At 67.1% G+C, this 57671-nt stretch carries 34 protein-coding genes, 1 pseudogene and 2 riboswitches (1 of these 37 running past the window's edge); of the genes and pseudogenes, 18 read left to right on the top strand and 17 right to left on the bottom strand.

All coding sequences use genetic code 11. The annotated features are described in order from the left end of the window. From hrpA to FV560_RS16210, 3 genes are all read left to right on the top strand, one after another. Window positions 1–3974, top strand: the 3' portion of a protein-coding gene (gene hrpA, locus FV560_RS16220; protein WP_159622612.1) for an ATP-dependent RNA helicase HrpA. The gene continues 295 nt to the left of window position 1, outside the view; only the last 3974 of its 4269 coding nucleotides appear in the window; the start codon falls outside the window, past its left edge; its stop codon occupies window positions 3972–3974. A gap of 109 nt (window positions 3975–4083) precedes the next feature. Further along, entirely contained in the window at window positions 4084–4602 is a 519-nt protein-coding gene (locus FV560_RS16215) for a SprT-like domain-containing protein (protein ID WP_159622611.1), read from the top strand. A gap of 129 nt (window positions 4603–4731) precedes the next feature. Further along, window positions 4732–5700 (top strand): intradiol ring-cleavage dioxygenase, encoded by a 969-nt coding sequence (locus FV560_RS16210; RefSeq protein WP_159622610.1) that lies wholly within the window; start codon window positions 4732–4734, stop codon window positions 5698–5700. Window positions 5701–5829: 129 nt separating this feature from the next. Here the strand turns inward: FV560_RS16210 and FV560_RS16205 are convergent, their stop codons facing one another. Continuing rightward, window positions 5830–8334 (bottom strand): metallophosphoesterase, encoded by a 2505-nt coding sequence (locus FV560_RS16205; protein ID WP_159622609.1) that lies wholly within the window; start codon window positions 8332–8334, stop codon window positions 5830–5832. A gap of 14 nt (window positions 8335–8348) precedes the next feature. After that, complete coding sequence (locus FV560_RS16200) at window positions 8349–9845, bottom strand: Ig-like domain-containing protein (protein WP_159622608.1); 1497 nt, start codon at window positions 9843–9845, stop codon at window positions 8349–8351. A 269-nt stretch (window positions 9846–10114) separates the two neighbouring features. Between FV560_RS16200 and FV560_RS16195 the strand changes: the two genes are divergently transcribed. Both FV560_RS16195 and FV560_RS16190 read left to right on the top strand, forming a co-directional pair. Next, window positions 10115–10723: a protein-L-isoaspartate O-methyltransferase family protein gene (locus tag FV560_RS16195; RefSeq protein WP_159622607.1), complete on the top strand. Its 609-nt coding sequence runs from the start codon at window positions 10115–10117 to the stop codon at window positions 10721–10723. A gap of 229 nt (window positions 10724–10952) precedes the next feature. Then, a complete protein-coding gene (locus tag FV560_RS16190; protein ID WP_159622606.1) occupies window positions 10953–11606 on the top strand; it encodes a hypothetical protein in 654 nt (217 codons plus the stop codon). Between the two features lie 149 nt (window positions 11607–11755). On the opposite strand, the gene FV560_RS16185 is transcribed toward FV560_RS16190, so the two are convergent. From FV560_RS16185 to FV560_RS16145, 9 genes are all read right to left on the bottom strand, one after another. After that, a complete protein-coding gene (locus FV560_RS16185; RefSeq protein ID WP_159622605.1) occupies window positions 11756–14644 on the bottom strand; it encodes an FAD-binding and (Fe-S)-binding domain-containing protein in 2889 nt (962 codons plus the stop codon). Between the two features lie 354 nt (window positions 14645–14998). Continuing rightward, the gene (locus tag FV560_RS16180) at window positions 14999–17452 is read right to left on the bottom strand and encodes a glycoside hydrolase family protein (RefSeq protein ID WP_159622604.1); all 2454 of its coding nucleotides are present in this window, start codon (window positions 17450–17452) and stop codon (window positions 14999–15001) included. 250 nt (window positions 17453–17702) lie between these two features. After that, the gene (locus FV560_RS16175) at window positions 17703–20831 is read right to left on the bottom strand and encodes a GH92 family glycosyl hydrolase (protein WP_159622603.1); all 3129 of its coding nucleotides are present in this window, start codon (window positions 20829–20831) and stop codon (window positions 17703–17705) included. After that, window positions 20828–22729, bottom strand: coding sequence for a glycosyl hydrolase 2 galactose-binding domain-containing protein (locus FV560_RS16170; protein ID WP_159622602.1), 1902 nt, complete (start codon window positions 22727–22729; stop codon window positions 20828–20830). Before FV560_RS16170 ends, FV560_RS16175 begins: the two co-directional genes overlap by 4 nt. Before the next feature lie 3 nt (window positions 22730–22732). Further along, the gene (locus FV560_RS16165; RefSeq protein WP_159622601.1) at window positions 22733–23566 is read right to left on the bottom strand and encodes a carbohydrate ABC transporter permease; all 834 of its coding nucleotides are present in this window, start codon (window positions 23564–23566) and stop codon (window positions 22733–22735) included. After that, complete coding sequence (locus tag FV560_RS16160) at window positions 23563–24405, bottom strand: carbohydrate ABC transporter permease (RefSeq protein WP_159622600.1); 843 nt, start codon at window positions 24403–24405, stop codon at window positions 23563–23565. Before FV560_RS16160 ends, FV560_RS16165 begins: the two co-directional genes overlap by 4 nt. Window positions 24406–24494: 89 nt before the next feature. Continuing rightward, window positions 24495–25922 (bottom strand): ABC transporter substrate-binding protein, encoded by a 1428-nt coding sequence (locus FV560_RS16155; RefSeq protein WP_159622599.1) that lies wholly within the window; start codon window positions 25920–25922, stop codon window positions 24495–24497. Between the two features lie 232 nt (window positions 25923–26154). Further along, window positions 26155–27153, bottom strand: a complete 999-nt coding sequence (locus FV560_RS16150) for a LacI family DNA-binding transcriptional regulator (protein ID WP_159622598.1) — start codon at window positions 27151–27153, stop codon at window positions 26155–26157. An 85-nt stretch (window positions 27154–27238) separates the two neighbouring features. Next, window positions 27239–29230, bottom strand: a complete 1992-nt coding sequence (locus FV560_RS16145; protein ID WP_159622597.1) for a PfkB family carbohydrate kinase — start codon at window positions 29228–29230, stop codon at window positions 27239–27241. Between the two features lie 129 nt (window positions 29231–29359). Between FV560_RS16145 and FV560_RS16140 the strand changes: the two genes are divergently transcribed. From FV560_RS16140 to FV560_RS16120, 5 genes are all read left to right on the top strand, one after another. Next, window positions 29360–30202: a class I fructose-bisphosphate aldolase gene (locus FV560_RS16140; RefSeq protein ID WP_159622596.1), complete on the top strand. Its 843-nt coding sequence runs from the start codon at window positions 29360–29362 to the stop codon at window positions 30200–30202. Then, on the top strand, window positions 30199–31368 hold the full coding sequence (locus FV560_RS16135) for a Gfo/Idh/MocA family protein (RefSeq protein WP_159622595.1): 1170 nt from the start codon (window positions 30199–30201) through the stop codon (window positions 31366–31368). The genes FV560_RS16140 and FV560_RS16135 overlap by 4 nt, the downstream gene beginning before the upstream one ends. A gap of 20 nt (window positions 31369–31388) precedes the next feature. Further along, the gene (locus tag FV560_RS16130; protein ID WP_159622594.1) at window positions 31389–33749 is read left to right on the top strand and encodes a glycoside hydrolase family 38 N-terminal domain-containing protein; all 2361 of its coding nucleotides are present in this window, start codon (window positions 31389–31391) and stop codon (window positions 33747–33749) included. A 12-nt stretch (window positions 33750–33761) separates the two neighbouring features. Next, window positions 33762–34769: an acetylxylan esterase gene (locus tag FV560_RS16125; RefSeq protein WP_159622593.1), complete on the top strand. Its 1008-nt coding sequence runs from the start codon at window positions 33762–33764 to the stop codon at window positions 34767–34769. A gap of 146 nt (window positions 34770–34915) precedes the next feature. Then, complete coding sequence (locus tag FV560_RS16120) at window positions 34916–36262, top strand: glycosyl hydrolase family 28-related protein (RefSeq protein WP_159622592.1); 1347 nt, start codon at window positions 34916–34918, stop codon at window positions 36260–36262. A 288-nt stretch (window positions 36263–36550) separates the two neighbouring features. Here the strand turns inward: FV560_RS16120 and FV560_RS16115 are convergent, their stop codons facing one another. Continuing rightward, on the bottom strand, window positions 36551–36802 hold the full coding sequence (locus FV560_RS16115) for a hypothetical protein (protein WP_159622591.1): 252 nt from the start codon (window positions 36800–36802) through the stop codon (window positions 36551–36553). On the opposite strand from FV560_RS16115, the gene FV560_RS16110 reads away from it, so the two are divergent. The 5 genes from FV560_RS16110 (at window position 36801) to gcvP (ending at window position 43644) form a co-directional block, all read left to right on the top strand. Continuing rightward, entirely contained in the window at window positions 36801–37157 is a 357-nt protein-coding gene (locus tag FV560_RS16110; RefSeq protein WP_159622590.1) for a hypothetical protein, read from the top strand. The genes FV560_RS16115 and FV560_RS16110 overlap by 2 nt on opposite strands. A gap of 149 nt (window positions 37158–37306) precedes the next feature. Then, a riboswitch (glycine riboswitch) is annotated at window positions 37307–37397 on the top strand. Next, window positions 37398–37501: riboswitch (glycine riboswitch) on the top strand. A 41-nt stretch (window positions 37502–37542) separates the two neighbouring features. Then, on the top strand, window positions 37543–38976 hold the full coding sequence (locus FV560_RS16105; RefSeq protein ID WP_159622589.1) for an L-serine ammonia-lyase: 1434 nt from the start codon (window positions 37543–37545) through the stop codon (window positions 38974–38976). 14 nt (window positions 38977–38990) lie between these two features. Next, on the top strand, window positions 38991–40334 hold the full coding sequence (locus FV560_RS16100; RefSeq protein WP_420853381.1) for a glycine cleavage system aminomethyltransferase GcvT: 1344 nt from the start codon (window positions 38991–38993) through the stop codon (window positions 40332–40334). Continuing rightward, entirely contained in the window at window positions 40331–40714 is a 384-nt protein-coding gene (gcvH, locus tag FV560_RS16095; RefSeq protein ID WP_159622588.1) for a glycine cleavage system protein GcvH, read from the top strand. The genes FV560_RS16100 and gcvH overlap by 4 nt, the downstream gene beginning before the upstream one ends. Before the next feature lie 68 nt (window positions 40715–40782). After that, a complete protein-coding gene (gene gcvP, locus FV560_RS16090; protein ID WP_235020182.1) occupies window positions 40783–43644 on the top strand; it encodes an aminomethyl-transferring glycine dehydrogenase in 2862 nt (953 codons plus the stop codon). 6 nt (window positions 43645–43650) lie between these two features. Here gcvP and FV560_RS16085 read toward each other — a convergent pair whose 3' ends face one another. The 3 genes from FV560_RS16085 to FV560_RS16075 form a co-directional block, all read right to left on the bottom strand. Further along, complete coding sequence (locus tag FV560_RS16085; RefSeq protein WP_159622586.1) at window positions 43651–44352, bottom strand: hypothetical protein; 702 nt, start codon at window positions 44350–44352, stop codon at window positions 43651–43653. Window positions 44353–44507: 155 nt separating this feature from the next. Then, entirely contained in the window at window positions 44508–49370 is a 4863-nt protein-coding gene (locus tag FV560_RS16080) for an SdrD B-like domain-containing protein (protein ID WP_159622585.1), read from the bottom strand. 167 nt (window positions 49371–49537) lie between these two features. Further along, the gene (locus FV560_RS16075; protein ID WP_159622584.1) at window positions 49538–51937 is read right to left on the bottom strand and encodes a LuxR C-terminal-related transcriptional regulator; all 2400 of its coding nucleotides are present in this window, start codon (window positions 51935–51937) and stop codon (window positions 49538–49540) included. Between the two features lie 235 nt (window positions 51938–52172). On the opposite strand from FV560_RS16075, the gene FV560_RS16070 reads away from it, so the two are divergent. From FV560_RS16070 to FV560_RS16060, 3 genes are all read left to right on the top strand, one after another. Then, a complete protein-coding gene (locus tag FV560_RS16070) occupies window positions 52173–53321 on the top strand; it encodes a glycosyltransferase family 2 protein (protein WP_159622583.1) in 1149 nt (382 codons plus the stop codon). Window positions 53322–53407: 86 nt separating this feature from the next. After that, complete coding sequence (locus FV560_RS16065) at window positions 53408–53626, top strand: hypothetical protein (RefSeq protein WP_159622582.1); 219 nt, start codon at window positions 53408–53410, stop codon at window positions 53624–53626. Window positions 53627–53811: 185 nt separating this feature from the next. Beyond that, window positions 53812–54726, top strand: a complete 915-nt coding sequence (locus tag FV560_RS16060) for a glycoside hydrolase family 16 protein (protein ID WP_159622581.1) — start codon at window positions 53812–53814, stop codon at window positions 54724–54726. Window positions 54727–54930: 204 nt separating this feature from the next. Here the strand turns inward: FV560_RS16060 and FV560_RS16055 are convergent. Beyond that, window positions 54931–56363: pseudogene (locus FV560_RS16055) on the bottom strand (IS1380 family transposase). Window positions 56364–56657: 294 nt separating this feature from the next. Then, window positions 56658–57671, bottom strand: a 1014-nt coding sequence (locus tag FV560_RS16050; RefSeq protein ID WP_235020178.1) for a hypothetical protein, incomplete at its 5' end; no start/stop codon positions are given.

Genomic DNA, 57671 nt, shown 5'->3' with positions numbered 1-57671 from the left:
CCGGCGCCACCGGCTCCGGGAAGACCACGCAGATCCCGAAGATCTGCCTGGAGCTCGGCCGCGGCATCGGTGGCACGATCGGGCACACCCAGCCGCGCCGGATCGCCGCACGCACGGTGGCCGAACGCCTCAGCGAAGAGCTCTCCGTCCCCCTCGGCGGGGTTGTGGGGTACCAGGTGCGCTTCACCGACCAGGTCTCCGAGCAGACCCTGGTCAAGGTGATGACCGACGGGATCCTGCTCGCCGAAATCCAGCGCGACCCGCTGCTGCGCCGCTACGACACGATCATCGTGGACGAGGCGCACGAACGCTCCCTCAACATCGACTTCCTGCTCGGTTACCTGCACCAGCTCCTGCCCCAGCGCCCCGATCTGAAGGTGATCGTCACCTCCGCCACGATCGACTCCGAGCGGTTCGCCGGCTACTTCGCGAAGGCCGCCGGCGAGACGCCGGTGATCGAGGTCTCCGGTCGCACGTATCCGGTCGAGGTGCGCTACCGGCCCCTCGTTCCCGATGTGGAGGACCCCGACGACGGCGCCCCCTCCTCTCCCGGCGGCTCGCCCGAGCCTCCGGTCACTGGGGGCGAGGATGCCATCGACCAGTCCACCGGCATCTGCGTCGCCGCCGATGAGCTGATGGCCGAAGGCCCCGGTGACATCCTGGTGTTCTGCTCCGGCGAACGCGAGATCCGCGATGCCACCGACGCCCTCGCCTCCCACCTCGGCACGCGCTACGTGAAGGCCGGAACGGCGCGCAACTCGGCGCATGCGGCGAACGCCGTCGAGGTGGTGCCGCTGTACGCCCGGCTCTCCGCAGCCGAGCAGCACCGGGTGTTCGAGGCCCACACCACCCGGCGGATCGTGATCGCCACCAATGTGGCCGAGACATCCCTGACCGTGCCCGGGATCCGGTACGTGATCGACACCGGTACCGCCCGCATCTCCCGCTACTCCAACCGCACCAAGGTCCAGCGTCTGCCGATCGAACCGGTCAGCCAGGCCAGCGCCAACCAGCGAGCCGGGCGCTGCGGGCGCGTGGCTGACGGCATCTGCATCCGGCTGTACTCGGCGCGCGACTACTCCGGCCGCCCGGAGTTCACCGAACCGGAGATCCTGCGCACCTCGCTGGCGTCGGTGATCCTGCAGATGGCCGCCGCCGGGCTCGGGGAGATCAGTGCCTTCGACTTCCTCGACGCTCCCGACCCGCGGGCGATCCGCGACGGCACGCAGTTGTTGCACGAGCTGGGCGCGATCGATCCGCGAACGAACCAGCTGACCTCGACCGGGCGCCAGCTCGCCCACCTCCCGATCGACCCGCGGATGGGGCGGATGATCACCGAGGCTGCACGCCTGGGCTGCCTGCGCGAGGTGATGGTGATCGTGGCCGGGATGTCCGTGCAGGACGTGCGTGAGCGGCCGGCCGAGGCCCAGCAAGCCGCCGACGAGAAGCACCGCCGCTTCGCCGACCCCACCTCGGACTTCCTCGCCATCCTCAACCTCTGGCGCTACCTGAGCGAGCAGCAGCGCGAGCTCTCCTCCTCCGCGTTCCGTCGCCAGTGCAAGGCCGAGTTCCTGCACTTCCTGCGCATCCGGGAGTGGCAGGACGTGCACTCCCAGCTCCGCCAGATGGTCAAGCAGCTGGGGCTCCCGATGGGGCACGAGCGGCACGATCCGGCCACCGACACCAAGGAGCAGGCCGAGGCGAAGGCCGACGCCATCCACCAGGCCCTCCTCGCCGGCCTCCTCTCCCACATCGGCGCCTGGGACGAGCGCCGCCGCGAGTACGCCGGCGCGCGCGGCACCCGGTTCGTCATCTTCCCCGGATCCCATCTGGCCAAGAGGAACCCCGCCTGGGTGATGGCCGGGGAACTGGTGGAGACCTCGCGGCTATTCGCCCGCACCGTGGCCCGGATCAAACCCGAATGGGCCGAACCGCTGGCCGAGCACCTGGTCAAGCGCGTCCACAACGAGCCGGTCTGGTCAGCCAAGCGCGGTGCGGCGATGGTCAAGGAGAAGGTGCTCCTGTACGGGGTGCCGATCGTGGCCGACCGGATGGTGCCGCTCGGCCGGATCGACGCCGAGGTCGCGCGGGAGATGTTCATCCGCCGCGCACTGGTGGAAGGAGACTGGCGCTCCCACCACGCCTTCGTGGCCGAGAACGCCCGGATCCTCGCCGAGGCGGAGTCCCTGGCCGCCCGCGAGCGCCGCCACGATCTGCTGCTCGACGACCAGGGCATCTACGACTTCTACGACGCGCGCATCCCGCGTGAGGTCACCACAGCTGCGCACTTCGACTCCTGGTGGAAGAAGGCCCGCCGCGAGACGCCGGACCTGCTCACCTTCACCACCGAGCTGCTGCTGCCGCAGGCCGATGAGCTCGACCCGGATGCCTTTCCCGACACCTGGCACCAGGGCGATCTCACGCTGCCGCTGACCTATCAGTTCGAGCCCGGCACCGAGACCGACGGCATCACCGTGCACATCCCGGTCGCAGTGCTCAACCAGGTCCGGCCCGCGGGCTTCGACTGGCTGGTCCCAGGGCTGGTCGAGGAATTGATCATCGCCACCATCCGGGCGCTGCCCAAACCGATCCGCCGTGAGCTCGTGCCTGCACCCGATGTCGCCAGGCAGATCGTCGCCCGCCTCCCCGCCTGGGACCAGGTGGCCCCCGACGGCGACCCCTCCTTCCTGGAGGCCTTCGCCGCCGCCGCGGCGCAGGTGCGCGAGGTCGAGGTACGTCCCGATGATGTGGACGTCTCCCGGATCCCGGCCCACCTGCAGGTCACCTTTCAGGTGGAGTCAGAGCGTGGCGCGGTGCTCGGTACCGGCAGCGATCTGGCGGCCCTGCAGCGCCGGCTCGCCCGGGAGTCGGCCGACGCCGTCCGCTCCGCCGTGCGAGGCGCGTTGCGGGAGGCCGGTGGCCCGCTGCCGAAGGACCGCAGGAACGGTGATCGGCGCGGCGGTGATCGCAGCCGAGGTCGGGCCCAGACTGCTGGCTCCTCCACCCCAGCCGGTGCTGGGCTCACCCCGGGGCTCGCCGAGGAGACCGGACTGACCGACTGGCCATCGATCGATGCCATCCCGGCATCGGTCACCTCCACCGGCCCGGGCGGGCTGGAAGTGCGCGGCTACCCGGCCCTGGTGGACGAGGCAGCGGACACAACTGAAGGCTCACGGCGACTCCGTGCCATATCTGGCACGGAGTTCCCCAGGGCCGTCAGTTCTGTCCGGCTCACCGTGCTGACCGACGCCGGCGAACAGGCACTGCAGCACCGCGAAGGCGTCCGGGCGCTCCTCCTGCAGCGGTTGGTGCTGCCCACCAGCCGGGTGACCTCCCGGTGGGACGCCCAGCGCTCCCTGGCCCTGGCCGCAAGCCCGTACGCGAGCACCGATGCCTTGGTGACCGAGCTGCAGCGCGCGGCACTCGCCTCCCTCACCGCCGGCACGGACCTGGCGGGGCTGCGCACCCGGTCCGCGTTCGAGACCCTCGCCACCGGCCTGCGCGACAAGCTGGAGGACGAGACCCACCGCCTCGCCGGCATCGCCGCCGACACCCTGACGGTCTCCCGGGAGCTGGATGCCCAGATCAAGGCCACCACCTCGATGGCCCTGCTGGACGTGCTCACCGATGTGCGGGACCAGCAGGCGGCGCTCATCCACGACGGGTTCCTCAGCACCACCCCGCCCGAACGATTGGGCGACCTGCCTCGGTACCTACGCTCCGCCGTCGTGCGCCTGCAGAAGGCCGCCGAGAACCCCGGGCGGGACGCGACACTGGCCTGGCAGCTCGGAGAGCTGCGGGATGCGTGGTGGGCGGCGGCGCGCAGCGCCGAGCACGACCCGGCCCGGCTCCTCCGGCTCGAGCAGGTGCGGTGGCTGCTGGAAGAGTTGCGCGTGAGCTTCTTCGCCCAGCAACTCGGCACCAGCGAACCCGTCTCACCGAAACGACTGCGCAAGGCGCTCGCGGAGGCCTGAGCGCTGCGCGGTGGGCACCCGCGAACCGAGATCGGCACCCGCGTGGCTCGATGTCGGCGGGTACCGATACCGTCCCTGACAGATACAGCGCGACGATAGGCGGAGGCACGTGGACCTGAACGCAGCCCTGACCCTGGGGCGTGACCTGCTCGACCAGCACGGTCTGACCGATTGGCGGCTGACGCTGGACTCTGCTCGCCGACGGGCCGGACTGTGCCGCTACGACCGGCGCACGATCAGCCTGAGCCGCCACCTGATCCCGCTGCTGGAGGAATCCGCGGTCCGGGACACCGTGCTGCATGAGATCGCCCACGCCCTGGCCGGCCCCCGCACTGGCCACGGACCCCGGTGGCGGGCGATCGCCGTCCAGATCGGCGCCAGTGGCGAGCGGTGCCTGCCGGCGGACGCGCCCGCACCGCCGGCCCCATGGGAGGGGCACTGCCGCGCCGGTCACGTGCACCGCCGCTATCGCCGACCCACGCGGCCGATGGCGTGCGCGACGTGCGCCCGGCGCTTCTCGCCGGAGAATCTCATCACCTGGCGCCACCACGGCCGTGAGGTGGATCTGGGCCCGCGATACACGGCGGAACTTCGCCGAATCCTGGGAGCTGCCGCGCCCAGCCGATGACGCCCTTACGGGCCTTGTGGCGATCCTCGACCGGGCTCAGGGACCTCCCAGCGTTCTCTCGGTATGCCGACAGATGCGCGCTCTAGCGTCTGGCGTCATCACCGACAGTCACAACGCGAGGAGATCGCCATGAGTTCCACCCCGACACTGCGGACCTACGAGGGCCGGGTTCTGCCCCACCAGGACGAGGAGGTGGTGGACCAGGGCCTGGCGTTCGACGTGGCCACGCTGATGTCGCGGCGGACGATGCTCGGCGCTCTCGGTGCCGGGGCGGCTGGATTCGGTCTGGTTGCCTGCAGCGCCGTCACCGATACCGGCAGTTCAGGCGGCGGCACGGCGGGCAGCACCACGTCCAGTACCGACGCACTGACCGAGATTCCGGAGGAGACGGCGGGCCCCTACCCCGGCGACGGCTCGAACGGGCCCGATGTACTGCAGGAATCCGGCATCGTGCGCAGTGACATCACCACGAGCATCGGGGAGTCCTCAGGGGTGGCCGAGGGAGTGCCGATGACGCTCGACCTGACCATCGTGGACCTCGCCGACGACGGCGCGCCCTTCGAAGGTGTGGCGGTGTACGTGTGGCACTGCACCCGTGAGGGTGGGTATTCGATGTACTCCGAAGGCGTGACCGAGGAGAACTTCCTGCGCGGAGTACAGATCGCCGACGAGGCGGGCCTGGTCAGCTACACCAGCATCTTCCCGGCCTGCTACGACGGACGCTGGCCGCACATCCACTTCGAGGTGTACCCGGACCAGGAGAACATCACCGACGTCGCCAACGTCATCGCGACCTCGCAGGTGGCCCTCCCGCAGGACGTCTGCGAAACCGTCTACGCCGAAGCGGGGTACGAGGCGTCGGTGGACAATCTCGCCCGCGTCAGCCTGGACTCGGACAACGTCTTCTCCGATGACGGCGGTGCTAGCCAGCTCGCCACCGTCACCGGGGATGTCGCTGCCGGGTACACCGTGACTCTGACCGTTGGCGTGGACACCACCACCGATACGGGCGGCGGCGGTGCACCGGCAGGCGGAAACGAAGGAGGCCGAGCCCCGGGCGGCCCCGGTGATACGCCCACGGTCCGCGAGGACGCCTGAGAGCAGCGCCGCGGCGATCGGGGCCGGCGCCGGGGCCCCGGGAGCGGCGGCGCCGGGGCCCCGGGGGCCGAATGTGTGATCCCGTCAGCGAGAAGGGGGCGAACATTCGGCCCCTCAGGGGCGAAACGATCAGATCGCACCCACCCCGCGCCGGCGGCGCAGCCCAAGTCCGATCCCGATCGCCAGTGCACCGGCCACCAGCATCACCCACAAGATCGTCGACGCGCCGGTGGAAGGCAGTCCGCCATTGTCCTCGGCAGCCGGATCGCCCGCGTCGTCCGCGCCCGTGCTGCCGTTCGCGGAGGGATCATCGTCCCCATTCGATGCGTCGCCCCCACCGGTCGCGTCTGCGTCCGCGCCGGTGCCCGGGTCGCTCGAGGCATCACCCGAGCCCTCGTCGGCGATCGAGAACGTGACGGTGGCTGCCTCGCCGTCACGCGTGCCGAGGCTCGGCATGACCGTCAGCTCGTGATTGCCTGCCGCGGAGATCGGCGTCCCGAGTTGCAGGCTCCACGTGCCATCTTCCGAGACGGTCGTCTCGGCCGCTGCCCGAGCTCCCACCGCGCCGTCGGTCATGCGGACCTGCGATCCAGGTCGTCCGGTGCCCTGCAGCCCAGTGACCTCCGACCCTGCCACGAGCTCCCCGGACGGGGCGTCCGTGACCGCGAAGTCGCTGTCGATGTCCACACGGTTGTAGAGGAACTGGGTCGGGTCGATCGGATGGTCCACGATGCGTGTCTCGCCGACGCACCCGTTCCAGCCGTTCGAGGCCTCGTCGTAGTTGAACACGGTTCCGATCACCCACGGGTAGCCGGGGGCGAAGGTCATACCGTCCAGATTCGTCGCATTGCGCAGCACCGGCACCCCGTCGACGTACATCGTCGTGCGATGCGTGGCGGGGTCGTTCACCGCAGCGACGTGGTACCAGTTGCCGGTCATGATCTCCCCGGACCACAGCGAACCGGTGTTCGTCCACGGCGTGCCGTTCGTGGTTGCCCACTGGAACTCCCGCAGGTTCGAGACCGAGAAGAACGCCGGGCCCATGGTGTAGTCGTACTGCTCCCAGGCCACGGGCAGGGCCGAGCGGCGGCCGGTGCGCGAGAACCATCCGCCCCACTGGTTGTCCTCGACAGTCCACTCCTCGGAGAGGTAGACGTAGGACTCGATCGTGTACCCGTCCTCGAATGTGGCGTGCGTGACGGGTACGTCGTACTCGGTGGTCAGGTAGTTGAGGTTCCCGGTGCTGCGCGAGGCGTCCGCGAAGCACACCGCGGAGGCGTCGGCGGAGAGCCTCGGGGCGTTCTCACGCGTGATGGTGACGTCCTCGACCTGCGCTGGGGCGTTGATCTGATCGACCGGAAGCCGGTACATCGGGTTCTGCCCGGTCTCGTCGGTGATCTTGGCGTTCTCGGGCAGAATGCCTTCCTCCTGGTCACCGAAGCGCCAGTGGGCAAGCGTGCCCGGCACCTCGATGTAGTCCGACCGCGCACCGGCCGGCACGAGCAGGTCAGCACCGCCGTCGCCGTCCCAGCCCTCGCTGACGATCTCCTTCGCCCGCTCGGAGAGGTCGCCGTAGGAGCCCTCACCCGGTCCGAAGCCCTCGGCGAAGGAGAACCGCTCCGAGAAGTCGATCTCCAGGGAGAAGTCCGCTTCCGGTGTGCTCACCACGGGGGTGTCCGAGGGAGTCAACGTCTCGGCGTCCTTCATCGTCACCCACGGCGAGATCGTGGCGAAGTCGATCCGGTCGTTGCTCAGATCGAACTCCATCATCGCCATGATCCCGTTGCCGCCGTCAGCGGCCATCTGCGAGTCGAGCAGGATCTGGTGCACGTCGTTGCCGGCGTCGTTGGTGAGAACGCGGCGGGTCTGGCCGTGGAAGTGTCCATTGAGGGTGATGAAGATCTGGTCGTTGGAGCGGATCAGCTCCTCCCACATCTCCTGCCCGAACCAGAACTCGGCCGGCTCGCCCGTCGCCTTGTCGATGTCGATGATCGCGTGCGAGGTCAGAATCGTCGGCAGCGTCGGGTTCGCATCGAGCACCGACTGCGCCCACGCCCAGGTTCCCGGTTCGGCGTTCCAGCCGATCGCGAGGACGAGGAACTGTTGCCCTTCCGCCTCGAACACGTGCGCATTCGAGTATCCGTTCTGGTGGGTCGAGACAACGGTGTCGGCCGAGAGCCGGCTCGCGGGGAAGTTCGCGAGGTAGTTCGCCGCGTTGCTCTCCGAGCTCCGGGCGCCCCAGTCCGCGACGTCGTGGTTGCCCGGCAGAACCGAGTAGTCCATGCCTGCCTCGTCCAGGACGCGCATCGCCCGGTCGCCGGCCTCCCACTCCCCCGGCACCCACTCCTGGTCCACGACGTCACCGAGGTGCGTGGTGAACCGGACGTTCAGCTCCTCGGCGTTGCCGGCGAGCCAGGTGGTCTGCGCCTCGAACGGGTCGGTGCCGTAACGCGGCATGAACTGCTCGGCCGAGTAGCGCGAATAGAACTGCGTGTCCGGCAGCACCGCGACGGTGAACCGCGAACCGGGGTCCTCAGCCGCCTGCGCCTCCTGCGCCGTCACGGGCGCCGCCAGCGCGGCAACCGTCGCAGCGGCCCCGAGCACGGCCGTCCAGCGCACCATTGTCTTCTTCATGGATCGTTGTGTCCTCACAGTCCCGGACCCCAGACCTCGAACTCCGCCAGCTGCATCCAAGAGGCGTCCGACTTGTTCTCGATCACCGCGCGAAAGCCCGTTGCGGTCACGGGCTCGAACTCCGTTTCCAGCTGCAGCCGCTCGCCGTCGTTCGTCAGCGTTCCGACGGAGACGTCTTCCCAGCCACCGCGCATGTTGCGCCATTGGAAGGTCACCGTGCCGATGTTGTCGGCCCCGGCGAACTCGTACAGGGCGGCGCTATGAACCTGCGTGGGCCGTTCGAAGTAGTAGGCGACCCAGTTCGGGTTCACGCGGTTGTCCGCACCGCCGGACCGCCAGTCGCCGAAGGCTTCCGCATCACGGTCGCCGTCGGTGAGGCCACTGAGATCCTCGGAGCCTGCCAGGCGCCACGACCGGACGCCACCGGCGCGCAGCACATTCACCTCGGACGCAGGGGCCAGCGTGACGTGCAGCGACGCGGCAAAGCCGAGGTCGGCAGCAGCGGGCACCGTGAACTCACCGTCGCGGGTGAGTACCTCGGGGTCAATCGCATCCCAGTCCCAACGCACGGCTGCCTCGACAGTCATCTCGGAGCCGCTCACGGAGCGGTCAACCGTGCGAGGTGCGAGCGAACGCAGCGTGCCGAGCCGCACTCCGGCGAAACTCCTCAGTTCGCTATCGAGCGCATCGCCGACCGTCCCGACCGTGAACCGTGCATCGACCCGGACCGTATCGCCGTAGGGGCCGTCTGCGTACCCTGCGAACTCGACGACGCCGTCGACGTTCCACACTGCGCCATCGGGCATCTCCCAGTGGATACCCTCCACCTCGACCGAGGCACCCCAACCGTAGACGGCAGTGACGGCGTCAGGCAGGTCGGGCACGGAACCGGGCAGGACGAGCTGGCCGACCGTCTCCGTGGTTGCCTGCACCGGGTGGATGCGCCATGACTCGTTGCCACCGAAGTCGCCCGCGTCCCAGGTGCCGATCTCGGCACCGTCCGCGGTACTCCAGCCGTACAGGTTCAGCGCGGCGTCGTTCCCGTTGAGCGCGCGGCCGTTGATGAGCATCGAGATGTCATCTCGCTCTGTGACCGACCAGGTGGCCAGATCGTTGGCCGCCGCTGCCACCGGGGTGACGTCCAGCAGCTCGAGTGCGCGAGACTCTTCGGCGCGAGCGAGCACATCCCCCGCGGCACTCGTCAGCACGAACGTGTCCGAGGCTCCCGCGATCGGATACATCACCACGACCTGCGCGGTCAGCGCATCCGGTTCGGTGGCGATCGTCCGGCTGGACAACGGGATGTCCTCCGCTGCGATCACCGCCGTCTTTCCGGTCGCGTGCGTACTCTCGATCAGGACGGTCTGTGGTTCTCCGACCGCTGCGCCGTCGGTGACGGTGTCGGCGGACGCCGACTCACCACCGATCCCGGCGCCGAGTACCCCCGCAACGAGGGCAAGACCCGCCACGGTCGCCCCCCATACGCGAAGAGAGCCAGTGGACAACGTCATATCACTCCTAGATGGTGCGTTCTTGGGCACGGCGACAAGCCCGGACAGGGCGAGCGCTGCCGGGCCAGGAGAAGTGTCACGAGGCAGGGGGCGCCGATCGCGACCACTGCACGCTAGGTGCACGTGGTGAACGCGGTCTCGCCGAACGGTGACGCGCCGGGCGCCCGAAGTTGAACACCGGGTGTCGGGCCTCGGTCAGGGCACCGATCCGAGCGTCTCGGAGGGAGGCTGCTGGACCTCATCGGTATTCTGGGATCCGGGAAGTGAGCATGGACAAGGTCGAGGATCTCGAGACGACCCCGCAGGCCGCGCTGGACGCCGCGTTCGCCGCTACCCCGCGGGAGTGGTTCCTGCCGTCCGCGGCACGGGCTGAGGCGGGCGAGGACCGGCCTGTGCACCTGGGCGAGGGACAGACCTGCTCCCAGCCCAGCACGGTCAGGCAGATGCTGGCGCTGCTTGCGGTGCCCCGCGGGGCCCACGTACTCGACCTCGGCAGTGGTTCGGGCTGGACCACGGCGCTGCTCGCACACCTGGTGGGTCCGGAGGGTCTGGTGGACGGGGTGGAGGTGCGTCCGGCCCTGGTGCGGATAGGCAGAAGGAACGTACGTGCCGCGGGGGTGCCGTGGGCTCGGATCCGCACCGCTCGCTCGGATGTGCTCGGCCGCCCGGAAGGGGCGCCCTACCACCGCATCCTCGTCTCCGCCACGACGCCGACGCTTCCCCCAGCGCTGCTCCATCAACTTGCCGACGGCGGCCGGATGGTCATCCCGGTCGGCACCACGATGACCGTGGTCGACCGGGCCAGGGAGTCCTTCCATCGCCGGACGGCAGGCGAGTACCGGTTCGTTCCGTTGGTCGATCCCGACGACGGTGGGTGAGCCGCTCGGCAGTGGCGTCGACAGACTCAGCGCCCGGGCGATGAGTGCCTTCTGGGCCGACTCACACGTTCGAGTTGGCGACGTCCCGATAGGTCCCGATAGGTCCCGATGGCAGCCAGGATCCACCGCGTGGCGGAGACGGGTGGGCAGTTCTCCCCCACAGTGCCGATGGCAAGCCCTGCTCAGGCGCCGTACCGTGGCAGGACGAGAACGAAGAGGGTGACCACACATGTCGAATCCGAATCAGCCGAACGACCCGTACAACACGCAGCAGCAGCCGGACCCGAATCGACCAAGCTATGGCACCGGCCCCAGTCAGGCCGACCCGAACACACCCCAGGCGCCTCCCGCAGCACCGCCCTACGCCGCGCAGGGGCCAGGCCCCGGCACGGATCGGGCAATGCCGCCCATGGCCCCGACGGCACCGGCCGCGGGTGAGTACAGCACCTACGGCACCTCCGGCTCCACCACGCCGGATGCACGCCCTGGTGGCGTGACCGCGGCAGCGATCATGACCTGGGTGGGCAGCGCATTCCTCGTCGTCATCGGATTCGTGCTCCTCGGAGCATCCGGAATGGCCGACGAGATGGCTGATGCCGGACTCCCGCGCGACATGATCGACATGATGCCCGCGTTCGGCGGCATCTTCCTCGTGATCGGGATCGCCGCGATCGTGCTCGCCGTGCTGGCGTTCCGCCGCAGCAAGGTCGGCTTGTACGGTCTGCTGGCGCTCGGCGCGATCTACCTGATCATGACCGTCATCAGCATGGTCTCCGGTGCTGGCGGCGGAGGAGTCGTCGGCCTGCTCTGGGTTGCGGTCGCATGCGGTCTGCTGTTCCGCGCCCGGGCCTGGTTCGACCAGGGCCGCACGACCTACGCCTGATCGCACGAGGTGACTGGCCCGACCTCGGCTCCGGCTCGACGGTCGATCCGCGCCAACCGACCCCGAGAAGGGGCCGAACTTTGCACCCCTGAACCGAGAAGGGGTCGAAAGTTCGGCCCCTTCTCGGTTGTTCGGTGGGGGCGCCCCTTCTACGCCGGCCGGGTCACCCTGGCCAGCGTCTCCAGCACGTGCTCATAGTCCTGACCCGTGGCGCGACTCATGCCCATCTCGCAGGTGCGATTGCAGGAGGCGAACGCCGTCCGATCAGCCGGCCCGCCCGCTGCCTCGATCGTCGCCACGACCTCGGCGACATCTCGCGCCTCCGCCTCGGTCGCCCCCGCGGTCAGTTCCGGATGCAGCATCCCCCGGTCCCCGGCGAACCCACAGCACCCCCACGACGGCGGCACAGTCACCTCGTGTGCGACGGCCTCCCCCACGGCCGTCAGGTCGGCTCCGGTGCCCAGGTGCTCAGTCGAGCACGTGGGGTGCAGCACCAGTGAGTCCAGGCGGGCGTCGTCGGGCACCTCCAGCCGCGGTAGCACCTCCCGCCGGGCGTAGGTGACGGCGTCGAGAACCTCGATCTCCTCCCACAGCGCCGCGCGCACGGGGTCGAGATGAGCGCCCAGATCGGCGATCCCGTGCGTGCAGGAAGCCGCATCGCACACCAGTGGAACCCGTCCGCCGTCGGTCGCCGCGATCACGGCATCCGCCACCCGTGCCGCCATCGTGTTCTGACCCTGCGTGAATCCCTTCGACGCCCACGGCGTCCCGCAGCAGAGCCCGTCGATACCCTGCACGAGTTCGATCCGGAGCCCCGCCCGCTCGCACACCTCGAGCATCGCCGCCGAAGCCCCCACATCCCCGGTGGCCGGCCCGAACAAGGCGCCGGTGCAGGAGGGAAAGAACACGACGTCCGGCACACTCGCTCCGCCGGTCTCGGGCACGCCCAGGTTGCTGCGCTTGCGCCCCGGGCCGGGCAGATCCTTACCCACAGCGGGCAACAGCTCATGCGGCAGCACGGTGCGCGCTGCGGAGGTCACGCCCGAGAGCAGGGAAGAGGGGACGCCGTCGGCAATCGTGAGACCGGTGCGCAGCACCGAGGTGAGCGGCGCCCACGCGCTGGCCACCGTGCTCCCGGCCCGCTGAGCGAACGCCCCATGCCGCTCGGCGCGGAAGGACTTCATCACCGCACCGGTGTCGATGTTCACCGGGCAGGCGCCCGCGCACAGCGAGTCGGCTGCGCAGGTGTCCACGGCGTCGTAGGAGTAGGCGGACTCGATCGCCTCCCGCGTGGCCTCATCGCCCGCAGCACCGGCGATATCCGCCTCCCGCAGCAGCGCGATCCGTCGCCGGGGCGTGGTCGTGGTGTTCCGGGACGGGCAGGCGGGCTCGCAGAAACCGCAGTCGACGCACCGATCGACGGCGCCGTTGACGGTGGGCACCACCTTGAGGTGGCGCACGTGGGCGCGGGGGTCGTCGTCGAGAAGCACCCCGGGAGCGAGGATTCCCCGCGGGTCGCAGAGCCGCTTGATCTCGCCCATCGCGGCGTACAGCTCGTCCCCGTACTGACGGCGCACGTAGGCGGACATGATGCGTCCGGTTCCGTGTTCGGCCTTGAGGGTGCCGTTCGCTCCGAGGATGAGGTCCACCATGTCCTCGGTGAACGCCTCGTAGCCCGCCAGCTCGGCGGGATCATCCAGGTTGGGGGTGATCATGAAGTGCAGGTTGGCGTCGCGCGCGTGGCCGAAGATGACCGCGTCGTCGTAGTCGTAGCGGCCGAAGAGCTCGATCAGGCCCTGCACGGTTCCGGTCAGCGCGCCCGGCGGGACGGCGACGTCCTCCAGCAGATTGACGGTGCCCGGTCGGCGCGCCCCGGCAACCGCGGCATACAGGCCCTTGCGCACCACCCACAGTGCCGAGCGCTGGGCGGGGTCGGCGGTCAGCGCGGCCGGGGTGGTGGGCCGCTGCGCCTCGATCACCGGACCGGCGGCGGCGACCTGCTGAGCGAGTTCGCCGGCATCGGTGGTCTGGAACTCCACCAGCAGGCCCGCATGCGCCTTCACCTGGATGTCACGGATCACGTCGGGGGCGGCGGGCAGGTCCTGCGCGACCCGCAGGGCAGCGGCGTCCATGAGCTCGACGGCCTTGGCACCCGCTCCGAGCAGACCGCCCACCGCGTCGGTGGCACGGTCGACCGAGTCCAGCACGAGCAGCGCGGTGGCATGCTCCGTGGCCACGGGGACGGTGCGCAGCACCACCGAGGCGACATACCCGAGCGTGCCCTCCGAGCCGACCATCAGATGGCCGAGGATCTGCGCAGGCTCATCGTGGTCGAGGAAAGAGTTGAGGGCGTAGCCCATGGTGTTCTTCATCGAGAACTGGTGCTCGACGGTGCGCCGCAGGGCCGGTGTGCTGCGGATTTGGTCCCGCAGCCGCAGCAGGCCGGAATGCAGCTCCGGCTCGCGGTCGCGCAGATGCGCATCAGCGCCCGGGTCGGCAGTGTCGACCACAGTGCCGGAGGGGAGCACGAACCGGATCGACTCCATCGTGTGATACGCCGTCGCAGCGATGCCGCTGGTCATGCCCGAGGAGTTGTTCGCGACCACACCACCGATGGTGCAGGCGATCTCGCTCGCCGGGTCCGGGCCCAGCTTGCGACGATGCCGGGCGAGCATCGCGTTGACCCGGCGCAGCACCGCACCGGGTCCGCACCGCACCCGCTCCCCACCATCGAGCACCTCGACGGCATCGAAGTGGCGGCGGACATCGATGAGGATCCCGTCGGTCCCGGCCTGACCGGAGAGGGAGGTTCCCCCGGCACGGAAGGCCACCGGTTGCCCGGCGCGGTGGGCGGAGGTGAGGACGGCGACCAGCTCGGGGAAGCTCTGTGGCGTGACGACCGCGCGTGGGCGGAGCAGGTAGTGGGAGGCGTCATGCGACATCCCCGCCAGGTCCGCCGGTGCGGTGCTCCAGGCGTCTGGGGCGACGGCGGCCCTCACCTGCTCGAGGACGTCTGCGTTCAGGGACGGGTTCGCCATTCCACCACCCTAGCCACGTTTGCTGTGCCTTCCCCTCGCCACGTATTGCGGCAAGAGCTCCGATCGCGGGGATGTCACGGCAGGAACTTCTCGAGCTGGAGTCCCAAGGCAACGAACCTGTCGATGCAGCGGTCCCGCCAGTAACGGCGGCACCAGACGAGGGCGGCTCCGCTCGTAGAACCGGGTGTGCTCCGGCGCTACGCCAAGTTTCGCGCGTGTCTCCTGTTCCGAGCAATGTCGGCGTTCACGCAGAGGCTTCACATCACACTGCCGAAGGACCGCCACAGATGTGCCTGATGTGCGGGGGCAGCCGGCAACCACAAGAACCAGCAGCCCCCGCAACGTGCGCTTTCGTCAGGCCTCCATGCGTACTCGCAGCACCAGCGCACCACCGAACAACAGCAACACCGCAGCTGCGAGTGCCACCCACGGCGCTGAGAGGCCAGTCGCCGCCAACGCGCTGGTCCCCTGATGAGAGGTGTTCTCGCCCGAATCGGGGACATCCGAGACACCAGACGCTGCAGGACCGTGAGCCCCACTCGTCCCACCGGAGCCAGCCTCGCCCGTCCGGTCCGTCCCATCAGAACTCGCCTCACTGGTCCCGCCCGTCCCACCGGAACCAGCGTCGCCCGACCCGTCGGCCCCGCCTCCCGCGCCCTGGACCGTGAACGACGTCATAGCTGAGTGCGCGCTCGATTCGAGGACGACCTCGTAAGTTCCAGCGCCGGCCGTGTCAGCGGTGTAGGTGAACGCCACCTCGCCGTACATGTCAGCCTTAGCGGTTCCCTCCTCGGCGCCTTCTACGGTCATAGTCACCGTCTCGTCACCCGGGAAGCCCGTACCGGTGACGGTCACGCCGTCTCCGGCAAGGTCGGCCTGGGACAGTGACGACGGGAAGACGGAAGCCTCGGGAGCATATTCCGGCTGGGGCGCGGCGCCGTCGACTGCGACACGGTCGACATTGATGTAGGCGTGGCCATGCCAGTACACGCGGAACTCGATGCTGCTGTACGGCGGAGCCTGCCAGCCCCACAACGCGAAGTCCTGGTAGGCGCCCGCCTCGCGGAAGTCACTGCGCCGGATCGATCTCTCAGCCAACACTTCTTCCGAGTTCGCGTCGTGGACCTCTATGTGCACAAGTGCTTGGTTGTCACTACTCACATCATCGGTCATGATCCGAATTCGCGCTGCGCGGTTTCCTGGGTCGAGATCGGAGACGTAGGGGCCGAACAGCAGGTAACCAGGAGCAGTGTCCTGCACTGGATCGGCAGACCATCCATCGCCCTCGACTCGCCCCATCTGGTGCCCGAACTCCTGCCCTTCAGCCTCAAAGATCCGGGGGTTCTGTAGGCCGTAGCGGTCCTCGTCCCCGTATTTGACGAGCATGCTCTCGACGGTCAGTTCTGTGTTCCCGTCCCAATGCACCCGATACCGAATGTCGGCGTCCGTTCCCAGGTAGTACGGAAGCACGAAATACTCGACCTGGCCCGGCGTACGGAACATGTCGCGGGTCACCTGGCGTTCAGCGACCACAGCACCGGAGGCATCGACGGCCTCGATCCTCATCACGTCCTCGTCCGGGCCGGAAGTCTCCTGAACGGAGGCTGCGACGATCGCGGTGTTCTCCCCATGCGGGATGCCAGTGTGGGCAGGTCCGGAAACCAGGTACCCGGTCGAGTCCGAGCCTGGGCTAGCGAGAAGCCCGCCAGCAGTGAGACTGCCGATATCATGCGTGAGCGACGCCGCCGGAAACCGCTGGTCGAATGCGTCCGGGAGTCCTTCGGTTGTCAGCCGGGCACGCTTGGTGTAATTGGCCCCGCTACTGGCCCGGTAGTAGACCCAAGTCGCCCCGTCGATCTGGACGAACGCCGGTCCGTCGTTGCCGTAACCTTGATCTTCTGGCAACCGAGGCTCGGTGACCGGCAGCAAAGGGTTCTGCTCGAACTTCTCCCAAGTCAGCAGGTCGGTCGAGCGCGCCAGCCCCGTGCTCCAGGCGGAACGCGAGAAGTCCTGGTTCACTCCGTCGGTGCTGCCCTCGTAGATCATGTAGTACACGCCGTCCTCGAGGAGGATGTCGCGCTTACCGGCCGTGCCACTGTCGAAGGTGCCGTCAGGCCCACAAGGGAGGACCGGACTAGTCGAGTGTTTCGTGAACGGCCCCGAAGGCGAAGAGCCGATCGCCACCCCGTTGCACATGTCCGTCCCGTTCGCCCCGTGATAGAACAGGTAATACTCACCGTCCTTCTCCACCATCGTCGGAGTGCCCATGCCGCGTTCGTCGAACGTGCCTGGAGTGGGACTCAGGACGATCCCCTGATCGGTGAAGTTCACACCATCGGTCGAGGTCGCGAGTTGGATCTCGTAGTCGTTGACGCCGAAGACCCCGCGCTCGGTGTAAAGATAGAAGACCCCGTCCTCGTAGTAGATCCCGGGGAAGGTCTCATAGGTCACGTCCTCACCCGGGGTCAACACCTGTCCACGGTCGACAAATGTAACGCCGTCCTTCGTCGTCGACAGGGAGACGCCATTGTCGCGGATCCCATAAAAGTAGTACTCGTCGTCGACGGTGACCACGTCGACGAAATGCATAGATTCGTCGTAGCCCATCATGCGGTTCTCGTCGTCCTGTGCCAGGTAGCAACGGTTGTCCCAGAGGTCAGCGAGCGAGCAATCCTCGACCTCCTGCAACGGCACTTCGTCGGCCCTGGCCCGCGAGGGGTCGGCGAGGACGGCGTTGGTGGCCATCGTCGCCGCAACCGCCAGCGCGAGTCCTGATCGCTTGACCCTTCTTCGGGCTTGCTGCTTCATCGTGCACTCCTCAACAGTGAGTTGTATGGACATGTACAGGCGGGGCGAGAGGTACGACTCTCAGCCCCTTTGGCAATGTCGAGTTCGAGGTTCACCCACAGGTGACTCACGACTGACAAGCCCACAGACATCTCCTCGATCGGTACAGACATGTCTAGATAACGTTGTTTCATAGAGAAATGGATGCTCAAGTGAAACTGTCCTACGGCGCATTCATCCTCGTCTGCTCCCAACACATCAAGCCATACGTTCACCTCATGCGACCCAGATCAGTTGGAGTACATGGCGAGCCGCCGACCGAATACTCCCCCACGTGTGGCGCCTCCTTCCAAGCGCAGGTCGTGTCGCCAAGGAACTCAATCTGCGCCAGGTTTCCGGCGCCGACCACCAGCCGCAGGAACGCCTGGCCAACACCTTCCCGCACCGGAAACGGCACCGTCTGCCGCGGCCATTGGAAGGCGAAGCCGCGACGCTCATCGAGTTCCTCCCAGGTGACGCCATCGTCGGATCCCCACAGCGTCCAGTCCGTCGGAGCGCAATTCGGGTCGTTGCCGCAGGTCAGCGTGTACATCTCGACCCGCGCAGGCGGGAGGTCCTGACGCCAGTGCAGGGTCCGCTCCGACGCGAACGAGGCCTCCGTCACCGAGGAGTCGTCCTCGAGCACCCGGTATCCCTTGTGCATGGCACGCACGTGGCCCGGGGAGAGATCACGCAGGGGGCGGGGCTGCTCACCCGGAATCGTTGGCCCCATGGCCGGCGCCGAGGCTGGCCCAGGATTGACGGGAGTGGGGCCCAGCACGAACCGCAGCTCTCCCCCGCCGGCAAGGCGCTCGTGCTCGATGAACGGCGACTCCCATCGGACCCCATCGAAGCGAACTTCCTGGATGAAGTCGTTCTCGGAAGTGTTGTTCTCACAGACGACGGAGAGCATTCCGCCAGGCAGGTCGATCTCCACACGGTCAAGAAGGGGCGCGGTCAGGACGTACCAGGCAGACCCCGGAGCCACGGGGTAGAAGCCAAGCGCAGCGAAGAGGTACCAAGCACTCATCTCACCGTTGTCCTCGTCACCCGGATATCCCTGGCCGATATCTGAGCCCGTGAACTGGCGACGAAGCGCTGCCCGGGTGATCGCCGAAGTCTTCCACGGCCTATCAGTGAACGCATACAGGAACGGGATGTGGTGAGCAGGCTGGTTCGACAGAGCGAACATGCCCATACGCACGTCATACGCCTCCGTCATCTCATGGATACGCATCCCGTACGTTCCCTCGTACGCACAGTCCAGGAACTCGGGGGAGGCGAAGTACTCGTCCAGCTTCCGGCGCAAGCCGGATGGTCCGCCGTGCAGGCTCTGCATCGCCCACGGGTCATGCATCGCTGCGAAGGCGGTTCCCCAGGCGTTGGTTTCGGTGTAGGCACCGCCCCATTCCCGCGGATCGAACGGCTCCGCGAAGCCACCGCCTCGGACCACCGGCCGGTAGAAGCCCGAAGCGGAGTCGAAGGTGTTCGCATGCGTCCGAGCACGCGAACGTAGATAGCGTCCGAGCGTCGCCAGGTCGATGCCGAGGAACTCGGTTTCACCCCTGGTGCGAAGCCTGTCGACGACTGCCTCGGTCGCAGCGTCCGAGATCGCGTTCTCAATCGTCCAGGAGACGCTCTCCGGAACGTCGGCCGGCGTGAAGCCGAGAAAGATTGCTCTCTCCAACTCCCGGCGACCGACAGCGGAATCGGCGCTTGGCACGGTAGCGTTCTTAAGCCCTGCGGCTAGGGCCGTGTGTTCGTCGAGTTCGACCCCGCGGACGAGCGAATCCGCGAAGACGACATCAGAGCCAGTGCCCACCATGATGTCGATCGCCATCGGAGCAGTCCAGCGGGGCATCCATCCAGCGATCCGGAAGTGGTTGAGGAGACCATCGAGCAACCCCGCGGCCCGCGCGGGATCGAACAGCGCCAGCGCCGGCCAGACCGTGCGGTATGTATCCCAGAACCCGTTGTTGACCGTCAGCGCTCCCGTACACCGGACGCCATCCGGGCCGCCCACGGCACGCGCCGCGAACGTCTCACCGAGGAGCCCAGGATCGCCGATCCTGCTCGGATAGAGGAAGAGTCGGTACAGCGACGAGTAGAAGGAGACGAGTTGATCCTGCGTCGCCCCGGACGGGCGGAACCGGGACATGATCTCATCCCAGAGACGCTCTGCCTCGCGCGCAGTGGCCGCAGCCCCAGCGCCAAGCTGCGCGGATGCTGCCTCCGCGACGCCCGCGGCAACGAGCGATGTGGCCACACTCACCGTGATCGGACCCGAACCGCGCGTCCAGCGCATGACGGTGCAGTCTGTGCCGTGCGCGGCACACCCAGACGAGACCTCCACTGCCCGGTCGACAACGACCGACCAGTACACCGGAGGAGCGCCGGCGAGCACCGGCGAGGCCCCCATCGAGCATCCGGTCAGCAGCGTCCGCCCGGCCGGCCGCTGCACAGACATCGCATGCCCCCCAGATCCGTGCACATGGAGAGCTCCGTACTCATGCGGGTATCGCATCTCGGACACCATGCCACTGCGAGTGGGGGCGAGGCGCAGTTCGATGCCGCTGCGTAGGACGACCTCATATCGGTGTGGGTGAGCTCGCTGGCGAGGGCGCTCGAATAGGTCCGGTCCGCTGTCGGGGGTCACAGTTGGCTGGATGTCGAGTACTCCGTAGTCGCCAATCCACGGACTCGGGGTGTGGCCGAGCCGCACACCCAGAAACGGAACATCCTCGGCGGGGTCGCCGTAGACCGAGGGCCACGATCCGTGCCGCAGGTCGGTCACCGGGAAGGTCAGGGCAAACCCGTGTGGGACCGCTGTCGCCGGGACCGTGTTCCCCCGAGAGTAGCCGAATGTGGAGTTCGTTCCCCGCGTCGTATCCGCCAAGTGGGTCCAGTCCGTCGGTGAATCGGGGCGACGTAGCGACACAGAACCGAGATCGACACTCGCGGCGTCCACACGGACATCGAGCGTGATATAGACGGTGCGAATGACCCTTCCCGCGAAGTCGTCGAGGGCGACAGAGCGTCGGTTCCACTGGTCGCAGCGGATGAGTCGCGAGGCTCCCTGTGAGTTCGCGGTAGTGGGGACACCGTACTGGTCGGGCGCTCCCGCGGTACTTGACTCATCCTGGAAGACCAGCTCCACCGACACGCCGGTCGCTCCGAACCCGCCACTCCACCACTCACTCTCGTCGGCGCGGTCCGTCATGTCCCCCCGGTGTGGGCGCACGTCGTAGACCAAGGCCTCGCCCACCGCGACGGAACGCCCCACCAGATCGCTGTCGACCTGCAGGATCCGGATCCCTCGCCCAGCATCGACTCTGCGATGGCTACCCGACTGTTCTTTCATTGGACCTCAGCCACGCTCCTCATGTCCTCACGCCACTCCCGTAGCGCCTGTGCGATTCCGACGGCAGCCGGTTTGGGGCGGCCGTGGAAGTCCACGAGAGCCAGGCTCACGGCGCACGGGAATGTGTCGTGACCCAGCCAGAAGAGAACACCTCCGCACTCCTTCTGTCGACGGCGGAGCATGTGTACGACGTCAACCAGCAGGTGCTGCTGGCGGAGTTGGCTCATCTCGACCCATTCAGGGCTAGCCTCCTCGCGTCCAGTCAGCCACCAACTCGAGGAGTGCGACCAGTTCGCCGTGCCGCTGTTCCACAGGTCAAACTCCTGTAACAGGTCGACCGGGCTCGCTCCGGCCACGCCGACTTCCGAGCGGAGACGCGCATCGTCTAGGGCCCAAAGGCTGGCCCAGTCGTCGGCATCGTCGCCGGTCTCCCAAGGACCATGTACGTCGTGGTGCAGCCCTAGTCCGCGCTCCTGCTCAGTCCACCCGAAGCGCGGGCCCGACGGAGTAGCCGGCACCACCTTCCAACGGCCGCCGGCAGCCAGCGTTCGCAGAGCCCGGCCTACTCCCGGGTGGTCTGCCGTGATCGGTCGGCCAGGGCGATCTTCGCTATGGTCGTGGACAGTAAGTTCATTCCCGCCGCACCAGACCACGAGAGACGGGTGATGCATGAGCCGCTGCCGCCATTCCTTAGCGATTTCGTCGAGGAGCGTCGCGAACTCCTCCGACTCCGGTGGCGAGTTGTTGATCCCGGACGAACTGAGCGGCAGGTCCTGCCACACGAGGATCCCGAGACGGTCGCAGAGGTCGTAGAACAAGTCGCGCTCCCTGGTGGCCCCGCCCCACACCCTGATCATCGTGAAGCCGAGTTCCCGGTACAGCGTCAGACGAGCGATGTACTCCTCATCGCGGACCGAGGCGAAGTCGGGCCGGATCGGCACCCAGTTCACACCGACGAATGGCAACGGCTCGCCGTTGAGGTGGAGCAGCCAACCTTCGGCTCCCTCCGGGTCTCCAGGCGCGTTCCGCCACTCCACGTGTGAGAAGCCGACAGAACGGTGCAGCGAAACCGGAGACTCGCCGATCCAGGACGTGACAACGAGCTCATAGAGCTGCGGGTCATCGACGTGCCACGGTTGCGCGTCCGGCACGTTCACCGTGATCGTCGATACGAGCTGATGCCTCGAGTGGTGCACGGTGCATCCGGAATGGCGCAGTTCCACCGACACCTCTGTAGACGGGTACGCGGCAACTGAGGGCTCCAGCTCGAGTGTCAGCACCCCATCCGATCCGCGCAGGCCGGTGTGCAACTCCCGGAGCTGCAGTCTCGGTGCGCGTGCGGGTTTGATCGTCACGCGCCCGGGCATCCCAATCTGCACCATCCGGGGTGTCCAGTCCCAGCCGTAGCAGAAGCGAGACCTGGTGGGCAGGATCTCGTCGGTCCGGCACACCTGTCCTAGATTCGTGGGAGGCTCGAGCATGACAACCTCGAGCAGCGGACGCTCGGCTCCATCAAGCTCGACTCGAATGGTGAACGAAAGGTGCACGTTATCGTGTCGGGCGACAACGGCTCCGTCGAACAGCACGAGGCACGGTCCGTCAATGGCGTCGAACACGATGTCGACAGGCTCTGCCGTCCCTCGCGCGAACGACCCGAGATCAGCCTGGTAGACCCAATGGCGCCGCTCGATGAACTCCGAGGCGCGCGACGCCGTCCCATGGAAGGGTTCCGGAACAACTTCTTGTTGCCGCAACACTGTCCGCACGTCGCCAGGCACTGCAGCGGGGAACGGTCCAAGCTCCGGGGTGAAAGTCGTACCAGACTCGACTGACGCTGCCATCTGCCACTCCCAGGGACGCCACCCTTCCAGTGTCCACTCCTTGATCTCAACTTCCATCATTCATCCCTTCAATGCCCCCTCAGTCATACCGCGCACGAAGAACCGCATCAGCGCAGACAGGATCAGGATGAGCGGTATCGAGGCAGCCAGGTATCCGGCCATCAAGGCGGGTGTGTCCGGTACTTGGCTGCTCCCTGAGAGGAAGGTGACGGCCACAGACACTGCCCGTTTGGACTCCGAAGAGACGACCACCAGCGGCCATAGGAACGCGTTCCATGTGGTGACAATCTGCACGACAGACACAGTGACGAGCGAGGGCACTGTAAGCGGAAGGACGATCGTGCGGAGGATCCTCATCTCTCCCGCGCCTTCGATCCGCGCCGCCTCGATGAGCTCATAGGGCAGAGCGGCAAAGAATGTGCGCAAGAGGTATACCGAGAGCCCAATCCCGGTAGCGACGAACGGGAGTATAACCCCCCAGTGGGTGTTGAGAAGATTGAGCTGCCTGGTCAAGATATACTGCGGTATGAAGGTGAGAACTGGCGGCACCATCAGCGATGCGATGGCCACCGTATAGAGGATCGGCGCACCCGGAAATCGCAACCAGGTGAAGGCGTACACAGCTGGTACGACCACAAGCAGGATAATTAGCGTGGTCATCAGCGAGATGAAAACGGAGTTCATCACGAATCTCCCCATCAGCCCCATCCCCTCTATGAGGTTGGAGAAATCCGGTTTTAGCGGGGGGAGAAAGTAGTTTGTGGCGAATTCAGTGTTCGTCTTGAGTGCCGTCACCACGAGGAAGTAGAGTGGGAAAAGGGTCCCCACGCTGAGCAACACCAGTGCAATGAACCGGAGGAGCCGCCCGATTCCGAGTCCGTCCATCCGTGTCATCGATCCTCCCCTCCGCGCCCGAGCATCCGCCCCGCGAGCAGAATCACGGCAATCACTACGACAAGCAGCACCCCGATAGCGTTCGCGTATCCGAACCGACCGTAGGTGAAGGCATTCTTGAACAGAAGCAGGCCCGGAACGTTAGACGAATCGAACGGACCACCGCCGGTGAGCACGTATACGTTCTCGTAGCTCTGCAGACTCAGAACGACGGCTAGCACCCCCAGAACAATCATCTGGGGAAGCACTGCGGGAATTTCCATGTATCGCAGGATCTGCCAGCGACTTGCCCGATCCAGCCGCGCAGCCTCATACCGCTCGCCAGGGATATTTTCCAAGCCAGCAAGGAACAGGAGGCAATTGATGCCGTTGAGCCACGGAAGGCCGACGAGGATCAGCCCGATGATCACCCGGTCCGGGTCCCCGAGCCAGTTTCCGATAAGCCACTCTGCTCCGAGCGCACCAAGGATGCGATTCACCGCGCCGTCGACCGAGAGGAACTGACTCCAGATCAGGAATCCAACGATCGTTGGAACCACGGCCGGCACCATCACGACAATCCGAAAGGCGTACTGCAGACGCGCGCTTCTCAGGTGATGGATCAACCACGCAGCGATGAACGCCACTCCGACCTGATTCAGCATCAGGGCCACGGTGAGCCAGAAGACGTTGACGAAAGACGGTAGCACCGCAGGGTCGTTGAAAAGCTCGATGTAGTTCTTCATACCGACGAAGCGATCGACGTTGCCACCGTTGTAGTCAAAGAACGATTTGTAGAATCCGCGGAGCAGTGGATACGCGATGAAGACCGCCACGAAGGCGAGCGCCGGAGTGAGCATGAGGTACGCCAGCGCCCGACGCCGCAGCCGGTGTGGACGCCGTCGGGCAGCCCGAGGCCTCGGCACCCGACGACGGCGTTCGAGAAGTGTCACTGACCGAGCTGCTCGTCGATGAACGACTGGTCGATAGAGTCCTCCTCCAGGACCAGATTGCGCTCAAGCGCTGCACGGTTGGAGGCACTGCGATCTTCCAGGAACTCATCAACCGAGGAGTTGCCGGTCAGGAGGCTTTGCCACTGGGCATGGAACTCGTCAGTGTCCTGAGTGTCGAACGTCGGGGGCGCACCGAAGCCGTACGGGCTGATCTGAGCGAACTCCTGCCCGTCGGTCTCTTGAAGCACACTGTCGTCCGGGTAGGCGACACCGTCAACTGCCGACGGATCGCCCTGCACTTGCACCCTGTACATGTCACTAACCGTGTCCGGCTGCGTGAGGAACCTCAGAAAGTCGAGCGCTTCGGCCTGAACCTCACTGGCGGCGTTCACCGCGAACCCGTTCCTCGGACCCGCCAGCGGATTCTCCCCACCTGCGGCGAGGCCGGGGAAGTCATCCTGCGTGATCGTCGGCAAGTTGAACGTCGCGATGTCTTCTGAGTCCGCCGCCTCCGCACCCACTTCGGCGATCGTCCCGCCGACGCCGATGAGCTGTGGAATCTCCCCAGCACCGAAGCGTTGAGCCACATCGGCGGGCTGTACCGTGGCCGAGTCCTCGTTGATGAAGGGGCTGAGCTGCACTACCTGCTCCACTGCTGCCCGGTAGCCCGGAGACTGAGCCGGATCGATCAGGCCTGTCTCGAACGCGACGTACAACTCATCAGTCGTGTATGTCTCACCCAGGGTCGACGCGAGATCATCGGGGTCGTAGGCCCAGTCATCCGCGTGCAACAGATTGATGTCTTCTGTGAGAGGTCGCAGGGTAGCCTCAAGTTTGTTCGTGAGGATCCAGAACAGACTGGCATCGTCACCGCGAAGCGAGACATTGAGCGGCGCTGGTTCGCTTTCGAGTCGGTTCATCACATCGATCCACTCGGAAAAAGTGACCGGCGCCTCGTTCGAGCCGACTGCGCTGAACTCTGACTGGCGGTAGGCGATCAGCACGGCCACAGAAGACCACGGGACAACGTACTGCCTGCCGTCTGGAGAGCGAGTGGCGTCGAGCATGCCGCTGACAAAGGTCTCACCCCACTCGGTCGTGGGCGAGAGCTCGTCATCGAGCGCGAGCAGGAAATCCCTGCCGGAGAAATTCGCGACGGCTGGCGGCTCCAGGAACAGGATATCGGCAGCTGTCTCACCAACCAGTTGCGTCTGGAGCACTTCCTCGTAACTGTCATATGGGACCGAGTCGATCTCGATCCGGATACCGTCGTTCTGCTCTTCGTAGACTGCGGCCGCTTCCTGCAGGGGGTCACCCCAGAAGTCGGTGATCGGGTTCGCGATGCGAACGACCGTCTCCGCGCCCTCGCCGGAGGGCGAACAAGCCGCAAGCGACATGGCCGCAACGGCCGAGACAGTGGCCACGGCGCCGACGCGCCTGCGCATTCCGGTGCTATGCATGATTCACTCCTTTGTGCAACGGCGGGGGGGTCCTCGGATCAGAGGCACCGCCGGTAGTCAGGCTACATACGCGAAACAACGTTGTCCAGGTGATTCGAAGCATCTCACATCAATATCGTTCCATCACGGAAACAACGTTGTCTCATGAAATTATACACGTTCTTCTGGGCGTTGACAAGGGAACGGCTAGCGAACGCTACTGCAGGCGCTTCTCTGACCCCCGCTGCCGCAGTACGGCGGGAAGCACGATCGAGCGTTCGATCGGTTCCACCCCGTCGATCAGGTCGAGCAGGGTCCGGGCTGCGATAGCGCCCATTTCGGCGATGTCGTGGCTGACGACCGTCGTCGGCGGCGACGTCAACTCGGCCGACTCAAAATCGTCGAACCCGACGAGTGGAACACGCTCTCCCCGAGCCCGGAATGCCCGCAGGGCACCAATTGAGGCACGGTTGTTGGCAGCGAACACGGCGTCCGCACCATGCTCGGTCAGTAAGGTTTCAACGGTCCGTGCGGCCTGCTCATCGGTGTGCACACCGTGGTTCACCAGCGACGGTTCAACCTCGACACCCGCAGCCAGCAACGCCGCCTCATACCCTTGGCGCCGCTCGGCCATCGTCGAAATGAGCTCGGAGTCGCCCACGAAGGCGATCCGCGTGGCACCCTCTTGGAGCAGCAACTCGACCGCACGCGCCGCACCCGCGGCGTTGTCCGCGAGCACGGTGGGTCCGCCTCCGTCGGGTGCTGGCCGGTCCACGAAGACGCGCGGCGGCAGCGGGGGTGGCAGGTCGGCCCAGGAACGCCCACCGGTGTACGGCGGCACGATGATCAGCCCGTCCACCCGCTGCTCGAGCATGCGATCGACGAGCTCATCGTTGCGCGTGGCGTCCTCATCCGAGCTCGCCGTCGTGAGGATGTACCCGCGAGCGTGCACCTCCCGCTCCACTCCTCTCGCCAGTGTGGAGTAATACGGGTTTCCCAGGTCACCGATGATCAGCCCGAGCATCCTGCTCGTCCACCCCGGGCGGATACTGGCAGCTGCAAGATTGCGCCGGTAGCCGAGCGTTTGGACCGCCTCGCGGATGCGTTCAGCCAGTTCCGGATTGATGTTCGTGGCGCCGTTGACGTACCGCGAGACGGTCTTCAAAGACACCGACGCCGCTTCGGCCACGTCGATCATCGTGGGGCCACGATCCATGGGGCGCCTCCTCGGTACAGGTCGGCAACACCCTACAATCAGCGCCGCCTCATACCCGCCCGTTCCCTGGCGCGTCCACGCCCCGTCACGGCGCCGGTGGACGCAACACGACCACGCGACCGGTACCGGCCAGCCAGGGCGCTGCCACGAACGCCGGCACCAATGCCGCCCTGCCACCAGCCACCGACGTGGGCGCCCCACCGGTTCCGCCGATCTGCACGTCCCCCTCCAGACCCACGACGACGCAATACCCCGTGGGCAAGGCCGTCACCCCGGCGACCGGGATCACCTCGAGCCGGAAGTAGGCCTCGGCTTCCTCGGGCAGGCATGCACCTTCTGGTGAGGCCAGGACGAGTTCGGCGAGGCGTTCGGTCGTCATTGCCGTCAGGTCGACCGCTTCCAACGCACGGTCGAAACCTAGACCCAGGTGGCCGTGCACGGCACCGTCCAGATCGAAGTCCCGCCATTCCAGCAGGATGGACAGATCTTCTGGCTCCTGCACTTCCACCAGAAGGATCCCCTCCCCGATCGCGTGCAGCACGCCGGGAGGAACATAGACGCAGTCGCCCGGCTGCACCGCAATCTCGTGCAGGAGGCCGAGCATGGTCTCGGCGTCCTGGCGCGCGACGAGGTCAGCCATCTCCTCCCGGCCGACCGGCTCACGCAGGCCGAGATGCACTGTGCCGGGGCTCAGGATGTACCAGGCCTCAGCCTTGCCGTGAGCGGTGCCCACCTCGCGGCGGGCGAACACGCCGTCGGGATGGGCGTGGACCGGCAGACGCTGCCCGGCGTCGAGAAGCTTCACCAGCAGCTTCGTGTCAGCACCGAAGCGGGCCACGTGCTCCGCACCAAGCCAGAGTTCCGGCTGTGCCGCGATGGCCTCACGCAGGACCGTCCCGTCCAGAAGGCGAGTGAGACCGGTCGGCTCATCACCACGGACCTCCACGGTCGAGGCCACCCAGTCCTCCGGGGTGTAGTCGTCCACGTGCTCCTGGCCGCGGAAGCCGGCAATCTGTGCACCCCCGCGATAGAACCGGGCCGGCGGTTGGTTGGCCGTGATCTCGATCGCGCCCATCGCCGCCAGCTCCGGGCACAGCCGAGCGATGGCGTCGGCTCCCGGATCCTGGCCGGAGACGACTGCCGCCGCGACGGCGGCCATCAGCGTGGCAGCCCTGGCGGGGTCCAGCTCGACGGAGAGTGCGTAGAGCAGCGCAGCACTCACAGCGTCACCGGCACCGTTCGTGGTGACCACTCGATCAAGGGGAACAGCCCGCTGGTGCAGCGATGAGCTGGCCCAGGTATCGGCCAGCGGCGTGAGGGCGGCGCCACCCGCGCGCAGGCGCGCACGATCGCCGGCCCGCAGCGTCAGGCCGTTCTCGCCGTCGGAGACGGCGACCACACCCGCTCCCCACTCCACCAACCGCTTCGCAAAGGACGAGGCCAGCTGTTCGCCGTCAGGCAGGATCGACTGCAGGTCGGCCAAACTGGGGGAGAGCACATCGCACTCGGCCGCCAGGGCCGGGAGCAAACGCTCCCAGTCGGGCCCGCTCGCGCGATCCGCCGGACTCACGACGGCAAGGTCGACCGAGGTCGTCACGCCCTGCCGCCGGGCGTCGCGCAGCAGCGCAAGCAGCGGCTCACCATCGTCGGCGACCAGCCCGGGCAGTAGTGACGGGTAGCCGAGGTGCAGCAGATCGATGCCAGAGAGGTCCAGTGCACCTGCGCCGAACGCGGCGTTGGCGCCCACGTGGTGCCAGAAAGCCCGGTCCTGCCCGCCGGGCTCGAGCACAAGACTGTAGGAGGTCGTCGCCGGCACCTGAACGAGATCAGCCTGCAGCAACGGACCGACCATCCGCCTGCGCAGCACATCGGCGAGGTCGTCATCGCCGACCACGGCACATGCGCGCACCGGGTGCCCGAGATGTTGCAGCGTTCGGGCAGCATTGGCGACGCTTCCTCCGAGTGAGACCTCGATCGGTCCGACCTCGACGAGCGATCCAGGCGCCAGCCCGCCATGCGGCAACTGCCGGGGGACGAGGTCGAGGCACACGTGCCCAGCGACGGCAACTCTGCGCATGCTGCGGTTCCTTTGTTCAGGTAGACAACGTTGTTTCGCAGCACTACTCTGGCACACGGCTGGCCATATCGCACCTATCGACATCGTGGCGTTCAGCCGCGATCCCCCGACGACGGACAAGGACCGCACGTGACTGCCTATCGCCTCAACCGGCTGTTTCATCCGACTTCCGGCCGCGCGCTCGACGTGGCCGTAGACCACGGCTTCTTCGGCGAACCCTCATTCCTTGCCGGAATCACCGACATGCCAGCAACCGTGAAGACTCTGGTGGACGCGGCTCCGGACGCCGTTCAGCTGACCATGGGGCAGGCCCCACTGCTGCAGCGCATCCCGAAACGGGACAAGCCGGCGCTGGTGCTGCGCACCGACGTCGCGAACGTGTACGGCAACCCGCTGGACGAGCACCTGTTCAGCCATCACGTCCCGAATGCGATTGAGGTCGCTGCCCGTCTCGACGCCGTCGCGGTGTGCGTGAACCTCATGCAGCTGCCCGGCCGCCCAGAGATCCGTGAGGCCAACATCCGGTCGATCATGGCGCTGCGAGAGGAAGCCACCCGGCTCGGTATGCCGCTGATGATCGAACCACTGGTGATGCAGGACAACGCGACCGCCGGCGGCTACATGGTGGACGGCGATATCGACCGGATCACCGCGCTCGTGCGACAGGCGGTCGAGCTCGGTGCCGACCTGATCAAGGCCGACCCGTCAGAGGACATCACCCAGTACGAGCGGGTGATCGAGGTGGCCGGTGAAGTCCCCGTGCTCGTGCGCGGCGGCGGTCGCGTCGATGACCGAACCCTGCTGGAGCGGACCCAAGCCGTGCTGCAAGCCGGTGCACGAGGCATCGTCTACGGGCGCAACATCATTCAGCACCGGACCCCCGCAGGGATCACGGCGGCACTGATGGCCACGGTGCACGCCGATGCCAGTGTCGACGAAGCGCTGGCGATCCTCGCGGAGCACGCCCGATGAGCGCCGGCGACGTGCGGGTTGGGATCATTGGCGGCGGACTGATGGGGCGCGAACTCGCCGCCGCTCTCGGGCGCTGGCCCGCCCTCATCGATCACCCCGTGCGCCCTCGCCTGACGGCAGTGTGCGACATCCGACCTGAGGCCCTGGAGTGGTTCCGGCAGATCGACACGGTCACGCAACTCACCACCGACTATCGAGAGATGCTCGCCTCGGACGAGATCGACGTGGTCTACGTGGCTGTGCGTCACGACCTGCACGAGAGCATCTACACCGACGTCATCGCGGCAGGGAAAGACCTGCTCGCCGAGAAGCCGTTCGGCATCGACGGGCCGGCGGCCGAAGCAATCCTGCGCGCCGCGGCCGAACACCCCGAGGTGTTCGTGCGCTGCTCCAGTGAGATGCCGTACTTCCCTGGCGCACAGCTCGCGTACCGGACCATCGCTTCCGGGCAGCTGGGCCGGATCGTCTCAGTGCGGAGTGCGTTCCTGCACTCCAGCGACCTGGACGTGACCAAGGCCATCAACTGGAAGCGCCAAGTCGCCACGTGCGGTGCGGCGGGGGTCATGAACGACCTCGGGCTGCACGCCTGGCACGTGCCGCTCCGGCTCGGCTGGACGCCGCGCACGGTCCACGCCGACCTGGAGAACATCGTCACCGAACGCCCCGGGCCGGATGGCACCCTGGTGCCCTGCGACACCTGGGACAACGCCGTGCTGCACTGCCGCGTCGACTCTGGCGAGTACTCCTTCCCGATGACTGTGGAAACCAAGCGGATCGATCCGGGCGAGAAGAACACCTGGCTCCTCGAGGTGGTCGGTATGGACGGTGGCGTACGGTTCAGCACCAAGAACCCCAAGCGGGTCGAGATCTTCGCAAAGATCCCTCTCACCGGTGGTGGCAGCGAGCAGTCCTGGCAGCAGATCGATGCCGGGAGCCAGTCGGCCTGGCCGACCGTCACGGGCGGAATCTTCGAGTTCGGGTTCTCCGATGCGATCCTGCAGATGTGGGCGTGTTTCCTCGCCGAACGTGCAGGAGACCTGGGGGCACGATTCGCGACCGCCGGTCCCCAGGAAGCGGCCACGACCCATCGGTTGGCGGCCGCCGCACTGGAATCCCACCAGGAGGGCCGGGCCGTCGCACTCGAAGCAGAGCCCGCTATCGCCTGACGTTCGAGAGGCCCTCGACTATGCGTTCGACCGCACGCCCGCTCACTGTCCACCTGATCCCGCATTCGCACACGGACCTGGGCTACACGTCCCCTCGTGCCGAGGTAGCCCGTGCTCACGCGGACTTTCTGCGCGAGGTGGTCCGGGCGTGCCGGTCGACGCCGGCCTATCGCTGGCAGCTGGAGAACTTCTGGCAGCTGGAACAGTTCCTGGCGACTGCCCTGCCCGGGGAGGCAGACGAGTTGGCTGACCTGATCCGATCGGGTCAGGTCGGCGGGTCGGCCAGTTACCTCAACCTGACGGAGGTGATCGACGCCGTCACGCTGGACTCGGTCACGGCTCGTGCCACCGACTGGTTCGCCGATCACGCTCAACCGCTGCGCACCGCACTCACGGCTGACATCAACGGCTACTCCTGGGGCTACGCCGACATCCTGGCCCGGCACGGCGTGGAGCACCTGTTCTCGAGCATTCACACCCACCACGGGCTGGCGCCGGAGGGCCGCGACCAGCGCGCGTTCTGGTGGGAGGGACCGACGGGTGGCCGGGTGCTCGCCTGGGTCTCACCGCATTACCAGCTCGGCAACGATCTCGGCTTCTGCCCCCGCGGGGCGATGAGCTACACGATCAGAGATGCCTACGACGGACACGGCGCATCCGCATCGGCACAGATGCGCCAGGATCGCGTGGCGGACTACCTCGACGAACTCGCCGAACGCGACTACCCGTATTCCGTGGTTCCGGCGCTGATCTCGGGTGCTGCCTCCGACAACGCTCCTCCGGATGTTGCACTCGCCGACGCTGTCCGGGACTGGAACGAACGTCATCCGGACGGCGTTCGGGTGCGCCTGTCCACCGCCGATGAGTTCTTCGACGCGCTCCGGGAGGAGCCGGCCTTCGGCGAGGTCCCCACCGAGCGCGGCGACTGGACCGACTGGTGGGCGGACGGCGTCGCCTCGACACCCCGCGAGCTCCGGGTGGCTCGCGACGCGCAGCGCCGCCTCGAACGATCCCAGACCCTGGCCGCCGTCACAGGCGCGGACATCTCCGCCGACGTCGACGACGCGCGACAACAGATCGCGATCTACGCCGAGCACACGTGGGGGCACTCCCATTCGGTGCTGATGCCGTGGCTGACCGAGGTGATCGCGCAGGACGTAGCGAAGACCTCGGTAGCGGCACAGGCGCATGCGGCGGCGACCCGGGCGCTGACCCGTGCGCGCGCTGGAGCCGGCGAGACGTTGCTAACGCTGACGTGTCAACCGTTGCGCTACCGTGCCGTGAACACCTCGACGACCACGGTCTCGGTCCTGCGGCTACACATCGACGACTGGTTGCTGACCCGCCCCGGTACAGTCCCAGTTGCTTTCCACGATGGGACGCGCCTGCCCTGTCAGAGTCGGCCGGTTGCCCGGGGGGTCGAATTGCTCGCCGAGCTCGTGATGCTTCCGGGTGCAGACGTCATCATCGAGGTTCGGGAAGAGCCGATGCAGGCCGAACGGATCGCCGGTGTGGACAGGATCCCCGACGTCAGCGCCGAACGTGTTGACAACCATCTCCTGGAAGGTGCCCGGCTCCGGCTGCTTCTCGCTCCTGAGCACGGGATCGTCGAGGCCGTCGATCCCTCGACTGGGCGCAGCATCCTGCGAGGGACCAGGCCCGCCCCGTTCGCCGCGATCCACTCGCGGGCCCGCCGCGGCGCCGACCCCGTCAGCCCTCGCGTGACGGCAGGACGGAATAGGTCGGCCGCCGATGACGTCGTCACCACCGCCACGGTCACCTCGGCCCGGGTGACGTCCCGCGGCCCGCTCGTCACTCGAGCGGAGCTGCATCTGGATCTGCGCGGGTTCCAGCACTTTCGAGCCGATCTGATGTGCTCGATGGTCGAGCCCTTGCTGACCGTCGCAGTCCGGTTCCGCGCCACGGGCAGTTGGGAGGCCGAGAACCTCCTACTCCCCCTGCCGTTCGGTCCCAACGCAGCCGGAACTCTCTGGGTCGAGAAGACCGGCACACTGCTTCGGCCAGCGATCGACCAGGTCCACGGCACGCTGCAGGACTATCTGTTGCTCCAGCGAGGCTTCGTCCAGGAGGCTGACGGTTTCGCCGTCGCGGTCGCCACACCGGATACGCCGCTGCTCGCGCTCGGTGGAATCGAGCACCGGACGGTCAGCCTGCATTCCGGTCCGGACCAGCAGGCAAACCAGCGAGATGTTGCCGCGTGGGCCGTTAACACGGCCTGGGAGACCAACTTCCGAGCCGACGTCAGTGGCTTTCACGAGTTCCGATTCCATCTCACATGGGGCGAGATGTCCGCCGCCGACGCGCTTGACCGAGCCTGCGCTCTCGCGGAGGGTCCAGAGACGTTCCGCGTCAACGGATAGTCTCCCGCGATCATGCCGCTGACCGATCTGCCGATCGATGAACTCTGGTCCTACCGGCCCCAGGTGGACCGACCCGCGGACTTCGACTCGTTCTGGGCCTCAACGCTTCAAGAGTCTCGGGCCCTGACCCGCGGAATGGTCCTCTCCCGAGCACCTACCCCCCTCACCGAGCTGGAGGCGTGGGACGTCACCTTCTCTGGCTTCGGCGGCGACCCGATCAAGGCGTGGCTGCTGCATCCGAGCGGGCCGGGCCCATTCCCTGCGGTAGTCGAGTTCATCGGCTACGGCGGCGGCCGCGGAGTGGCCGCTGACCGGCTGGGTTGGGCGGCCAGCGGATTCGCCCATCTCGTCATGGACACCAGAGGACAGGGCAGCGCATGGCCGAATGCCGGTCCCGGTGCAACGCCTGACCCTCACGGGAGTGGTCCCGCAGCGCCCGGCTTCCTCACCCGGGGGATCACTGACCCCATGACGAGCTATTATCGGCGGCTGTACACCGACGCCATCCTCCTGGTCGAGGCCGCCGCGCAGCTGGACATCGTCGACTCGACGCGAATCGCCGTCACAGGAATGAGCCAGGGTGGTGGCGTGAGCCTCGCGGTGGCCGGACTGTCGAGCCTCGTCCGCGCCGTCCTGCCCGACGTTCCGTTCTTGTGCCACTTTGAGCGCTACCTGGAATTGGCCTCCGCCGATGCGGCCGGAGAATTCAGGCAGTACCTCTCAGTCCACCGCAACTCCACGGCCACCGCCCTGCACACGCTCTCCTATCTCGACGGGGTCACCTTCGCCGCTTCCGTAGAAGCACCAGCCTTGATGTCAGTCGCCCTGATGGACGACATCTCGCTGCCCTCGACGGTGTTCGCCGCCTACCACCAATTGAAGAGCGCGGACAAGGAGATCGAGGTCTATCCATACAACGGTCATGAAGGGGGTGGTTCCACTCACTGGGAACGCCAGGTGAACTGGCTGAACCGGCGCTTCAAAGACGAATACGCCCGTGACCGACGGCGTTCGACCTGAGCGCGACCACTCGATGGACCGATTCTTCTCGGATCCTGGAAACTATCCATCTTGACGTTGAGTTGATCCCTCTGGTATTTTTATCGAGCAAACAACGTTGTTTCACGCGTGGATCTCAGCGCGACCGCGCAGAAGGAAGGTGCTCGATGTCATCCTCAGATCGCATTACCACCCACCCAACTACAACTCCCATCGCCGGATCGAATCGGCGCAGTCTGCTGACCCGGGGGCTCGTCGTTGCCGCCGGTGGAGCCGCAGCCGTTGTGGGCTCGACTTCCGGAGCGACGCCCGCAAGCGCTACTACCACCGACACCCTGCTGGACCAGGGTGGCGCAGTCTTCAACGCCAAGGCGTATGGGGCCGTAGGTGACGGGACCTCTGACGACACGGCCGCGATCAACAGCACCATCGCAGCGGCGGTCGCGGACGGCGGCGGAGTGGTCTTCCTTCCGCAAGGCGCTTACCTCGTGAGCGGCACGCTCTCCGTTGACACCGACGGCATCAGCCTCGTTGGCGCCGGTAGGGGAGCCACCGTCATCAAGACCACGGGATACACCAGCGGTGACATCCTCCATTTCGACACGGTCCGCAAGTGCAGTGTGCGCCAGCTCTCCATCAACGCCGAATCACACCGTTCGAGCGGTGCGGCCATCCACCTCGACAGCTCCGAGGAAGTCTATGTCCAAGACATCGACATGACAAGGCAATTCGCTGGATGTATCGTCGACGGCGGCGGCGTTCTCCAATACATCGACCGCGGCTATTGGACGAGCTTCACCAACGGGGGCGTCGGGATCTGGATCAACGCCTCCAACTCGAACGACACGATGATCTCCAATATCACGATGGACCAGAATGAAACCACTGGTTCAGGAGTCTCCGGTGTGCGAATTCAAGGCTCGCAAGCAGTATGGATGCGGGATTGCGACATCATTAGAATGGAAACAGGTCTGCTCATCGACCCACCCGCCGGAGAAACGGTGTCTTGGCTCTTCTTCACCTCCTGCGCATTCGACACCTGCAGGGGACCTGGAATTGAGATCAATCCAGCTTCTACGGCTCACGCCTGCAAAGGCATCGAGTTCGTCAACTGCTGGACCGCGACGTCTCAGTATAGCGACGGAGTGCACGTCGCTGGAGAGGTCGACGGCCTCCAACTGATCGGGCACCGCAGCTTCCAGAACGCAGGACATGGAGTGATCGTCAATGGGCCCGCTCGTAACGTGTCGATCGATGCCTGCGCCGCGGCCGGGAACGGCAACCCGAACGGGGGGACGGGCGGCTTCACCTTCGCCGGTGGTGCGACAGACTTCGCGGTACGCAACTGCCGCACGGGCCTGCACGCTGCACTACCAAACACTCAGGATCATGGGATCCGAGTGACATCAGACTGCGATCGATACGTGATCACTAGCAACCACACACTCGGCAATCTCACCGCTGGTATCACCGACAACGGTGGCCCGAACAAGGTCGTCGCGAACAACCTTTGATGAAGGTGGGTCGATGGCTCGACCTCAGCGCGCGGCGGCCTCAAGGTCGAGCCATCGACGTCCCACCGGAACAGAAGGCATCCCGAGGCCCTTGAACAGCACCGGACAGGCGCCATCACTACATATTGCTGTCGGTGTGTACGCACCGAGGAGACCCGCATCAGAACGACAACGTCCTGCGACTTCCCTCAAGCATCAGCACAGTGAGGAGTGCGGATGAGCCACACGCGGGGCGAACCGATTCGGTTCTGGAGGCATCTGGCCGAGTACGAAGGCGGGCTTCTCCCTTCAGCCGTCGCCGCCCGCACCACGGTCCGACTCCACATCCCGTAAACTCGCACGGAAGATGGCGCCGTGATCGGCGCGACGGAGATCGTACTCGGCATGGACGTGAAACTGTGCAACGTCACGGACCACTCCCAACGAACCCACCAGTGACCCCTCGCTGGTGTCGGTCGCAACGAGCGCCACGGTGACTCCCAGGCGTCGGCACAATGCGCACGATTCTCGCCCCGGAGGCATCACCGCTGTCGCAGTCATGACCCTCCTGGGCGCCTTCGTCCTCACCCTGCTAGGCGGCGGCCTGCTGGCGCTCGGCAGTGTGGCACCGGAACAGCTGGGAGCCCTGGGCGCACACAGCACCACGGTTGTCCCGCTGCTCGGCGGCGCACTCCTGATCGCGGCCGGTCTGTCGATCACCTGCACCATCGGGATCCTCAGGCGCCGGAAGCCCGCGATGTACGGTCTATTGCTGCTCGGCGCGGTGACGACCTTCGGGTGCGTCCTGGCGCTCGTCTACCAGGCACTTGGCCCGCAGGTCATCGTGCCGGTGCTGTGGATCGGGGTGGGCAGCGCGCTGCTGTGGCAGCACCGGGCCTGGTTCGACGGCGAGTAGCCGAACGGAGCTGACGGCCTTGGGGGGCTCCGTGCCAGATGTGGCACGGAGTCGCTGTGGGCCGTCAGTTGCGTTCGCACGCCATCGCGCCCGACCTACTGGAGCGTCCCCACCCCCGCTACACTGACCGACACAACATCATCGACCGTCTACCCGCCATGGGAGAACGCCGCGTCATGCGGCTGCCGTAGGAGCAAATCCTCCCGGGAAACTCTCAGGCCCACGCACCGTGGCGGTAGGTCACTCTGGAGAGTGGTGACTGGCTGCGGCCAGGGCACCCGCCGACGGGGCAAGCAGACAGCACGATCTGCACAATCTCTCAGGCACAAGACAGAGCGGGAGGAACTCAGGCCGCACCCCGCGCACCCGACCCAGGAGTTCCTCGATGACGTCACCGCCCCCCGCCTATGTGGGCGTCTTCGACCTGTTCACGGTCGGGATCGGCCCATCCAGCTCGCACACGGTCGGTCCGATGCGTGCCGCCCGCGACTTCACCACCCGGATCGCCGACCCCACCGATGTGGCAAGCCTCGAGGTGGAGCTGTTCGGCTCCCTCGCTGCCACCGGGCACGGTCACGGCACCCCGACGGCGGTGCTCCTCGGCCTCGAGGGATGCGCCCCCGATCAGGTCAGCACCCGTGAGGTCATCGAGCGCTCGGACCGGATCGCCCGCGAGCGCACCGTGCTCCTGGGCGGCACGATCTCGCTGCCCTTCGGCCCCGACCAGATCGTCATGCGTCCGCTCACCGTGCTCGCCCATCACACCAACGCCCTGCGCCTGTGCGCCCGCGATGCCGCTGGCCACCAGGTGGCCGAGGAGACCTACTACTCCGTCGGTGGAGGTTTCGTGGTGCGGGAGGCCCCCGACGGCGACCCTCAGCCTGTGCGCACTGGTCACCATCCCGAGATGGCCGGCGAGGTGCCGCTGCCGTTCGGGACAGCCGCCGAACTGCTGACGCTGTGCACACGCGAGCGCCTGAGTATCGCCGAGGCAGCGATGCGCAACGAGATCGCCCTGCGCGGCGAGGCGCCTGACAAGGCCGAGTCCGCGGTGCGTGCGGGCGTGCTGCACATCCGCGACGCGATGAGCGAGTGCGTCGCCAGCGGGACGGCCGCCTCGGGCGAGCTTCCCGGCGGGCTGAAGGTGCGCCGTCGGGCGCCTGCCTGGGCCGCGCGGCTGCAGGCGGAGGATCCAGACCGCGACCCGGGCTTCGCGCAGGAGTGGGTGAACCTGGTGGCCCTGGCGGTGAACGAGGAGAACGCGGCCGGTGGGCGGGTGGTCACAGCACCGACGAATGGCGCGGCCGGGGTGATCCCGGCGGTGCTGGAGTACGCCACGCACTACTCCCCCGCCGCCCGCTCCGACGGCGCAGCCCGGGACGGTATCGCCGTCACCTTCCTGCTCACAGCGGCTGCGATCGGGTCCTTGTACAAGGCGCGCGCGTCGATCTCCGGCGCCGAGGTGGGATGCCAGGGCGAGGTGGGCTCGGCGTCCTCGATGGCTGCCGGCGGCCTGGCGGCTGTGCTTGGCGGGACGCCGGAACAGGTGGAGAACGCCGCCGAGATCGCGATGGAGCACAATCTCGGGCTGACGTGTGACCCGGTGGGTGGGTTGGTGCAGATTCCATGTATCGAACGCAACGCGATCGCCGCCGGTAAGGCGGTCAATGCCGCCAAGATGGCGATGTGGGGAGACGGTACGCACCGGGTGTCACTGGACCAGGTGATCGAGACCATGCGGCAGACGGGCAAGGACATGAGTGACAAGTACAAGGAAACTGCCACTGGCGGGCTCGCCGTGAACGTGGTCGAGTGCTGATCGAGGAGGATGGCGTGACCAATTCGACGAGCGATTCCATGGATGGGGCTGACGCTGGAGCCGAGGCGGACGGGGGCGCGCCACGGGAGACGCCGCTGCGGGCCGAGCACGAGGCACTCGGCGCTGCTTTCACGGACTTCGGCGGGTGGTGGATGCCGGTGCGCTACACCTCCGACCGCGCCGAGCACACCGCTGTGCGGGAGGCGGCCGGGCTGTTCGACATCTCCCATATGGGAGAGATCTTCGTGCGCGGACCGCAGGCCGGGGAGTACCTCGACTTCGCGCTCGCCGGGCGGCTCTCGGCGGTGAAGGTCGGGCGCGCGAAGTACACGATGCTGCTCGCCCCTGACGGCGGGATCCTGGACGACCTGGTGGTGTACCGGCTCGGGGAGCGGGAGTTCCTGGTGATCGCCAATGCCGCGAACCGGGAGACGGTGGCCACCGAGCTGACCGCACGTGCCGACGGTTTCGACGTCACAGTGACCGACGCATCGGACGGCTACGCGCTGCTCGCGCTGCAGGGCCCGCGCGCCGTGACCATCCTCGACGAGGTCGTGGCAGACGGAACGATCTCCGGACTGGGTATGCCCTTGGCCGAGGTGAAGAACTATGCCTGGACCGACGCCAACTTCACCCCCGGTGACGTTGTCGTCGAATCCCGCGCCACCACCGACCGCAACCTCACCCCCGGTGAGCCGGGCGTCGATAATCGGGCGAAAACCGACCACAACCTCACCCCCGGTGACAGTGGCGTCGGTGGTGGTGGCAGCGCCGGCGGGGATGCTCCCGCTGGCAGCGGATCCGGGACGACGCCGCTGCTGCTGGCGCGCACCGGGTACACCGGTGAGGATGGGTTCGAGCTCTACGTCGCCGCCGAGCACGCGCCGGAGCTGTGGCGCGCACTGCTGGCAGCTGGTGAGTCTCACGGCCTTGTCCCCGCCGGGCTGGCCGCACGGGACACGCTGCGACTGGAGGCCGGGATGCCGCTGTACGGCCACGAGCTCTCCCGCGACATCGTCCCGGCACAGGCCGGCCTGGGCCGGATCATCCCCGCCGACAAGCGGGGCTTCATCGGCGAACCGGCCCTGGAGCCGCGCCCACAAGCACCGGTCCTGGTGGGATTGGTTGCCGAGGGACGCCGAGCGGGGCGCGCCGGCTACGCCGTGCATCAGGGCGACCGGGTGGTCGGCGAAATCACCAGCGGTGCGCTGAGCCCCACTCTCGGGCACCCGATTGCGCTGGCCTACGTGGATCGCGCTGTTGCCGAGGACCCCGATACCGACCTGTCCATCGACGTGCGCGGGACATCCATCCGCGCGAGGCTGACCACCCCGCCCTTCTACCGGAGAACATCATGACCGACCACCTGACCTCCCTGCAGTACACCGCCCAGCACGAATGGCTGGAGATCACCGACGACATCGCCACGATCGGCATCACCGACTACGCCGCCGAGCAGCTCGGAGACGTGGTTTATGTGGACCTGCCCGACGTCGGCAGCATGCTCACGATGGGCGAGGCCATCGGGGAGATCGAGTCCACCAAGTCCGTCTCCGACCTGTACGCGCCCGTGGCCGGGGAGGTGATCGAGGTCAACGAGGAGGTCGACGCCAACCCTGACCTGGTCAACTCCTCCCCGTTCGAGGACGGGTGGCTGATCAAGGTGCGGGTGACCGACGTCGCTGCCGGACTGCTGGACCGCGACGCCTACCTCGCGATGACGGGGAGCGGTTCTTGAGCGACGCAGTCCTTCACGGCCAGTACGCCGAACGTCACATCGGCACCTCCTCGGCCGATCAGGAGGCGATGGGGGCAGCGATCGGCCTGGGTGAGCACCGCGAAGGCGAGATGCCCCGGGAGGCAGCGGACGCCGTCGTGGACTCTGCGTTGCCCGCGGCGATCCGCGGGCTGGGTGCCGCCGGTGCGCACGTCCCCGAGAAGGGGGTGAGCGAGGCCGAGGCGCTCGCCGAGTTGCGCGGCCTCGCTGCCCGGAACCGGGTGCTCACACCGATGATCGGCCTGGGCTACTCCGACACGATCACCCCGCCGGTCATTCAGCGCAACGTGCTGGAGAACCCCTCCTGGTACACCGCGTACACCCCCTACCAGCCGGAGATCTCCCAGGGCCGGCTGGAGGCGCTGCTGAACTTCCAGACGATGGTGGCCGATCTCGCCGGATTGCCGACCGCCAACGCCTCCCTACTGGACGAAGCGACCGCAGCGGCCGAGGCGATGCTGGTGGCCCGCCGTGCGGTGCGCAAGGCTCCCGCGACATTCGTGGTGGACGCCGACGTGCTGCCGCAGACGAGGGCGGTACTCGCCGTCCGTGCCGAGGCGCTGGGTATCGAACTGGTGGACGTGGATCTGGCGGGCGGCGCAGCGCTGCCCGAGCAAGTGTTCGGTGGGCTGATCCAGTACCCGGGTGCGTCCGGGCGAGTGTGGGATCCGTCCGGCGCGATCGATGCGCTCCATGCCGCCGGTGGCCAGGCCGTGGTGGCGGCGGATCCGCTGGCGCTCACGGTGCTCGCCTCCCCGGGGGCGATGGGCGCCGATGTGGTGGTCGGGTCGACGCAGCGGTTCGGGGTTCCCCTCGGCTTCGGGGGGCCGCACGCCGGGTACATGGTGGTGCGGCAGGGGCTGGAGCGGCAGCTGCCGGGGCGGCTCGTGGGTGTGTCCAAGGATGCTGACGGTCACCTCGCCTACCGGCTGGCGCTGCAGACCCGCGAGCAGCACATCCGCCGCGAGAAGGCCACCTCCAACATCTGCACCGCGCAGGTGCTGCTGGCTGTGATGGCCGGGATGTACGCGGTCTATCACGGGCCGCGCGGGTTGCGGGCGATCGCCGTGGGCGTCATGGGAAAGACGGCGCTGCTGCGCTCGTGGCTGGTGGAGGCTCTTGCCGGCAGCGACGACGCGGTGGTGGACGCTCCGTACTTCGACACCCTGCGTGTGCACGTACCGGGCCGGGCAGGCGAGGTGATCGCCGCCGCCCACGACCTGGGTGTGCAGCTGTTGCCGGTGGATGCCGACACCGTCGGGATCTCGGTGGGTGAGGCGACCACCCACACCGATCTGCACCGGGTGGCCGCAGCGTTCGGCGGGCCGGGCGAGCGTGCCTTCGCGACGTTCGGCTCGTTCCCGGCCGGCGATCAAGGGTGGCCCGTTCCGGCGTCACTGCACCGGGAGGTGGACTACCTCGACCACCCGGTGTTCTCCACCCATCACTCCGAGACGGCGATGATGCGCTACCTGAAGCGCCTCGCCGACTCCGACTACGCCCTGGACCGGGGGATGATCCCGCTCGGCTCATGCACGATGAAGCTCAACGCCGCCGCTGCCATGGCGGCCATCAGCTGGCCGGAGTTCTCCCGCATCCACCCGTTCGCACCGGCTGAAGACGTCGGTGGGTACCTGGAACTGATCGACCAGCTGGCCGACTGGCTGGCGGACCTGACCGGGTACGACGCCGTGTCCCTGCAGCCCAATGCGGGCTCACAAGGAGAGCTCGCCGGGCTGCTCGCCATCCGGGGCTACCACCGTTCCCGCGGAGACGCGGCCCGGGACGTCTGTCTCATCCCGAGCTCCGCGCACGGCACGAACGCCGCCTCGGCGGTGCTCGCGGGGATGCGGGTGGTGGTCGTGGCGTGCGACGAGATGGGCAACGTCGACCTGACGGACCTGCGGAACAAGGTGTCCGAGCACCGGGAGAGCCTGTCGGCGCTCATGATCACCTACCCCTCCACCCACGGGGTGTACGAGCACGACGTACTGGACATCACCGCGGCCGTGCACGAGGCCGGCGGGCAGGTCTACATCGACGGCGCGAACCTCAATGCGCTGCTCGGGCACGCCCGCTTCGGGGACCTCGGCGGGGACGTGTCGCACCTGAACCTGCACAAGACGTTCGCCATCCCGCACGGAGGAGGGGGACCCGGCGTCGGGCCGGTGGCCGCGAAGGCGCACCTGGCACCGTTCCTGCCCTCGCACGAGCGTGCCCAGGGCGAGGAGGGCACCGCAGGCAGATCGCGAGGTGCTGGTCCCGTCTCCGCGGCGCCCTACGGTTCCGCGGGCATCCTGCCGATCTCGTGGGCCTACATCCGGATGCTGGGTCTGGAGGGGCTGACCGAGGCCACCGACGCTGCCGTGCTGGGTGCCAACTACCTGGCGGCGCGGCTCGGCGAGTACTTCCCGATCCTGTACACCGGGGACCATGGCCGGGTGGCGCACGAGTGCATCGTGGACCTGCGGCCATTGAAGGAGGCCACGGGTATCACGGTGGACGACGTGGCCAAGAGGCTGATCGACTACGGCTTCCACGCACCCACGATGAGTTTCCCGGTAGCGGGAACTTTCATGGTGGAGCCGACCGAGTCCGAGGATCTCGCCGAGCTGGATCGCTTCGTGGCGGCGATGGCCTCCATCAAGGCTGAGGCCGAGCAGGTGGCGGCGGGTGTGTGGCCGACCGAGGACAATCCACTGGTGAACGCCCCCCACACGGCAGCCTCGATCGCGGCGGAGTGGACGCATCCGTACACGCGGGAGGAGGCGGTGTTTCCCGCCGGGGTGGGTGCAGCGAAGTATTGGCCGCCGGTGCGCCGGATCGACCAGGCGCACGGGGATCGCAACCTCGTGTGCTCGTGCCCGCCGGTGGAGGCGTTCAGTTCCTGAGGACTGTCACTGCAGCTGGGAGAGGTCGACGGTCACATCGGCATTGTCGAGGTCGATGACCACCGCGTCCTGACCGCCGCCGAGGGTGACCTCGAGCCGGTGCAGCAGGCCATCCTCGGCCACCCAGTAGCGCACCTCGGCCGCCCCGCTCTCGTCCAGTCCGGGCGGGGCGGGGATGCCGGCCCCGGCCGGGGCGTCGGACGACGGCCCGCGGAAGACGGTGACGTCGGTGCCTGTCACCGTGTCCTCACGCAACCACTGGGCGTCGGTCTGGGCGAGCAGCACCGCGTTGTCGGGGCGGTCGTTGCCGAGGGTGAGGAGCACAGCCAGCACAGCGTGCAATCGAGACTGCCCGGGCAGCAGCTCCGAGGATGTCCAGCCCTGTGTGGGGGGAGGCAGCGGCGCCGGACCGGCCGCCGCAGTTGCCGCCGTGGCGACGCCCTGACTGGTCCACGCGAGGAGTGCTGACTCCTCGGCGTCCGGCAACTGAACCGTTCCATACCCCGTTCCGGCCGGGAAATCGACCCAGGCGTCGACCTCGTAGCGCGTCCCAGCATCGGTCACCGCGAAAGAGACGCTGCGAACGCCGGCATCGAAGTTGCGGAACCGGGTGAGGGCCAGCAGTTCAGACTCCGCCGTGGTCAACGGGCGGGTCGTCTCACCAGCACAGGCCGTCAGGGCGAGCGCCAGCAGGAGCATGCCGGCCACCGCCCGGAGCCATCGGCCGGCGCGGGTAGGGCCGATGGATGGGTGTGAGGTGGATCCGGTCCCAGACCAAGCAGGGGAGCTGGTCTGGAACCGGATCCGTGCGACGGTCACCGCTAGGGGGCAGGTGCGGTTTCCGCCGATCATGGGCGGTGCTGTCAGTCGATCCGTCCCTTCCGGAATCGGAGTGTCACCAGCACCGCACCGGTGATCGCGGTCAAGGCGGCGAGTGCCGCGAGGGCGCCCATTCCGTCGGCTCCGGTGGTGGGGAGCTCGTCGGGCGGGCTGGCACAGGCATCGTCCTGCAACACGATGCCCGCACCGGTGACGGTGGCGACATTCAAGAAGCCCCCGCTCTCTCCCGCACTCCCGGCGGGTGGGCAAGCCATCGTGGCTACGCTCAGCGCAGACTCCGCGATCGTTCCGGTCACGATGACAGTGTAGACATGTATTGCTCCGCCTGGGAGAGGGACTGACGTAGCGATGACCAGATCGTTGCCCGTTCCCGTCCATGCAGGGTTCACCTGGGCGCCGTCGGGAGCTGAGGTGACCTGGGCGTCCGTGACCTCGATCCCGTCGCCGTAGTGGAGCTCGTCGGCCAGATCGTAGACGGTCTCGTTCTCCCCCGGGTTGGCGACCTCGATCTGGTAGGTGATCGTGTACTGGCCGTTGGCGTCCAGGTCCGGACCGTGCGCGATGGTCTTGTCCATCACGATCACCGCCGGCTCGGGGCAGACCACATCGTCAGCACTCAGGTCGTTGTGCCCGATCACTGCCTGGTTGTTCAGTCCGGCGCTCTCCCGTGACCCTGGCTCGGGGCACGTGAACGCCGCCGTCACCGACTCGGGATCGGACGGGTCAGCGACGGTGACGGCCACCTGAACCTGGTAGGAGTGCACAGCACCGGCATCGAGCGGTACATCGGCGGCGATGAGCGAACCACCCAGCTCAGCCTCGCTTCCAGTCCAGGAATCGTTGACGTCCACACCGTCCGGAGCGGTCGTCACCCCGGCGCTGAGCACCTCGACGTCATCGCCGAACAACAGCAGGTCGACCAGATCGTACTCGCCGGCCATGCCGCCGGTGTTGGACACCTCAAGGCCGTAGGTCACCAACCAGGTGCCATCGCCCTGCGGTGCGGGAGATCCGGCGTCCACCGTCTTGTCGATCACCAGCTCCGGCGGCGCTGCGCACGCGTCGTCGTCCTCGGTCGCACCCGCCTCGCCGGTCAGGTGCGAGACATTGAGGAACGCGCGTGCCTGTGGGTCGGCATGGTCGACCACACCCACGCCACACGTGGCTGGGTCGACCCCGTCGACGGCATCGGCGAAGTTCAGCGGCACGTCCGCCAGCACGGTCAGCTCGTAGACGTGCGGGGTGTATCCCTCATCGTCGGTACCTGGCATCACGACCTCGGAGGCGATCCGGGTGTTCTCCTGACCGTTCCACACCGGGTCCGCCAGGGTCACCCCGTCCGGGGACCCGGTGACGGCGGAGCTCACCACCTCGATGCCCTCGCCGAAGTGCAGCTCGTCATCCAGGTCGTAACCGACGGGCTCCACACCCTCGTTGCTCACCTCGATCTGGTAGAGGATCTCCCACTGGCCCTCACCCGTCGGCTCGGCCGAGAGGAGCTCCTTGTCGTGGGTGACCTCACCCACCTCACGGCACTCATCGTCATAGTCGCGATACCCGTTGAATGAGGTGGATGCTTGGTTGTACAGACCCGTAGCCTCATCAGCGTCGAACGTGGCCTCGTCCCGGCAGGCCGACGGATCCGGCGCCACATCGCCCTCGGCACGCTCGGGCAGGTCGACGGTGTAGCGGACGGTGACCTCGTAGGTGTGCACGGCACCGCCCTCGATCGGCACATCGCCGACGATCAGATCGTCGATCACACCGTCATAGGCGGCGTTGAGGATCGTGTCGGCCGGGTCGAGCGCAGTTGTCTCGATCGAGCCGTCCACGATCTCGATACCTTCGCCGAAGCGCAGCGGATCGGTGAGATCGTAGGTAGTGGACGCACCGGTCTCGTTCGTGACGGTCAACCCGTAGGTGATGGTGTACTCACCCGGGTTCGTCTCCGGATCCACGACAGCGGGTTCGCTCGTGACGCTCTTGTCGACCACGACCTTCGGCAGCTCACCGCACTCGTCGTCGACGAACTCGCTGTGATTGTCCGGTTCCATGGTGGCCTCGTTGAACAAGCCGGTCGTGGGAACCTCGTCGCCCGAGGTCTGGCCCTCCCGGCAGGCGAGCTGCTCGGCCTCCACGAGAGCTTCGTTCGTGTCGGCATCTGCCTCGAGCGCGACCGTCACGCGGAGCAGGTAGACGTGCTCGCTCTCGTTCTCCACCGTGGAGCCAGCCGTGATCGGCTGACCCTCGGTGATCACGCGCATGTCATCGACGCCGTCCCAGTCCGGGTTCAACGCCGCACCGTCCGGACCCGAGACCACCTCAGTGTCGGTGACGATGATGCCGTCGCCATAACCGGTGAGGTCATCGGTGAGGCCATACGCGCCGTCGATCGCGCCGGTGTTCTCGGCGATCAGCTCGTACTCGAGTACCCAGGTGCCGTCGTCCTCGGGAGACTGGGTCGGCCCGGAGACCGTCCGCTTGTCGAACTCGTAGTCGATGTTCGAGTAGCCGAAGTCGATGGTGTGGTCGTTCTCCCCGGGACCACCGGTGGTGATCGCGGCGAACGGGAACCACCCATCAGCGGTCTCCTCGACCAGACCATCGGAGTCGTTGCGATCGGCGTCCACCGAAGCGCCGTCACCGGTGTCGGGCACCGTCGGATACCAGTTCTCCAACGGACCACCAGCCGCGTAATCATCCGGGTTGTCCACCCCGACGACGTAGTCGGTGTTGGTCGCCAGCTGGTACGCCTCGTCGAAGGAGGAGAAGTAGTACTCGCCTCGCGCGTTTGTCGTCGTGCTGTTGACGAGGGTCCGGGTGCCGTCCCCGGCGACCTCGTACAGGTTCACTGTCGCGCCCTCGACCGGTGTCTCGTCCGGATCCTGCACGCCGTCGTTGTCGACGTCGTACCAGACGTAGTTGCCGATCTCGATCGGGGCGGCCGACGCGAGCACGGTCGCGTTGCCGAGGCCGTTGCCCTTGGACGTCACCGTGGTGCCGCTGGTGCTCCGGATCAACGCTCCCGCCGGGTCATAGGCCGCACCTGTGTCCTGGAAGAGGCGTCGGGTTCCTTCCTGCAGGCCGGCGTTGGCGACGTGGATGCCGGTGGTCATGATGCCGTCCGGGCGGCTGGGCATCACCACGATCGATCCGGTCGCTTCGTTGTCCTGGTTCAACGGCGTGTAGCCGGTGTCGAAGTACCGGAGCCCGCCCGGGCCCAGGTCTCCTTGGAGCGCCCCGTTCCCGACGACGCCGTCATGGACGCCGTTGTTCTCCAGCGTGAACGTGCCATCCCCGTTCGGGGCGGCGATGAAGACATCACCCTCCGACCGCTCGTGCTGGACGAGCCGATCGTCACCGTCCGCGGGATCACCGGAGGCGTAGGTCATGATGCCGAAGACGTCCCCGGAGAGGTCGCGCACACCGAGTACGAGGTCCCCATGCAACACCTGGGCCGAGGCCACGACGGGTTGCGCATAGAAGACCCGTACCCTGCCCGCAGTACCGTCGACGATCCCGGGTGTGCCACCGCCCGAGTCACCGTTGAGGTAGTCGTCCAGCGACGTCGCCCACGGCACGAAGTGCTCCGTGAAGTCCTCGCGCTGGAAGTCCAGTGGGAAGTCGAGAACTTCAGTCAAGGTGCCAGGGGCGTCGTCGTCGAAGGAGTAGACGTATCCGTGCAAGTCGGTGTAGTCCTGCGTCGACTCGGCCGTATCGGTCGCCGTCAGGTACATCGTCCCGGTGAGCGGGTCCACCGTCACGCCGTACGGGCGGACATCTGAGCTATCCGGGAAGTAGGCGTCGAGCTCGAACTCCTCGACCGCCGCCGGCGGAGCCGCGGGGTCACCTCCGGTGTCGATCCGGATCAGGGAGCGGTTGTGCAGATTGACCACGAACAGGTAGCGCTCGTCCGGGCTCATCGCCATCAGCCCGAGGCCAGCACGCCCCACGTTGTTCCACGCCTGGGCATCGCGGCTCCAGTCGTAGTCCGGGTTGTCACTGAACACATTCGGACGTAGGCCGTCCGGGTCCGACGGATCTGCTGCAGGATCGGGTCCGCCGAGGTCGATGCCGTAGTCGGTCACGTCCACGTACACCTCAGCGGACGCCGTCGGCGCTGTCCAGTCCGCGCCGTCCGGGTTCACGCGGTAGATGGCGCCGATGCCGCCAGGACCGAAGCCCACGTGGCGCCGCAGGTAGGCGGCCGCGAAGGCCGTGGGAATGTCATCGGAGGACTCTGCGCGCACCATCGCCGAACCGTTGGTGGCCCCGATCTCACTGAACGGCACCACGCCGCTCTGCGGTACCGGTGAGTCACCGTTCTCTGCCGTCCAGTTGATGACGGCGGAGCCGGGCAGATCGGCGGAGGCGCCGTCGGAAACCCCGGCCTGCAGCACAGGGATGTAGACGAGCGGGTCGTTCTCCACATAGGCCGTCGGCACGTGGAAGGAGAAGTCCACCCCATCGACGCCTGCGCCATCGGTCACCGTCACGAACTGCACGGTGGTCCCGTTGGACGGGCCTCCAGCGCGACCGACCGCGGTGGGCTGCCACTGGTCCCACTGCGGGCCATCCGGGAGGTTCGCCTCCACTCGCCACCCGGGAGCGTCCGAGGTCACCGCGAGTGCGTAGGTCCCGTCCTGGGCGGTGGTGACCGGCCCGGCCACGTTGCCGTCGGCGTCATAGGCGACCACCTCGATCCCTGCGAGACCGTCCTCGTAGGAGTCGAACGTCCCGTTGGCGTCGTAGTCCTGCCAGACAGAGCCGGTGATCTCGTCCCCCGTGGCCGCTGTCGCAGCTCCGGCTACAGCGACCATCATCGAACCGACCAGGGCCGTTGTCGCCGCCACAGCGGCCGTTTGCCGGCCGATCCGTCGTTCCATGTGCACGAATTAGTCCTCCCCCGCACCCGGCGGTGCACTCGACGGGCGGCACACAACAGCCGCCCGCAACCCATCCAACTCCGCACCCAGACGCAGGGCCAGAGTCACCCGGGGTGAAACGAGGGTGAAGCGAGGGTGAGACGGTTGTGGCCACACACTGAGACGGGTCAGGTCAGCGGGACGAGCCTCATCGCCTGCGCCACCCGGATCGCCTCCGCCCGGGAGGACACCTCCAGTTTGCGGTAGAGCGTCCTCAACTGGGACTTCACCGTGTTCGGCGAGACGTGCAGCTCCCCCGCGAGTCGCCGTACCCCTTCAGTCCGGACGAGCCGCTCGAGCAGGAGGCGCTCACGAGTTGTCAGCGTGACGGGCGCCGTCACCGCGCGCAGCATGTCACGCGTGGACGTCAGTTCAGTCAGAAACTCATGCGTCACCGGATCCAGCACCAGCTGCTGTCCCTGTGCGATCAGCCGCCCGAACTCGTCCAGGCCCTGTCGTGCGAACGGCTGGCGCTGACCGTTGCGGGCGGCGGCCGCGAGCGCCGATTCCAGCACACGGTCCGACGCACGCGCCGAACCCACCCCGCGGTGGGCGATCGCGAGCAACACGTTTCCCCACGCCGTATGCCTGCCGAGGTGCCCCTCGTGCCCCGCAACAGTCCGCTGGATCCGGAGGAGCGCTGCAGCGTGCGCACCACTGTCGATCTCCGCGCGAGCACGCAGCAGCTCGACGTCATAGCGATGGTCTGGTTCGGGATAGTGCTCTGCCAGCAGCTCCAGCGCCGCAGTCGGATCGCCGCTTGCTGAGAGAGCCTCGGCACGGGCCACGATCAGCATGCGCTGCTCAAACCCGGAGAGTTCACGATCGGCAAGTGCCGTCTGCATGACCTGGGTGTGGGTCAGCGCTACCTGCGGGCGGTCCAGGAGGGTCAGTGCCATCGCCTGGAAGCACCAGGCAAACAGGCCGATCACCACCGGGTCCTCGAGCGTCGCGGCACCGGTGTCATCTGCACATGCCTCGAGCAATGCCGTCACGTCGACAGCACGCACGGCTTTGACGAGCTGAGCCAGCTGCGAGACCTGCCGCCAGGCCGATGCCTGATCGCCAGAGCGTGCGTATGCTCGCCGCCACCAGCTCGACGGGTCGGCTCCGAGGATATGCACGAGCCCCTCGAGCTCGGCCGCCATCGCGCCGAGCTGCGTCTGGCCCGCCTCCCGCGCGAGCCGGGCCGCGGAGGCGGCATGCTCGCCCGTCATCGACAGTGCCCCAGCCGACATCGCGCTCAGCGCGGCCTGCAAGGTGATGGCCGCGCGGGTAGCACCGGGATGAGGCAGATCGGCCAGGACCCGGCTGTGCAGGGCGTGAGCGTCGTCGTGGCGACCCACCACCCGCAGCGAGACCGCATCGAGTGCGGTGACCATCGCGTGCCCGGCAGCATCGAGCCGCTGGTCCGGGCGGACACGCGCGAGCAACGCATTCGCTGCGTCCCGGTCGGCGCCGGTCACCAGCCCGGGATGCCCGGCGTGGGTGATGTCGAGATGGGCTCGCGCTGCTGCCACAAGCAGGCGGGGATCGGCATCGGGGGCGAGCCCACTCATTCGTTCTCGTACGTGCACCGCCGGTAGCTCCGCGAGATCCGCCCAATGGCGGGCCATCAGGGCAGTCCGCTCACCCTCGAGGAGCGGTGTCTCGAGCACCGCGATCGCATCGTCGAGCGCGCCGGCGTTCGACCACCGATCGACCAACGGCTCGACGAGTTCCCAGTGCCTGGACGCGGCGAGATCGGTGCCGACCCGGCGGCGACACGCGTCCCTGATGCCTGGAGCGAGGGTGAGGCGGCCCTGCGCACCATCGGCGATCAGTCCGCCGTCCCGCATGGAACGCAGCGCAGCCGCTCCCTGCGCAACCCTCGCCCACAACGACTCCATCACGGAGAACCTCAGCTCACCGCCGAGCGCAGCGATCAGCGATATCTCCCACAGCTCCCACGGGACCACCCCGCCGGATGACGCGGCCGAAAGTTCAGCCATGGCGTCATCACAGCCGCGAGCCAGTGCCTCAGGACCGTACGTCCCCCATGCTGCCGCCCGGCGGACGACGGCGTCCACCACCACGGCGTAGCCCCCCGTGGCGGTCACAACATCCGCCGCGTCACCCGCCGACAGGTCAACGCCCAGGTCACCCGCCCACGCGCGAACATCGTCCGCCGTGAACCCCAGATCGTGGGCCACCACCGCGACTTCGGGGCGAAGCGGACCGGTACGAAGCCCTTCCGGCCAGCCGTACGGGCTGACGACGACGAGGATGGACGCCGGCCAGCACCGGCGGCAGGCGAGGATCGACTCAGCATCGTGGGCTCCGCCGTCGTGCAGTCTGATCACGACCACGTCCGGGTCGCCGGCAACGGCAGCATCCACGGGTCCAGGGATCGCCCGGGCGGTGCTCCACCACAGCGCCTGCCGGTCAATCCCCTCGAGCCACTGACGCACGAGCGTGGCCCGGCCGCTCCCGTACGGGCCACCCACCATCGCGACTGAGCCGGGACCCAACTGCTCCAACTTCGACACGAGCGCACCGCGACGGAGCCTTCCGGAACGGTTGTCCACCGAGCATTTCCTCATCTCGAGTCGATCAGCGGCAGCCGGGCCACCCACCGGCGTGATCGCAGTACCGCAGGGAGTATACGACCGTCCAAGTAGCGACGTGATCGAGGTCATAACGCGCGTGCGTCATCACGATGGCGACCCCTTCCTCTCACAGGCAGCGACTGAACACACGCCCAGACCTGAAGAGAAGGACCCCGTGACCACGCTCGCCCCGCCCCCCACGGCCACGCTCCCGGCCGGCAAGACCGATGACCGGGCACAGATCGCCGCACGGCTCGCCGCGCCGACCGAGGCACGCCGGATCGTGGTGCTCATTCCCGCCTACAACGAGGCCGGGTCGATCGCGGCGACGATCGACAGCATCGCGCAACAATCCGTGCTGCCAACGGCGACCGTGGTGGTCGCCAACAACTGCACCGACAGGACCGAGGACGTCGCGCGCGAGCACGGCGCCCTGGTGTTCCTCGCCGAGCCGAACAAGGACAAGAAGGCCGGTGCGTTGAACATGGCACTCGAGTTCGTGGTGCCGTTGCTCGAAGACTCCGACGCAGTGCTGGCGATGGATGCCGATACCACCCTCTCTGAGACATTCATCGAGATTGCCTCCGAGCGACTGACGGGGAACGTCGGCGGAGTCGGCGGTGCATTCATCGGTCGCGAGTGCCGCTCCACCGTCGGCTACCTGCAGCGCATGGAGTACTACCGCTATCGCCGCGAGATCGTGCAGCGAGGCGAACGGGCCTTTGTACTGAGCGGTACCGGGGCACTCATCAGCGTGGAGGCACTGAACGCCGTCAAGTCCGCCCGCGACGGCGAGACCCTTCCGGCCGGAACCTCCTTCTACGACACCTTCAGCCTCACCGAGGACAACGAACTCACCTTCGCCATGCTGGCGTGTGGCTACCAGTGCCTGTCCCCGGTGGAGATGACCACGACCACCGATGTGATGGAAACGCCCTCCATGCTGTGGCAGCAGCGCCACCGTTGGTACCTCGGCGCGCTGCGGAACCTGCAGGCCTACGGCTCCCGCATGCCCTGGCACATGCGCTGGGTGTACTGGCGCCAGCAGGCGGGCTTGGCGCTCTCCGTGCTGGCGGTCGCTGCGCACGTGCTGCTCGTGGCGATCCTGCTCGGACTGGGGACGTTCTCGCTCTCGCCGTGGTGGACGGGCCTGGCCGCCTGCATCCTGCTGGCGAACATGGCGATGATCTGGCGGATGGGCCGGCGTGCCCGGATTCTCACTCTCACCGTGGAACCGTTCTACAACGTCTTCCTGCTTCTCATCTTCTGCGCCGCAACGTTCAGCTTCCTCTCAGGAAGGAAAGGAGAGTGGGTCCACACGTGAGCACCTGACGCGCAAGAAGAGCACTGACGAACAACAAGACAGCGACACACCCACCATCATCACGAACGAAGGAGCGACGTCTCTCGATGTACAGCGGCCCTGCCAACTCAGCAACACTCGCCGCAACAGGATTCGGACTCACGGCCACCACCGGTCTCTACTGGTTCCTCGCCCTCGTCGCCATCGGCGGCGCACTGGCCGTGGCCGGCAAGCTCACCACCCGGGTAGCACTCGAGCCGGTGCAAGGCGCCGACGGACAGCACCGGTGGCACGTGACCCGGAACGGACGCCCGATCGGGCACTAGAAGACCTTCTCCGGCGGTCGTGGCCACGGCCTCTCCTTGCTGCCACGGCCACGACCACCGGGCTCTCGCTGGAACGAGCATCAGGCATGCACTGACCGCTATACGGACGACCAGGTGCGGGGAGGGTGGCGGACCGACACACTGAACGGACCGCCAACCGCGATCCGCTGAGGAGTCGATCCGTCATGACCCGCCGAACTCGCCTGGTCGCCGTGGTCGCGACCGCTCTGGTCCTTCCCGCCGCCGCGATCGGGGCTGCTCCCGCGCAGGCGGGCACCGCCTCAGTGCTGATGGAGGACTGGGACGCCTCACCCGACCACTTCATCACCTACGACCTGGCGCGCAGCTCCTCCGACCCCGGCACGTGGGACCCCTCGGCAGAGGATGACCTGGCCTTGCGGCTGGAGCTGCCGAAGAACGCGACCGCCGGACCGGGCGGGGGCGCCTACGGTGAGTCCTACGACCGGTTCCTCTACGGCACCTTCGAGTCCCGGCTGCGGACGGCCGACTGCTCGGCTCAGCCGGACGCCGGTGTGGTCACCGGCCAGATGTTCACTTACTTCCACGATGGCTCCGACTCCGACGGCGACGGCCTGCCCGACAACAGCGAGATCGACTTCGAGACCCTCTGCGCGCAACCCGAGGTCCTCTACATGACCGTGTGGACCGACTACCGTCCCTCCGACGGCGCCCAGAGCCGGGTGATGCGTGCCGTCAATCTCGCCACCGGGCAGATCCTCTCGACCTGCCACTACGAAGGCTTCGGCGGGCACTATTGCGACCCGATCTCGGGTGCGGAGGCGCAGCCGGCGAGTATCCCGGCGGTGCCCGGTTTCGACTCCTCGGCCGAGTACTACGAGTACGGCTTCACCTGGGAGCCGGATCGCGTGCACTTCTGGATCGTCGTCGACGGCCAGACGATCACCCTCTGGGACTACCAGGGCCCGAGCGACCGGATCCCACACGTGCCCGCCTACCTGCTGCACAACGTCTGGCACACCGACGGTTGGTGGCCCGAAGGCAACCCGGACGCCGTGGAGCGTCCGCGCGTGCGCGATATCGCCGCGCACGTCGACTGGACGCGCATCACGCCGCTGTGAGGTTCTCATCTTCCGATCCACTGCGAGCGGACGTGTTGCCATCCGAACGGGCCATCCCCGGGCTAAGCCTCGATCCACCGATCGATGGTGAGTTGTGGTGATGGCAGCGGGCGCGTGTGGATTCGGGGTCGTGGGCGTGTAGAAGTTGCCAGTCTGTCCGGCCTTTCCACTGTGTCCTTGGGTCGTAGGGGCTGAGGCGTGGGGTCAGGTAGGCACGGCCTGGAGGCCAGTGACAGCGCGGTAAAGCCGGATCCCGGCCTGTTCCCAGGGCCAGCGGCGAGGTAGGTGCAGGTGCAGGTGCAGGTGCAGGTGCAGGTGCAGGTGCAGGTGCAGGTGCAATCGTCTCGCGGAGGTCGATCCGGGCGGGGATGTTGATGAGCTTGCGGCGGATCGTCGCCGTCGTGGCCCGCAGCAGCGAGGGCGCCTGGGTCAACGTGGCTGCGGCGCGGGTGAGGTTGAAGGCCATGACGGCACAGATGAGCCAGGCGGCATTGGCGGTGAACACCCCGAGGGCAGGTGGGCCAGCGCCGAGGCCTTCAGATCGGCATTGACGTTCTCGATGATCGCGTGAGCGCGGTGGACTTGATCGGCGGTGACAGTGTCGCGCTCGTCGGCGTCGGTGGTGGTGAAGAAGGCGTGGAAGCGCCAGGTGTCGAACAGTGTCTGCTGACCCTGGCTGTTCTTGGGGTGAGATCAGGGATGCGGCGAACCACGAGGCGGCCGGGGACCTGCTCGGCCTTCTTCTTGGAGGAGAACGCGGTGAAGGCAACCTCAGCCCGCGAGACCCAGCTGCCGGTGATTTCGTCGTAGATCGCATCGGTGTATCTGATCGGTGTCCAGGCCTGGTCGCTGATCGAGGCGAGGGCGCGTTTGACGGCCGGGTCCATCCGCACGGTGATCGAGACTTGCGCCCCGGTCTGCATCACGGCGCTGACCATGGCGTGGGAGTAGAACGCCGAGTCGGCCCGCACCAGTACTTCTCGCCCGGCCAGGTGGCTGCGGCGGACCAGGGCCAGGGTGTCGGTAGCAAGCCGGGCAGCCCCACGCGGGGACCCGGCCGAGCCTTTACGCAAGCGCTGAGCGGCGATCACCGGGGCGATGTGATCGGTGGAGACGACCGCGAGCAGCGCGTTCAGACCCCGGATGCCGGAGTGGCCGAAGGAGGCGCCCTGCTTGGCGTAACCGTGGACCTCGATGATGGTGTCGTCGATATCGACCATCACCGGGCCGGCCTGCTCCGCGGTGCCGAGCAGACCGGTGTGCTCGGCGAGGTTCAGCAGCAACCGTGAGGCCACAGCGTCGCCCTGGCGGACGTGCCCAAAGGTGAAGGACCGCAGGAACTGCCCCAGTGTCGAGGGCGCATAGCCGCGGTCGAAGACCTTACCCATCCCGCCGTGGCGCAGCAGCGCCATGCCATCAATGCTGTCGGCATCGGCGACCATGCCAGCCACCAGCGAGGACAGCTTCAAACCTGGGTTGGCGCCCTTGTCGCTGGGCACGCTCAGCCGCTCATCGGCAAGGGTGCGCAGTCCCGCCTTGCGGGCCAGGGCCATCAACGGAACCAAGCCAGCAGCCGACACGAGATTCGGCTCGTCGAAGGTCGCAGACCTCACGGGGCGGATGTGAGAAAGTTGCACCTACGAGATGCCCTTCTTGAACTGGCGATACGGACCCTAAGCAAGTCCTATCTTCCCAGGTCAGAGGGGCATTCTCGCGTTCCCACGCCTGCACGCAACGCTCACCGATCGGTGGATCGAGGTTAAGGTCACCACCAACAGAATGAGAGGGATCCGACATGCCAACTGGCACGATGCGACTGCACCTGCGCCTGGTGCAAGGAGCCCGAGTGAACCAGTACTCCAGCCACTCCTGCATGCAGATCCCCGCCTGCTCGAAGCGCGACTAACCTTGCAGCCAGCGTCGGACCGGGCTTACCTCAAGGACACCGCGGCGTCGACAAAGTCACGCATCGAGAGCGCATACGCCTCCTGAAGTGTCCGGCAGCGCTCGCGGAACTCCGCGTTCAGCGATGCGCTTCCAGCGAGATCAACCTCCAGTTCTTCGGCGACTCGGCGCACCGATGCGCTTAGAGCACGTACCAGGAGCAGGCCCCCTAACTCCCACAACGCTACCCAGGTGTCACGTTCGTCTGGGGTCATCGTGAGATACATCCCGATCCAAAGTCGCCGGCCGCGCAGCAGACGCCACTTCCCTTCCCCACCCTCGTGGACCTCGTCCTCGGCCGTCGCGCCGTAGACAGTGACCAGAGGGCTTCGGCGACCTGCGAGGCCTGCGGCACCAAGGACATCTTCGGCTAAACGCAGGGCTTCCTTCTGAGCGCGCCGACTGGCACCCATGAGGCCGCCGAAATAGGCGTCAAGATCATTCGCCGCCTCATCCGTCGCGGACGTTTCCAGTTGCTGCCAGCCCGCGACCGCGCTGAGCCGCTCTTCGAGCACGTATGCCGAGTTCTCCAGCGGGAATGACGGCGCGGCCGTCGCGAACCGCTGCGCCTCCTCGGCGAAACCGGCGAAGCGGAAGGCGGCAGGGATGGCGTCCGCGAAGACCCAATGGGTAAGCGCCCACACCTGGCGGCGATTCAACGTCGAATCGTTCGACGGTTGCTGAGCGTCAGGGCCCTGCAGTACAAGAGTCGTCAGGGACAGGTTGTTGAGGTCGTCGCGAAGGCTCTCCGCCAGGAGTTCGGCATCGCCTTCGTCGAGCCAACGGTGATCGGCCAGGAGAAGCGCCACGTCCCAAGCCTCGTCGGCGACAAGGTCATGCTCGGAGAGCAAGTGCCGCATGATGTGGGCTCTGGCCGACTCCTGCCCCTTGGCGGTTTGCCAATCGTTGCGATAGCTCTTGTGTTCGGAGTCCATGAACCCCCGGGCTGAACCGCACTGGGTTCGGTGGAGACTCCTGAGCTTGGAAGCGAGGATGGAGTC

Source organism: Ruania rhizosphaerae (genome assembly GCF_009805705.1).
Lineage (GTDB): Bacteria > Actinomycetota > Actinomycetes > Actinomycetales > Beutenbergiaceae > Ruania > Ruania rhizosphaerae.
The sequence above is the reverse complement of the archived record's forward strand: the minus strand, read 5'-3'. Positions and strand labels throughout refer to the sequence as shown.

Excerpts from the sequence above, each read along its gene's own strand:
- FV560_RS16165 (WP_159622601.1), bottom strand. The coding sequence starts at position 23,566 with ATGACACGGATGGACGGACTCGGAATCGGGCGGCTCCTCCGGTTCATT.
- FV560_RS16130 (WP_159622594.1), top strand. The coding sequence starts at position 31,389 with ATGCGTTCGACCGCACGCCCGCTCACTGTCCACCTGATCCCGCATTCG.
- FV560_RS16150 (WP_159622598.1), bottom strand. The coding sequence starts at position 27,153 with ATGGATCGTGGCCCCACGATGATCGACGTGGCCGAAGCGGCGTCGGTG.
- FV560_RS16180 (WP_159622604.1), bottom strand. The coding sequence starts at position 17,452 with ATGAAGCAGCAAGCCCGAAGAAGGGTCAAGCGATCAGGACTCGCGCTG.
- FV560_RS16115 (WP_159622591.1), bottom strand. The coding sequence starts at position 36,802 with ATGACTGCGACAGCGGTGATGCCTCCGGGGCGAGAATCGTGCGCATTG.
- FV560_RS16205 (WP_159622609.1), bottom strand. The coding sequence starts at position 8,334 with ATGAAGAAGACAATGGTGCGCTGGACGGCCGTGCTCGGGGCCGCTGCG.
- FV560_RS16060 (WP_159622581.1), top strand. The coding sequence starts at position 53,812 with ATGACCCGCCGAACTCGCCTGGTCGCCGTGGTCGCGACCGCTCTGGTC.
- FV560_RS16190 (WP_159622606.1), top strand. The coding sequence starts at position 10,953 with ATGTCGAATCCGAATCAGCCGAACGACCCGTACAACACGCAGCAGCAG.
- FV560_RS16200 (WP_159622608.1), bottom strand. The coding sequence starts at position 9,845 with ATGACGTTGTCCACTGGCTCTCTTCGCGTATGGGGGGCGACCGTGGCG.
- gcvH (WP_159622588.1), top strand. The coding sequence starts at position 40,331 with ATGACCGACCACCTGACCTCCCTGCAGTACACCGCCCAGCACGAATGG.
- FV560_RS16170 (WP_159622602.1), bottom strand. The coding sequence starts at position 22,729 with ATGGAAGTTGAGATCAAGGAGTGGACACTGGAAGGGTGGCGTCCCTGG.
- FV560_RS16125 (WP_159622593.1), top strand. The coding sequence starts at position 33,762 with ATGCCGCTGACCGATCTGCCGATCGATGAACTCTGGTCCTACCGGCCC.
- FV560_RS16145 (WP_159622597.1), bottom strand. The coding sequence starts at position 29,230 with ATGCGCAGAGTTGCCGTCGCTGGGCACGTGTGCCTCGACCTCGTCCCC.
- FV560_RS16185 (WP_159622605.1), bottom strand. The coding sequence starts at position 14,644 with ATGGCGAACCCGTCCCTGAACGCAGACGTCCTCGAGCAGGTGAGGGCC.
- FV560_RS16160 (WP_159622600.1), bottom strand. The coding sequence starts at position 24,405 with ATGCTCACTCCGGCGCTCGCCTTCGTGGCGGTCTTCATCGCGTATCCA.
- FV560_RS16120 (WP_159622592.1), top strand. The coding sequence starts at position 34,916 with ATGTCATCCTCAGATCGCATTACCACCCACCCAACTACAACTCCCATC.
- FV560_RS16195 (WP_159622607.1), top strand. The coding sequence starts at position 10,115 with ATGGACAAGGTCGAGGATCTCGAGACGACCCCGCAGGCCGCGCTGGAC.
- FV560_RS16210 (WP_159622610.1), top strand. The coding sequence starts at position 4,732 with ATGAGTTCCACCCCGACACTGCGGACCTACGAGGGCCGGGTTCTGCCC.
- FV560_RS16065 (WP_159622582.1), top strand. The coding sequence starts at position 53,408 with ATGTACAGCGGCCCTGCCAACTCAGCAACACTCGCCGCAACAGGATTC.
- gcvP (WP_235020182.1), top strand. The coding sequence starts at position 40,783 with ATGGGGGCAGCGATCGGCCTGGGTGAGCACCGCGAAGGCGAGATGCCC.
- FV560_RS16135 (WP_159622595.1), top strand. The coding sequence starts at position 30,199 with ATGAGCGCCGGCGACGTGCGGGTTGGGATCATTGGCGGCGGACTGATG.
- FV560_RS16175 (WP_159622603.1), bottom strand. The coding sequence starts at position 20,831 with ATGAAAGAACAGTCGGGTAGCCATCGCAGAGTCGATGCTGGGCGAGGG.
- FV560_RS16080 (WP_159622585.1), bottom strand. The coding sequence starts at position 49,370 with ATGGAACGACGGATCGGCCGGCAAACGGCCGCTGTGGCGGCGACAACG.
- FV560_RS16110 (WP_159622590.1), top strand. The coding sequence starts at position 36,801 with ATGACCCTCCTGGGCGCCTTCGTCCTCACCCTGCTAGGCGGCGGCCTG.
- FV560_RS16105 (WP_159622589.1), top strand. The coding sequence starts at position 37,543 with ATGACGTCACCGCCCCCCGCCTATGTGGGCGTCTTCGACCTGTTCACG.